This is a genomic window from Streptomyces aureus, assembly GCF_001418135.1.
GTDB lineage: Bacteria > Actinomycetota > Actinomycetes > Streptomycetales > Streptomycetaceae > Streptomyces > Streptomyces aureus_A.
Genome location: NZ_LIPQ01000256.1, coordinates 1 through 41,196, shown reverse-complemented (window position 1 = coordinate 41,196; position 41,196 = coordinate 1). Strand labels below are relative to the sequence as shown.

At 71.0% G+C, this 41,196-nt stretch carries 30 protein-coding genes, 1 pseudogene and 1 riboswitch; of the genes and pseudogenes, 20 read left to right on the top strand and 11 right to left on the bottom strand.

Annotation, left to right across the window (positions count from 1 at the left end):
- A pseudogene (locus AOK00_RS21565) lies at window positions 1-356 on the top strand (hypothetical protein); the annotation flags it as partial.
- Between the two features lie 118 nt (window positions 357-474).
- Complete coding sequence (locus AOK00_RS21560) at window positions 475-1,764, top strand: phosphoribosyltransferase family protein (RefSeq protein WP_055601938.1); 1,290 nt, start codon at window positions 475-477, stop codon at window positions 1,762-1,764.
- On the opposite strand, the gene AOK00_RS21555 is transcribed toward AOK00_RS21560, so the two are convergent.
- Window positions 1,758-2,642: a LysM peptidoglycan-binding domain-containing protein gene (locus AOK00_RS21555; protein WP_055601937.1), complete on the bottom strand. Its 885-nt coding sequence runs from the start codon at window positions 2,640-2,642 to the stop codon at window positions 1,758-1,760. The two genes, AOK00_RS21560 and AOK00_RS21555, sit on opposite strands and share 7 nt — an antisense overlap.
- 5 nt (window positions 2,643-2,647) lie before the next feature.
- A riboswitch (cyclic di-AMP (ydaO/yuaA leader) is annotated at window positions 2,648-2,831 on the bottom strand.
- A 340-nt stretch (window positions 2,832-3,171) separates the two neighbouring features.
- On the opposite strand from AOK00_RS21555, the gene AOK00_RS21550 reads away from it, so the two are divergent.
- Complete coding sequence (locus tag AOK00_RS21550) at window positions 3,172-3,774, top strand: DUF6197 family protein (RefSeq protein WP_055601936.1); 603 nt, start codon at window positions 3,172-3,174, stop codon at window positions 3,772-3,774.
- A 59-nt stretch (window positions 3,775-3,833) separates the two neighbouring features.
- On the opposite strand, the gene AOK00_RS21545 is transcribed toward AOK00_RS21550, so the two are convergent.
- Window positions 3,834-5,858, bottom strand: coding sequence for a phosphocholine-specific phospholipase C (locus AOK00_RS21545; RefSeq protein WP_055601935.1), 2,025 nt, complete (start codon window positions 5,856-5,858; stop codon window positions 3,834-3,836).
- 197 nt (window positions 5,859-6,055) lie between these two features.
- On the bottom strand, window positions 6,056-6,937 hold the full coding sequence (locus AOK00_RS21540; protein ID WP_055601934.1) for a LysR family transcriptional regulator: 882 nt from the start codon (window positions 6,935-6,937) through the stop codon (window positions 6,056-6,058).
- Window positions 6,938-7,008: 71 nt separating this feature from the next.
- Here AOK00_RS21540 and AOK00_RS21535 point away from each other — a divergent pair, with 71 nt between their 5' ends.
- A complete protein-coding gene (locus AOK00_RS21535; RefSeq protein ID WP_254047445.1) occupies window positions 7,009-7,950 on the top strand; it encodes a DMT family transporter in 942 nt (313 codons plus the stop codon).
- Between the two features lie 63 nt (window positions 7,951-8,013).
- On the opposite strand, the gene AOK00_RS21530 is transcribed toward AOK00_RS21535, so the two are convergent.
- The gene (locus tag AOK00_RS21530; RefSeq protein ID WP_055601932.1) at window positions 8,014-8,448 is read right to left on the bottom strand and encodes a nitroreductase family deazaflavin-dependent oxidoreductase; all 435 of its coding nucleotides are present in this window, start codon (window positions 8,446-8,448) and stop codon (window positions 8,014-8,016) included.
- Between the two features lie 115 nt (window positions 8,449-8,563).
- Between AOK00_RS21530 and AOK00_RS21525 the strand changes: the two genes are divergently transcribed.
- From AOK00_RS21525 to AOK00_RS21505, 6 genes are all read left to right on the top strand, one after another.
- Window positions 8,564-9,190, top strand: coding sequence for an alpha/beta fold hydrolase (locus AOK00_RS21525; protein ID WP_367870051.1), 627 nt, complete (start codon window positions 8,564-8,566; stop codon window positions 9,188-9,190).
- Window positions 9,178-9,360, top strand: coding sequence for a hypothetical protein (locus tag AOK00_RS41460; protein WP_367870050.1), 183 nt, complete (start codon window positions 9,178-9,180; stop codon window positions 9,358-9,360). The genes AOK00_RS21525 and AOK00_RS41460 overlap by 13 nt, the downstream gene beginning before the upstream one ends.
- A 226-nt stretch (window positions 9,361-9,586) precedes the next feature.
- Window positions 9,587-10,801, top strand: coding sequence for a S8 family peptidase (locus AOK00_RS21520; RefSeq protein ID WP_055601931.1), 1,215 nt, complete (start codon window positions 9,587-9,589; stop codon window positions 10,799-10,801).
- A gap of 152 nt (window positions 10,802-10,953) precedes the next feature.
- Window positions 10,954-11,940, top strand: a complete 987-nt coding sequence (locus AOK00_RS21515; protein WP_055601930.1) for a serine/threonine dehydratase — start codon at window positions 10,954-10,956, stop codon at window positions 11,938-11,940.
- Window positions 11,941-11,948: 8 nt separating this feature from the next.
- Window positions 11,949-12,491, top strand: coding sequence for a hypothetical protein (locus tag AOK00_RS21510; protein WP_055601929.1), 543 nt, complete (start codon window positions 11,949-11,951; stop codon window positions 12,489-12,491).
- Between the two features lie 55 nt (window positions 12,492-12,546).
- On the top strand, window positions 12,547-13,080 hold the full coding sequence (locus tag AOK00_RS21505; protein WP_055601928.1) for a GNAT family N-acetyltransferase: 534 nt from the start codon (window positions 12,547-12,549) through the stop codon (window positions 13,078-13,080).
- A 19-nt stretch (window positions 13,081-13,099) separates the two neighbouring features.
- Here the strand turns inward: AOK00_RS21505 and AOK00_RS21500 are convergent, their stop codons facing one another.
- A complete protein-coding gene (locus tag AOK00_RS21500) occupies window positions 13,100-14,374 on the bottom strand; it encodes a serine hydrolase domain-containing protein (protein WP_055601927.1) in 1,275 nt (424 codons plus the stop codon).
- Between the two features lie 319 nt (window positions 14,375-14,693).
- The gene (gene katG, locus AOK00_RS21495) at window positions 14,694-16,913 is read right to left on the bottom strand and encodes a catalase/peroxidase HPI (protein WP_055601926.1); all 2,220 of its coding nucleotides are present in this window, start codon (window positions 16,911-16,913) and stop codon (window positions 14,694-14,696) included.
- A gap of 171 nt (window positions 16,914-17,084) precedes the next feature.
- Between katG and AOK00_RS21490 the strand changes: the two genes are divergently transcribed.
- Window positions 17,085-17,495 (top strand): Fur family transcriptional regulator, encoded by a 411-nt coding sequence (locus AOK00_RS21490; protein ID WP_055601925.1) that lies wholly within the window; start codon window positions 17,085-17,087, stop codon window positions 17,493-17,495.
- A gap of 76 nt (window positions 17,496-17,571) precedes the next feature.
- Here the strand turns inward: AOK00_RS21490 and tpx are convergent, their stop codons facing one another.
- Window positions 17,572-18,072 carry a thiol peroxidase gene (tpx, locus tag AOK00_RS21485; RefSeq protein WP_055601924.1) on the bottom strand — a complete coding sequence of 167 codons (501 nt, stop codon included), beginning with the start codon at window positions 18,070-18,072 and terminating at the stop codon, window positions 17,572-17,574.
- A 282-nt stretch (window positions 18,073-18,354) separates the two neighbouring features.
- Between tpx and AOK00_RS21480 the strand changes: the two genes are divergently transcribed.
- The 5 genes from AOK00_RS21480 to AOK00_RS21460 all read left to right on the top strand — a co-directional run bounded on the left by AOK00_RS21480 (window position 18,355) and on the right by AOK00_RS21460 (window position 24,306).
- Entirely contained in the window at window positions 18,355-19,578 is a 1,224-nt protein-coding gene (locus AOK00_RS21480) for an alginate lyase family protein (protein ID WP_055601923.1), read from the top strand.
- Between the two features lie 138 nt (window positions 19,579-19,716).
- Window positions 19,717-21,018 carry a glycoside hydrolase family 16 protein gene (locus tag AOK00_RS21475; RefSeq protein WP_055601922.1) on the top strand — a complete coding sequence of 434 codons (1,302 nt, stop codon included), beginning with the start codon at window positions 19,717-19,719 and terminating at the stop codon, window positions 21,016-21,018.
- 134 nt (window positions 21,019-21,152) lie between these two features.
- Window positions 21,153-22,112 carry a GlxA family transcriptional regulator gene (locus AOK00_RS21470; RefSeq protein ID WP_055601921.1) on the top strand — a complete coding sequence of 320 codons (960 nt, stop codon included), beginning with the start codon at window positions 21,153-21,155 and terminating at the stop codon, window positions 22,110-22,112.
- Window positions 22,113-22,225: 113 nt separating this feature from the next.
- Complete coding sequence (gap, locus tag AOK00_RS21465; RefSeq protein ID WP_055601920.1) at window positions 22,226-23,221, top strand: type I glyceraldehyde-3-phosphate dehydrogenase; 996 nt, start codon at window positions 22,226-22,228, stop codon at window positions 23,219-23,221.
- 209 nt (window positions 23,222-23,430) lie between these two features.
- Window positions 23,431-24,306: a poly(ethylene terephthalate) hydrolase family protein gene (locus tag AOK00_RS21460; RefSeq protein ID WP_079042114.1), complete on the top strand. Its 876-nt coding sequence runs from the start codon at window positions 23,431-23,433 to the stop codon at window positions 24,304-24,306.
- Between the two features lie 79 nt (window positions 24,307-24,385).
- Here the strand turns inward: AOK00_RS21460 and AOK00_RS39160 are convergent, their stop codons facing one another.
- The 4 genes from AOK00_RS39160 to AOK00_RS21440 all read right to left on the bottom strand — a co-directional run bounded on the left by AOK00_RS39160 (window position 24,386) and on the right by AOK00_RS21440 (window position 30,490).
- Window positions 24,386-24,940, bottom strand: coding sequence for an HAAS signaling domain-containing protein (locus tag AOK00_RS39160; protein WP_055601919.1), 555 nt, complete (start codon window positions 24,938-24,940; stop codon window positions 24,386-24,388).
- Window positions 24,937-25,308, bottom strand: coding sequence for a PadR family transcriptional regulator (locus tag AOK00_RS21450; RefSeq protein ID WP_055601918.1), 372 nt, complete (start codon window positions 25,306-25,308; stop codon window positions 24,937-24,939). The genes AOK00_RS39160 and AOK00_RS21450 overlap by 4 nt, the downstream gene beginning before the upstream one ends.
- Before the next feature lie 99 nt (window positions 25,309-25,407).
- Complete coding sequence (locus AOK00_RS21445) at window positions 25,408-28,497, bottom strand: glycoside hydrolase family 3 N-terminal domain-containing protein (RefSeq protein ID WP_055601917.1); 3,090 nt, start codon at window positions 28,495-28,497, stop codon at window positions 25,408-25,410.
- Window positions 28,498-28,570: 73 nt separating this feature from the next.
- Entirely contained in the window at window positions 28,571-30,490 is a 1,920-nt protein-coding gene (locus AOK00_RS21440; protein WP_055601916.1) for a lectin, read from the bottom strand.
- A 237-nt stretch (window positions 30,491-30,727) separates the two neighbouring features.
- Here AOK00_RS21440 and AOK00_RS21435 point away from each other — a divergent pair, with 237 nt between their 5' ends.
- The 4 genes from AOK00_RS21435 to AOK00_RS21420 form a co-directional block, all read left to right on the top strand.
- Window positions 30,728-31,738: a LacI family DNA-binding transcriptional regulator gene (locus AOK00_RS21435; RefSeq protein WP_055601915.1), complete on the top strand. Its 1,011-nt coding sequence runs from the start codon at window positions 30,728-30,730 to the stop codon at window positions 31,736-31,738.
- A gap of 289 nt (window positions 31,739-32,027) precedes the next feature.
- Complete coding sequence (locus AOK00_RS21430) at window positions 32,028-35,399, top strand: CARDB domain-containing protein (protein ID WP_055601914.1); 3,372 nt, start codon at window positions 32,028-32,030, stop codon at window positions 35,397-35,399.
- A 31-nt stretch (window positions 35,400-35,430) separates the two neighbouring features.
- On the top strand, window positions 35,431-39,720 hold the full coding sequence (locus AOK00_RS21425; protein WP_055601913.1) for a discoidin domain-containing protein: 4,290 nt from the start codon (window positions 35,431-35,433) through the stop codon (window positions 39,718-39,720).
- 306 nt (window positions 39,721-40,026) lie between these two features.
- Window positions 40,027-41,196 (top strand): ABC transporter substrate-binding protein (locus AOK00_RS21420; RefSeq protein ID WP_055601912.1); only part of this gene is annotated, 1,170 nt, incomplete at its 3' end.

Sequence of the window (41,196 nt, the reverse complement as noted above, 5' to 3'; positions counted from 1 at the left end):
GCTGCGCGCCACGCGCCGCCGCCTCCGCGAAGTCGAGATCCACGGCGGCGCGTGGCGCGGAGCTGCGCGTGGTGCGCGCGTGGACACCGGCGACGGGACCTGCCGATCCCACGCCGCTCTTCCACGACACAGCGGAGATCCGGGGCGAGGAGCGGCGGGTTCTCGACGACTTCCGAGGACAGCGGTGCGGCCCCTGGACACCGGATCATTGGCTCGTCGCCTTCGCCCACCAGAAGACCGTCGAGAAGGTCCTCGGTCTCCGCGACCGGTACGTGCTCGACACAGCGGACCCGGAACTCGACCGGCGACTCGCGACAGCCCAGGCCGTGGCCCTCGGCGCCCTCCGGTCCCGCTGACGCCCGGCCCACCCACCCGCGGGGGAAGGGGCGTCTTACCCTGGAGGGACGGGCAGAGGACGGAGCACGGACGTTCCTCCCCGAGCCCGGAGCCGTGCAGGCGGAAGGACGGCGGGCCATGTTCTTCAGTGATCGCACCGACGCCGGTCGCCAGCTGGCCGCCCGGCTCGACCATCTCAGGGGCCATGACGTCGTGGTGCTCGGTCTGCCGCGTGGTGGGGTGCCGGTGGCGGCCGAGGTGGCCGACGCCCTCGACGCCCCGCTCGACATCTGTCTCGTGCGCAAGCTGGGGGTGCCCCAGCAGCCGGAGCTGGCGATGGGCGCGCTCGGCGAGGGTGGCGTACGGGTGGTGAACGAGCGGGTGCTCCACGAGACCGGGGTCGGGGCGCGCGAACTGGCCGCGGTCGAGGAGCGCGAGCACGCCGAGCTCGATCAGCGGGGCCGCCGCTATCGGGGGAGCAGGCCTTCCGTGCCGCTGGAGGGCCGAACGGTCCTGGTCGTGGACGACGGTCTCGCCACGGGGGCCACGGCGCTGGCGGCCTGCCGGGTGGTACGGGCCCGGGGGGCCGCCCGGATCATCCTCGCGGTGCCGGTGGCGCCCCGCGGATGGACGGCCCGGCTCGGTGGCGAGGCCGACGAGACGGTGAGCGTGCACACGCCGGAGCTCTTCTACGCGATCGGACAGTTCTACCGGGACTTCACCCAGACCCCGGACGCGGAGGTCGTCGCCTGTCTGGACCGGATCCGCGCCGCGCACGGACCGGTCGTCCAGGACACGGACGTAAGGATCCCCGTCGCCGACGGCGTCACGCTCGCCGGACGGCTGGCGGTGCCCGAGGGCGCCACCGGCATCGTCCTGTTCGCCCACGGCAGCGGGAGCGGTCGGCGCAGCCCCCGCAACCGGGCGGTGGCGGGGGCGCTGAACCGGGCGGGACTCGGAACGCTGCTGTTCGACCTGCTCACCGAGGCCGAGGCGGTCGACCGGGCCCATGTCTTCGACACCCCGCTGCTCGCCGGCAGGCTCGCCCGCGCCACGGAGTGGCTCGCCGGGCGGCCGGAGAGCGAGGGCCTCCCGCTGGGCTACTTCGGCGCCAGTACGGGGGCGGCCGCCGCGCTGTGGGCGGCGGGTGACCTCGAGTCCTCGGTGGCCGCCGTCGTCTCACGCGGTGGCCGGCCGGACCTCGCGGCCGACCACCTGGCACGGGTCAAGGCCCCGACGCTCCTCGTGGTCGGAGGCAGGGACGTGCTGGTCCTGGACCTCAACCGGCGGGCCGAGTCGCTGCTGCGCTGCGAGAGCAGGCTGGAGGTCGTGGAGGGCGCCACGCACCTCTTCGAGGAGCCGGGCGCCCTGGAGGAGGTGGCGGAGCTCGCCACCTCCTGGTTCACCGGGCACTTCCGGGATCAGTAGGGGCCGTTGACGTTGTCGATGGAGCCGTAGCGGTCGGCCGCGTAGTTGCAGGCGGCGGTGATGTTGGCGACCGGGTCGAACAGGTCCATCGACGTGCCGGGCACGTGATAGGCCAGGAAGGTCGGCTCGATGACCTGGAGCAGGCCCTTGGAGGGGGTGCCGGCCACGGCGTTGGAGTCCCAGAGGTTGATGGCCTGGGGGTTGCCGGAGGACTCCCGCATGATGTTGCGGTGGATCCCCTCGTACGAGCCGGGGATGCCTCGCTGGGCCATGATGTCCAGCGACTCGCGGATCCAGCCGTCGAGGTTGTTCGCGTACTGGGTGGCGGCGACGGGCGCGGCCTTGACCGGAGCGGCGGCAGCTGCGGGAGCGGCGGCCGAGGCACCGGTGGTGGTGGCGACGGCCGGGGTGGCGCTGCGGCGCTCGGAGCGGCTCGCCCGTTCGGTCGTGGCGGTCTTCTTCGCCTGCGTGGGGGCGGCCTTCACGGCATCCCGACGAAGCGTCAGTTCGAGACCGGGGTGAATGAGTGACGGATTGTCACCCACCGCGCTCCTGTTGGCGCTGTAAAGGCCCTTCCAGCCGCCCTGAATTCCCTTCTTCTGGGCGATCAGGGAAAGCGAGTCGCCGCTGACGACCGTGTAGGTGCGTGCGGCGGCGGGAGCGGCGGGCGCCTTGCCGGCGGCCTTCGAGGCGACCGGAGCGGCGGGGGCGGTGATGGCCTTGGCGGCGATTTCAGGGGCTCCGGAAACGGGCGCGGCGCCGGCCGCGGCCGGGGCGATCAGCGGGAGGGCGAGAGCGGCTCCGCCCGTGCCGACCAGCGCGAGTCCACGGGAGACGGGGCGGCGGCGGGGGCGGCGGTGCTTACCGTGAGCAGGCATGACGGGATTCCTCTCCGGCGCCTTCGGGGTGAGCTGTCGGGTTCGGACTGGAGATGTCCGGCCGCGCGCACGCGGCTTCACCCCGAGCCGTTCCGGAATCCGGGCCGGCGTATTCGTGGGTCCCCCGCTCCTGCCGTCGGGTGAAAGGGAGGTATTTCGAGCGGTGGCAGGATTCGGCGATCCGCTCGAATGGAGGTGACCGTAGGCCAGTAATGCGACGGAGAACAAGAGGATCTGGGACCGGGGGTCGGTGAAAGGATCACCGAATTCATGGAATTCAAGATCGACGGTGACTCCTGCGCATCGAACTTCCTTGTCCCGCACGGCTTGCGCGGATTCTGATCACCGGAGGATTTCCGGGAAAGTGAGTCGCGTCACCAGGTGCTCAATGTCCGAATGTGCACGGTAATTCTGTTAATGGTGGAGTGGGCGATAAGACCCGTTCGGCCGTGCGGGCACTCAAGGGCATAAGTCGCAAAACCGACATTCCTCGTGAAAGATGGAGTCCCCCGACCGAGGAGCCGCCCGGATGTCGCCCTCCGCCTCCCTGCTCAATCCCGAGACCCTCGACCGTGAGGCCGCCGCCCTCTACGAGAGCGCCGCCTGGCAGCGGATCGTCACGGACCTGACCGGGCCACCGGTGCCCGCGCCCGCCGTGGAGAGCTGGCGCGACCTGCTCTCCGTGCCGGTGGAGCGACTCGTGGCCGACGCGCTCGACGCCCTGCCGCCGTCCCTTCCCGCCGAGCGGCGGCTCCCCGGCCGGATCGGAGCCGTCCTGCCCGACCGGCTGCACGCCTGGCGTCGCATCGGCCGACCCGAGCTGCGCCCCTCGGTCCACCTCGGCTACGCGCGCCTCGTACTGACGGAGTGGGGCTGGCAGAACACCCCGTACAAGCTGCGCGACGTGCGCGGGGCCCGGTGTGTCTGCGGCGCGCTCCTGGCCGCGCACCGTCTCGGCTACGGCAGTGCGACGACGATGAACGAGGCGGCCGCCTGGATCATGGCCGAGCTCCGGTCGCGGGGGTGGCACGAGCTGATCGGGCCGTGGAACCGGGCCCCGGGCCGTACCGCTGCCGAGGCGGTGGACCTCCTCGACGCCACGATCCACCGCGCGGCGCACGCCGGACGCTGACGGCCGGTCCGCAGGTGCGGGGCGGCGGCGAGGCGGCGGCCCCGCACCTGGCGGTGGGATCAGCCGGTGACGCTCGGGGCTCCGGTCTCGATGTGACCGGTGTACCGGCGCGACCAGGTCCCGTCGATGTCGGCCAGGATCGTGAAGTCGTACCAGCCGTTGTGATGGGCGACCGCGTTGAAGAAGTCCTCCCGCGTGGAGCCGGCCGGGACCGTGTAGGTCCAGGGGCCGTCCGTGCGGTAGGCGTTCGAGCGGATCGTGAACGTCACGGGTCCGGCCGAGGTGTTGCTCAGCCTGAACCACAGGGCGGTCCGGCCCGTCCCCGCCTCGGTCGCGAACCGGGATGCCACCTCGATGGCCTTGCCGGCCTTGGAGGCGTCCCCGATGAACCGGCGCAGGAAGCGGTTGGGGCCCATCATCGAGATGTCGTACTTGCCGGACCCCGACCCCAGTCCGATGTTGAAGTAGTCGGTGGCCGTGCCGCCCGCGTCGACGGTGTACTGCCAGGCTGCCGTGTCGCGGTGCTGGTGCGGGTGGATGGAGAAGTGGGCCGCCCGCTTGGCCTCGGTGCCCTGGTTCGTCATCGAGAACCAGGCGAGGATCTTGCCCGCGGCCCCGAACTCGAAGCGGTCGAGGTTGCCGTTCACCTGGTACGGCAGTGCGCGGGCCGGCCGGGTGCCGGACTCCTGCGCGGGCTGGGCGTTGTTCTGGGGCGCCGGGTTGGGCAGCGGACCGCAGGTCGCCTGGCCGATGACCTTCGTGGTGGAGGGGAGGCCGGCCGGCACGCCGTACACCGGGTGGGCGAAGTCGAAGACGCCGGTCAGATCACCCGTCACCTTCCGTCGCCAGGCACTGATGTTGGGGCAGGTGGCCGGGGTGCCGAGGGCCGTCGTCCACGTCTCCATGAAGCGCAGCACGGACGTGTGGTCGAAGACCTCCGAGCTCACCCAGCCGCCCCGGGTCCACGGGGACATGACAATCATGGGGACCCGGAAGCCCAGGCCGATCGGTACGCCGTCGAGGTACTCGCCCGGGGTGCCCGGGGGAGCGACCGGCGGCGGCACATGGTCGAAGAAGCCGTCGTTCTCGTCGTAGTTGAGGAACAGCACGGTCGAGTCGAACACGTCGGCGTCGGCGGCGAGCGCGCGGTGGACCAGGTCGACGAAGTGCGCGCCGTCCCCGGGCGGTGCGTAGGGGTGCTCCGAGAACGCCTCGCTCGCGACCACCCACGACACCTGGGGCAGCGTGCCCGCGACGACGTCGGCGCGGATCGCTGCGGCGATGTCGTCCGGGGTCGAGCCGGTCACCTTGGGGACCGAGCCCATGCCGCGGTCGTACAGCGGGTCCCCCGGCCGCGCGTCGGTGAACTTCTTGAAGTACGCGAGACCGTTGTCGCCGTAGTTGTCCTGGGCGTTCTGGTAGACCTTCCAGCTCACCCCGGCCCTCTGGAGCGCCTCGGCGTACGTCTCCCAGGTGAGTCCCGACTCCTCGCCGCCGTCCTTGCTGGAACCGTCGATCTTCCCGCTCCACAGGAAGGTGCGGTTGGGGCCGGTGGCGCTCAGCGCCGAGCAGAAGTACGCGTCGCAGATCGTGTAGTGGTCGGCGAGCGCGTGGTGGAAGGGGATGTCCTCGCGGTCGAGGTGGCCGAGCGTCCGGGTGTTGCCCACGCCGGTGACCCAGTTGTCGAGACGGCCCTTGTTCCAGGCGGCGTGCTGCGAGGTCCAGCTGTGCGGCAGGTCGCCGTTGCACTGGGCGAGGGTCTCGCCGTCCACACCGCCGGCGGGCGGGGTGTCGCTGAGCTTCCAGGGGTACTGGCGGCCGCCCCAGTTGGGCTGGTTGAACACGCCCCAGCCGCCGGGGATGTTGCCCGCGGCGCGGTCGCCGAAGCCCCGTACGCCGCGCAGGGTGCCGAAGTAGTGGTCGAAGCTGCGGTTCTCCTGCATGAGGATCACCACGTGCCGGACATCGGTGAGGGTGCCGGTGGCCGCCCTCGCGGCGGCGGAGGCCCGGGCCGTCGGCAGCGCCGCGCCGGCCACGAGCCCCGCGCCGATACCGACGAATCCTCTGCGGCTGATGGGAATCATGCTCCGCCTCTCCTGTCACGGTGTGCCCCGGCGGCACGTCGGAGACATGATGGGGGAGGGGAGCTTAAAGGTATACATCCGTGCGGTAATTAGTTGATTAACAGCCCTGGACGGCCTGGATCCAAGGGATATGCGCCTGTGGATTGGTCCCCATGCATACCAATGAAGGTCGAAGGTGGATGCCTCCTCGCGCCTGATCACACTTCCTGGAGCGCCGCGAGGAGACCGCGGACGGCCGGGAGGGACAGCGAGGACTTCCGTACCACCGCGTGGATCGAACGGACCGGCTCCGGCCCGCGGACCCTGCGGACGACCACGTTCGGATGGCGGCTGCCCAGGCCCATGAGCGGGACCAGGCTGACGCCGAGACCGGCCGCGACGAAACCCTGCGCGGTGGCGTACTCCTCGCACTCCACCGCGATGTCCGGGGCGAATCCGGCCGCCGCACAGGCGTCGAGGACCGCGTCCAGACAGGGGCCGGGCCGCTCGCTGCCCACCCAGGGTTCGCCGGCGAGCTCGGCCAGGTCGACGGCGGTACGGCGGTCGGCGAGCGGATGACCCCTGGGCAGCACGGCGCGATAGGGGTCGTCGAGCAGATGGACCAGCCGGAGGCCGTCGCCGGCCGCGTCCGGGCCGCCGCCCCGGGGCCGTACGACGAGGGTGAGGTCCGCCTCCTCGTCGGGCGGCGCGCCGTCGGCGATCCTCAGATCGACGCGCACGCCCGGGTGCTCGGTACGGAAGCGGGCCAGGGCGGGGGCCACGAGCTCCGCGCCCGCGGTGGCGAAGTAGCGGACCGAGATCCGCCCGGTGCGGCCCGCCCGCAGATCGGCGAGAGCGGTCTCGGCCTCGGCGACCTGCCGGCCGATGACGGCGGCGTGCTCGGTGAGCAGCCGCCCGGCGGCGGTCGGGCGCACCCCCCGGCCGAACCGTTCGAGCAGGGCGATGCCCGCCTCCTTCTCCAGGACGCCGATCTGCTGACTCACGGCGGACGGGGTGTAGCCGAGGTTCGCGGCGGCGGCGGTGACGGAGCCACTGGTGACGACGGCCCGGAGCACCTGCATGCGTCTCACATCCAGCATGTAGCACAGCTTAACGCTCGATGCATGATTCATCGCTTGTCCTGTCGGATCACCCGCGGGACGGTGAGGACATGACATCGGCGACACGTATGGGCGTGCTGGCCCTGCTCTGGGGCTCGGGCTTCCTCTGGATCAAGATCTCCCTCAACGAGGGCCTCACCCCGGGGTGGATCACCTTCGTCCGGTGCGTGCTCGGCGCGGCGGTTCTCCTCGCGCTCGCGTACGGCGCGGGGCAGCGACTGCCGCGGGACGGGGCCACCTGGGGCCGGCTCGTCGTCGCCGCCTTCTTCTGCAACGCGCTGCCTTTCCTGCTCTTCTCCGTCGGTGAGCAGACCGTGGACAGCGGAGTGGCGGGCGTGCTCAACGCCACGACCCCGCTCTGGTCCCTCCTCATCGGTCTGGCCCTGGGCACCGAACGCCCGCTGCGTGCCACCCGGCTGACCGGGCTCGCCCTCGGCTTCGCCGGAGTGCTGCTGATCTTCGCGCCCTGGAGCCACGGCTCCGGCCTGATGAGCTGGGGCGCCCTCGCTCTCCTCGGCGCCTCCGCGAGCTATGCCGTGGCCTTCGCCTACATGGCCCGTCACCTCACCGGTCGCGGCACCGCGCCGCTGGCGCTCTCCGCCGCGCAGCTCCTCACCGCGACCGGTCTGAGCGCGCCCGCGCTCGCGGCCGGCGGAACGGCGCCGGTGACCTGGGCGGGCGTCCTGGCGGTCGTGGTCCTCGGTGTCTTCGCCACCGGGCTCACCTTCCACCTGAACTACCGGATGATCGCGGAGGAGGGCCCGACCGCAGCCGCCACGGTCGGCTATCTGCTCCCGGTGGTGTCCGTGACCCTGGGTGCGCTGATCCTCGACGAACCGCTGACGGTACGCGTGGTCGCCGGGATGGCGGTCGTCCTGGTGGGGGTGGGCCTGACGAGGTCACGGACGCGCCGGCCACGTGAGGAGCCCGACGCGACGGTCGCGCCCCGGACGGTCGCGCGTACCGCCCGGAGCGCCTCTTCGAGCGGCTAGGGGGTGTCTTGTCGATCAGGCCGGATCGGGGCCGCGAGCCCGGCACGATCGGCCGGACACCCCCTAGGCCCGCTCGACCACGAAGACGGGAATCTCCCGCTCGGTCTTGAGCTGGTAGTCGGCGTAGTCGGGGAAGGCGGCGACGGCCCGCTCCCACCAGGCCGCGCGCTCCGCGCCGGTGACCAGACGGGCCTCCATGTCCCACGCCTGGGTGCCGTCGCGCACCTCGACGAGGGGCGAGGCGACGAGGTTGTGGTACCAGACGGGGTGCTTGACGGCACCGCCGTTCGACGCGACGAGTGCGTACGCCCCCTCGTGCTCGACGCGCATGAGCGGGGTCTTGCGGAGCTTCCCGCTCTTCGCGCCGCGGTTCGTGACCAGGACGACCGGCATGCCCCGCATGGTGGTGCCCTTGGTGCCGCCGGACGACTCGTACAGCTCGACCTGATTGCGCACCCATGCCGACGGGCTGGGCTCGTATTCACCTTCGAGTGGCATGGTGTCCCTTTCGTTGATCCGGTATCGCTGCGCGCTCGCCCCGGCGTTGTCAGTGCCGGCTCCTAGGCTGGCCCCGACGTGAGGGACAGGCGCGACACAGGGGAGAGCACACAGCATGCGGGAATTGTTCCTGGCGGGTCGGCGGGCGTACATCCGGTGGATCGAGCTGCCGGGCGTGGAGGACGGGCCCGTGCGCGTGTTCGTCCACGGTCTCGGGTGCACCTCGGCCTCGGACTTCGCCCACATCGCGGCCCACCCCGCGCTCGGCGGCGGCCGGGCACTTCTCGTGGATCTGCTCGGATACGGGCTGAGTGACCGGCCCGCGGACTTCGACTACCGCATGGAGTCCCAGGCCGAGGCGGTCGCCGCGGTCCTCGACCACCTCGGGCTCACGGGCGTGGACCTCGTCGGGCACTCCATGGGCGGTGCGGTGACGATCCATCTGGCGGCGGCGCGTCCGGAGCTGGTGGCGAGACTCGTGGTGGCGGAGCCGAACCTTTACGGGGCGGGGGAGCGTTCAGCTCTCCGGTGGCGGCCCAGGACGAGGACGTGTTCGTGGCGGAGGGGTTCGCCCGGATGGTGGCAGGTGCCGACCGCGCCGACTACGCGGCCCGGCTGCGCCTCGCCGATCCTCTGGCCGTGCACCGCAGCGCGGTCGCCCTGGTCGAGGGGAGCACGCCCGCCCCCGGCGACCTCCTCGCCGGGCTCGGGATCCCCCGGACGTACCTGGTGGGGGAGCTGAGCCTGCCGGACCCCGACGCGGAGACGGTGGTCGCGTTCGGCGTCCCGGTGACCGAGATCCCCGGGGCGGGGCACAACCTGATGCTGGACAACCCGGACGGATTCGCCGCGGCCCTCGCTCACGCCCTGGCGGACGCCCCGACCTCGCGTCCCGGCCACGAAAGAACCTGATCAGGCCACTTCGGAGGGGTTCGACGGGGGTTCGATTGCAGGCGTATGGCAGATGCATGACAAGGCCCCAACTTCCTTGAGCCACGCCCGTGGAGCGGCCAGGCTGCTGATCACGCCAGGACCGGACACACCGGTCCCGGCCGTGCACGTGGCCCCACGTGCGCCCCCCACAGTCGCGCAGTCCCACCCCACCGGGCGCGACGCCCATGAGGAGGAATCCCTCGTAATGGCACTCCCGCAGAACACCCGGACCCGCCTCGCCGTGACGGCCTCCGCCGCGAGCGCCGCCGCCCTGCTCGGCACCCTCGCCGCCGTCCCGGCCCATGCCGCCCCCGCGGAGGGCACCGTGCTCGCGGCGGGTTCGGCCGACGCGATACCCGGCAGCTACATCGTCACCCTCAAGCAGGGCGCGGGTTTCAAGGCCGCCTCCGCCCAGGGCCGCAGCCTGATAGCCGACTACGGCGGCACGGTCCGCAAGACGTTCGGCTCCGCCGTCAACGGGTACACCGCCACCCTCGACGCGACGGAGGCCCGCCGGCTCGCCGCCGACCCGGCCGTCGCCTCCGTCGAGCAGAACCAGATCGTCCGCGCCGACGCGACGCAGACCAACGCCCCCTGGGGCCTGGACCGCATCGACCAGGCGAACCTGCCGCTGTCCGGCACGTACACCTACCCCGACTCCGCCGGCAGCGGTGTCACGGCGTACGTGATCGACACCGGTGTCCGGATCAGCCACTCCCAGCTCGCCGGGCGCGCGGTGAACGGGTACGACGCGGTCGACGGCGACACCGTCGCCCAGGACGGCAACGGCCACGGCACCCATGTCGCCACCACGATCGCCGGAACCACTTACGGTGTGGCCAAGTCGGCGAAGATCGTGGCCGTCCGCGTCCTCGACAACAACGGCTCCGGCACGACGGCCGGCGTCATCGCGGGCATCGACTGGGTCACCGCCCACCACACCGCCGGCGCCCCGGCCGTCGCCAACCTCTCCCTGGGCGGCGGCGCGTCCACCGCCCTCGACAACGCGGTGAAGAACTCCATCGCCGACGGCGTCACCTACGCGGTCGCCGCCGGCAACTCCGGCGTCAACGCCTCGTCCACGTCGCCCGCCCGGGTCCCGGCCGCGATCACGGTCGGTGCCACGAGCAACACCGACGCCAAGGCCAGCTGGTCCAACTACGGTTCGGTCCTCGACCTCTTCGCCCCCGGGGTGTCGATCACCGCCGGCTGGAACACGAGCGACACCGCCACCAGCACCATCTCGGGCACCTCGATGGCCACCCCGCACGTCGCCGGCGCGGCCGCGATCTACCTCGCCGGGCACCCCTCCGCGACCCCTGCCCAGGTGTCCGCCGCCCTCGTCAACGGCGCCACGACCGGCAAGGTGACCAGCCCGGGCAGCGGCTCCCCGAACCGGCTCCTGAAGATCGTCCCGTAGTCCCGGACAGGGCACCGCCCCGGAGGCAGCCGGCGCCTCCGGGGCGGTGCCATGCCCCGGCCCCGCCGCGGCAGGACCGCGCTGCTGAGAGGATCACAGAGGATCGACGACAACACAGCCCCTCGGCACTCCCATCCGCACCAGGAGCCCCCGTGCACACCCCCCTCACTTACGCCGACATCAAGACCGCCGCCGATCGGATCGCCGGACAGGTCCGCCCCGTCACGGTGACCGAGGCCGAGCCCGGCAACGAGCCGTACCGGCTCCACTTCGCCCTGGAACACATGCAGCACACCGGCTCCTTCAAGGCACGGGGCGCACGGAACTTCCTGCTCGCCCACCAGGAGGACGGCACCCTTCCCGCCGCCGGAGTCACCATCGCCTCCGGTGGCAACGCCGGGCTCGCCTGCGCCTGGGCAGCACTGCGGCAGGGCGTCCGGGCCACCGTCTTCCTGCCGGCCACCGCCCCGAAGGTGAAGGCCGACAAGCTCGTCGGCTACGGCGCCGAGGTCCGGCTCGTCGGCACGGAGTACGCCGAAGCGCTCGCGGCCTGCGAGTCGTTCGCCGCCGAGACCGGGGCGCTCGCCTCCCACGCCTACGACCATCCGCTGATCGCAGCCGGGGCCGGCACCCTGCTCGACGAGATCCACGACCGGATCCCGGACCTCGACACGGTCGTCGTCGCGGTCGGCGGGGGCGGCCTCTTCGCAGGCGTCGCCACCGCGGCACGGCACCACGGCATCCGCACCGTCGCCGTCGAACCCGAGCACTGCCGTGCCCTCGACGCCGCGCTCCGGGCCGGGCACCCCGTCGACGTGACCGTCGACTCCGTCGCCGCCGACTCGCTCGGCGCCCGCAGAGCCTCCGCCACCGCCCTGGCGGCCGCTCAGCACGACGCAGTCCGTACCGTCCTCGTCCCGGACACCGAGATCATCCGTGCCCGCCGGGCCCTGTGGGACGACCGCCGCCTCGCCGTCGAGCACGCGGCCGCCACCGCCCTGGCCGCCCTCACGGCACCGGACCCCAAGGGCGCGACGGACCACGGCTACCGCCCGGCCCCGGGCGAGAAGGTCTGCGTGGTCCTCTGCGGCGCCAACACGGACCCCACCGACCTCACGCCCACCACAGAAACCGCTTAGCGCGGCACATGGACCACTCCCGCCTCGAAGCAGCCCTCGCCCACCCCGACGACCCGGCGTTCCGGGCCTGGCTCCAGGCGCTCTCCCACGCTCTCGGCCGCGACTTCGAGGAGGACCTCGGCTCGCCGGGCGCACGCGCGTTCCTCCGGACGGCCTTCACCGACAACGGTGCCGTCCCCGCGCCCCACTTCGCGCCCCTCGTGGACGAACACCGGCGGGTCCACGCCGAGCGTGTCGTGACCGCGCTGCTCGACCGGGCGCGCCGGGACACGGGCCGGATCTTCGACGTACCCGTCCGCTCCGAGTGGTCCGACGACCGGGACGGGATCGGCCGGGTCTCCGTCGGCCACGAGCCCGTCGAGGGCCTCGACCCGGTCGACATCGCCGTCTCGGCGGCCGAGGGCGTCCAGTGCCACCTCGCCGACCGCGAACTCCTGGTCTGGCCGCTCTGCCCCGACCACCGCACCGGCCCCCACGCCACCCGTACCCCTGGCGGAGCGGCCTGGGTCTGCTCGGTCACCGGCCACGTGGTGGCACCGCTCCCGGGCTGAGCGACAGGGAGGGCCGGTGGCGTGGAGTGCTCGTTCCGTGCGTCAGGATGGGGGCATGACCGAAATTCGTACCCCCCGTCTCATCCTCCGGCCCTGGAGCGACGACGACCTTGTCCCGCTGGCCGAGATCAACGCCGATCCCGAGGTGATGCGCTGGATCGGGGACGGCTCGGTCCGGGACCTGGAGCAGACCGCCGAGGACATCGAGCGGTACGAGGAGGAGTGGGACGAGGAGGGCTTCGGGATCTTCGCCGTCGAGCTCATCGCCTCGGGCGAGCTGATCGGCTTCGCCGGTCTGTCCCTGCCGGAGTTCCTCCCGGAGGTGATGCCGGACGTGGAGATCGGCTGGCGGCTTGGCAGGCAGTTCTGGGGCCAGGGATACGCCTCCGAGGCCGCCCACGCGGTCCTGGAGTTCGCACTCCAGGACCGCGGGCTCGACCGGGTCGTCGCCATCACGCACATCAGCAACCAGGCCTCCGAGAACGTCATCGGCAAGCTCGGCATGACCGAGGAGCGCGAGACGACCCACCCGGCCTTCGGCGTTCCCCTGCGGGTCTACTCGATCGACCTCACCGAGTACGAGGCCTGACGACCCCGGTCGCGACGGATCAGTGACGCTCGGGCAGGTCCCGCTCCGCCGGCAGTGACGTGAGGTCACGTGCCGTGGGCGAGGCGGCGGCGCGCGAGGACGCGGCGGGCGCCGGCTTCTTGCCGCAGAACGCGGCCTCCAGCGTCCCGCCGAGCGCCGTGTTGGCGGCACCGTGGTTCGAGGTGTTCGCCATCGCCGAGACGCTGCGGCGGCCGTCACGGGTCGAGAAGGTGTACGTGTAGAAGCCCTGCACCGTGCCCGTGTGCCCGTACACCTGCGTACCGCACGACAGGTTGTAGCGGCGCAGACCGAGACCGTAGAACCGGGTGCCGGCGGCGTCGGTCGGCGTGACCGTCGTCATGGCCTCCATCATCGCCGGGGACAGCAGCCGGCCGCGCATGAGGGCACTGGTGAAGGTGTTCAGGTCCGCGGGGCTGGAGATGACGGCCCCGGCGGACTGCGCCCAGGAGACCGTCTGCTCCGTGGAGTCCACCAGCGCGCCGCCCTCCTCGTCCGGGTGCAGGTAGCCGCGCACGTGGGCGCCCCTGATCCGGGTCTCGGGGTGCACGTACGAGGTCTTGGCGAGCTTCAGAGGCTTGAAGATGCGGCGCTCGTACGCGTCGGCAACGGGCCGGCCGGTGAGCTTCTCGATCAGCATGCCGACGACCACGAAGTTGGCGTTCGAGTACTGGTAGGAGACACCGGGCTGGGTGGTCCGCGGCTCGCTCAGCGAGAGGTCGACGAGCTCCTGGTAGCTGAACACCCGGTTCCGCACGGCCTCGAAGCCCGGCACCGTGTGCTCGAACATCGCGTTCGTGTAGTCGGCGAGCCCGCTGCGGTGGGTCAGCAGATGACGGACCGTGATGCGGTCGTCGGGCAGCAGACCGGGCAGGTAGGTGTTGACCGGCGTGTCCAGCTGGAGCTTGCCCTCCTCCACCAGCTGCAGCAGGACCACGGTGGAGAACGTCTTGCTGACGCTGCCGATCCGGAAACGTGAGTGGATGTCCATGGGCGCGCCCGAGACGCGGTCCTGGACGCCGACGGTCCGGCTGCGGACCCCGTCGGGGCCGACGAACCGGGCCATCGCGCCCGGAGCTCCGTTGGCCATGGCCGAGTTCAGCGCGGCGACCACGCCGTCCATGTCGGGCGCGGGGACCGCGGGAGTCGCTGCCGCGGTGGGCGCGACGGGCGCGCCGGGAGCGGCGAACGCGCTGGTGGCGGGGGCAACGCCTGCGGCAAGCGCGGCGATCAGGGTGGCACTCACGGCCAGGCGTCGGTGCGACGACAGGGGCACGGTGATTCCTCGACTTCTTCCGGATCGTTCGGTACGGCACACGGCGGACGTGCGCCGCAGGGCACGGGAACACCCGACCGCGAGGCCTGGCCCGGTACCCATGGATCATGAGTGCCAACGTCCGAGAACGGTTCCTGACACGGGGCACGGGTTGTGGAACCCGCACGTCCGCGCCCCGCGCTCTCGCCCGGACGGCGCCCGTCCCCAGGAGGGGATGACGCGAGGGACGCGCAAGGGCCCGGCCGGTCGACGGAGTCGACCGGCCGGGCCCTTGGGATCACACGGGGTTCAGCCGTTCACAGCCGGTCCCGGCCGGCGATCAGGCGATGTCGAACCGGTCCAGGTTCATGACCTTGGTCCACGCGGAGACGAAGTCGGTCACGAACTTCTCCTTCGCGTCGTCGCTCGCGTAGACCTCGGCCAGCGCGCGCAGCTCGGAGTTCGAGCCGAAGACCAGGTCGGCGCGGGTGCCCGTCCACTTGACCTCGCCGGTGGCGGAGTCGCGGCCCTCGTACGTGGTCGCGTCCTCGGACGTCGCCGTCCACGTCGTCCCCATGTCGAGCAGGTTGACGAAGAAGTCGTTCGTCAGGGAGCCCGGGGTCGTGGTGAGGACGCCGTGCGCGGACTGCTGGTGGTTCGCGCCCAGGACGCGGAGGCCGCCGACGAGGACCGTCAGCTCCGGCGCGCTCAGGGTCAGCAGGTTCGCGCGGTCGACCAGCAGGTACTCGGCCGGGAGGCGGTTGCCCTTGCCGAGGTAGTTGCGGAAGCCGTCGGCCTGCGGCTCGAGCGCGGCGAAGGACTCCACGTCCGTCTGGTCCTGCGAGGCGTCCACGCGGCCCGGGGTGAACGGCACCTCGACGTCGAAGCCGCCGTCCTTGGCCGCCTTCTCGACGGCCGCGGAGCCCGCGAGCACGACCAGGTCGGCGATCGAGACCTTCTTGGCGCCCGCGGCGTCGAAGGAGGCCTTGACGCCTTCGAGCGTGCGCAGCACCTGCGCGAGCTCGTCGGGGTTGTTGACCTCCCAGTTGCGCTGCGGCTCCAGGCGGATGCGGCCGCCGTTGGCGCCGCCCCGCTTGTCGCTGCCACGGAAGGAGGAGGCCGAGGCCCAGGCCGCGGAGACCAGCTGCGCGACCGTGAGGCCGGAACCGAGGATCTGCTCCTTGAGGGAGGCGATGTCCGCGGCGTCGAGCGTCTCGCCCTCGTGCGCCGGCAGCGGGTCCTGCCACAGGAGGACCTCGGAGGGGACCTCCGGGCCGAGGTAGCGGACGGCCGGACCCATGTCACGGTGCGTCAGCTTGTACCAGGCGCGGGCGAAGGCGTCCGCGAACTGCTCCGGGTTCTCGTAGAAGCGCCGCGAGATCTGCTCGTAGGCCGGGTCGAAGCGCAGCGAGAGGTCGGTGGTGAGCATCGTCGGGAGGTGCTTCTTCGACGCGTCGTGGGCGTCGGGGATGATCGCCTCGGCGTTCTTCGCCACCCACTGGTTCGCACCGGCCGGGCTCTGGGTGAGCTCGTACTCGTATTCGAAGAGGTGCTTGAAGAAGTCGTTGCTCCACTGCGCGGGCGTGGTGGTCCAGGTGACCTCGAGACCGCTGGTGATCGCGTCGGCGCCCTTGCCGGTGCCGTACGAGTTCGCCCAGCCGAAGCCCTGCGCCTCCAGGGGCGCGGCCTCGGGGTCGTCGCCGACGTTGTCCGCGGGGCCGGCGCCGTGGGTCTTGCCGAAGGTGTGGCCACCGGCGATGAGGGCGACGGTCTCCTCGTCGTTCATCGCCATGCGGCGGAACGTCTCACGGATGTCGCGGGCCGCGGCGACCGGGTCCGGGTTGCCGTTGGGGCCCTCGGGGTTGACGTAGATGAGGCCCATCTGGACGGCACCGAGCGGGTTCTCCAGCTCGCGGTCACCGGTGTAGCGCTCGTCGCCGAGCCAGGTGGTCTCGGGGCCCCAGTAGACGTCCTCGTCGGCCTCCCAGACGTCGGCGCGGCCACCGGCGAAGCCGAAGGTCTTGAAGCCCATCGTCTCCAGGGCGACGTTGCCCGTGAGGATCATGAGGTCGGCCCAGGAGATGTTCTGGCCGTACTTCTTCTTCACCGGCCACAGCAGACGGCGGGCCTTGTCAAGGTTGCCGTTGTCCGGCCAGCTGTTCAGCGGCGCGAAGCGCTGCTGACCGGCACCGGCGCCACCGCGGCCGTCGCTGATGCGGTACGTGCCCGCGCTGTGCCAGGCCATGCGGATCATGAGCGGGCCGTAGTTGCCGAAGTCGGCCGGCCACCAGTCCTGCGAGGTGGTGAGCACCTCGGCGATGTCCCGCTTGACGGCCGCGAGGTCGAGGGCGTTGAAGGCCTCGGCGTAGTCGAACTCCGCACCGAGCGGGTTCCCCACGACGGGGTTGGTGGCGAGGATCTTCAGGTTGAGCCGCTCCGGCCACCACTGGCGGTTGCCGCCGCCCTGGGTCGGGTGCGCGGCACGGCCGTGCGCGACCGGGCAGCCGCCCGAGCCCTCGGGGGCGGGGTCGGTGACGATTGCGTCGTGGTTCTCGGACATGCAAATCCTTCCGGACGGGGCGGATCGTGGTGCTCAGCCGGGGCGGGCACCAGCGGGGTGTCGGGTGCCCGACCGGAGCCGTGGTGTGCCTTGGCTATTGCCGGAACTAATCCTACGATGGACAGAGTCCAAGTCAAGAACCACGCCAACCATCCGAAGGGGTGAGCCGAAATGAGTGACCTGCTGGAGCGCCTGCGTGCGCGTGGCTGGCGCATGACATCCCAGCGGCGTGTCGTCGCGGAGGTCCTCGCCGGCGAGCACGTCCACCTCACGGCCGACGAGGTGCACGCGCGCGCCGTGGCACGCCTTCCGGAGATCGCGCGGGCGACCGTGTACAACACCCTGGGTGAGCTGGTGGCCATCGGCGAGGTCGTGGAGCTCTCCACGGACGGCCGGGCGAAGCGGTACGACCCGAACGCGCACCACGCGCACCAGCACCTGGTCTGCTCGAACTGCGGCCTCATCCGCGACGTCCACCCGACGGGTGACCCGCTGACGGTCCTCCCGCCCGAGGAGCGGTTCGGCTTCACCGTCTCGAAGGCCGACGTGACGTACCGCGGGCTCTGCCCCGCCTGTGCCTGACCCGCCGAAACGGCGGAAGCCCCTCCACCAGGGCGGTGGAGGGGCTCCCGTGCGTCGCCGAGAGGCGGCGGCGCTCCTACTTGAGGGCGGCGAGCGCGTCCTCGTAGCTGGGCTCCTCGGCGATCTCGCCGACGAGCTGCGCGTGCAGCACGGTGTCGTTCTCGTCGAGGACGACGACCGCGCGGGCGGTCAAACCGGCCAGCGGGCCGTCCGCGATCTCCACGCCGTAGTTGGTGTGGAACTCACGGCCGCGGAGCGTCGAGAGGTTCTTGACGTTCTCGAGACCCTCGGCGCCGCAGAAGCGGGCCTGTGCGAAGGGGAGGTCGGCGGAGATGCAGAGCACCACCGTGTTCTCCAGTGCGCCGACCTTCTCGTTGAACGCGCGGACCGAGGACGCGCAGGTCGGGGTGTCGACGCTCGGGAAGATGTTGAGGACCTTGCGCTGACCGGCGTAGTCCTTCAGCGACTTGTCCGCCAGGCCCTCGGCGACGAGCGTGAAGTCAGGAGCCTGGCTTCCCGGGGTCGGCAGGGTGCCGTTGACCTGTACGGGGCTGCCCTTCAGCGTGACCTGGGCCATGGGATATCTCCTTCGGACGAGGTAAGTGACAACGAGGGGAATCGTACGGCGTGGCGGCCCGCCCACCGGACACGTCCGTCAGGTGGGGCCAGGCGTGACCGATCGTTGAGTGTTCATGTATGTGACCACGGCAGGGTTGGTGATCCGCTCATCTGGTCGTTCGAACCGGCGAAAGCATGCAGTGCTCACTTATCTCGCAACCTTGACGCCTTTGGTTCAGACCTTTAGGTTCCACCCTCGAAAGCCACCGCTGGTTCACATATCTGAAGAAGGGGCAACCCCATGGTCATACGGCGCGATGCTTCCCATGCGAGGCGCAAGGGAAGGAGGGTGCTGCTCACCGTCCCCCTGCTGGCCGCCGCTCTCCTCGGCGCCTTCGTCACGGGACCCGGGGGAGGCCGCGCCGAAGCGGCCCCCACCACGTTCACGCACCCCGGCGTCCTGGTCTCCCGCGGCCAACTCGACTTCACCCGCGAGCGGGTCAACGCCGGCGCGCAGCCCTGGAAGGCCGCCTACGACCAGATGGCGGCGAGCAAGTACGCCTCGCTGTCCCGGGTCCCGAAACCCCGCTCCGTCGTCGAGTGCGGCTCGTACTCCAACCCGAACAACGGCTGCACCGACGAGCGTGAGGACGCCATCGCCGCGTACACGCTCTCCCTCGCCTGGTACGTCACGCGGGACAGCCGGTACGCCCAGAAGGCCATCGAGATCATGGACGCCTGGTCCGGGGTGATCACCGACCACACCAACTCGAACGCGCCCCTGCAGACGGGCTGGGCCGGATCCGCCTGGCCGCGCGCAGCCGAGATCATCCGCTACACCTACACCGGCTGGCCCCAGGCCCGCGTCGACCGGTTCAAGACCATGCTGCGCAACGTCTACCTCCCCGAGGTCGCCAACGGCTCCCACTCCAACGGCAACTGGGAGCTCAGCATGACCGAGGCGGCCATCGGCATCGCCGTCTTCCTTGAGGACCGCGCCGCGTACGACAAGGCCGTCACGAAGTTCCGCGGCCGCGTCCCCGCGTACATCTACCTCGCGAGCGACGGCGCCCTGCCGAAGGCGGCGCCGGGCAGCGGCCTCGACACGCGCGACGAGATCGTCCGGTACTGGCAGGGGCAGACGACCTTCGTCGACGGCCTCACCCAGGAGACCTGCCGCGACCTCACCCACACCGGCTACGGCCTGTCCGCCATCTCGCACATCGCCGAGACGAGCCGGATCCAGGGCCAGGACCTCTATCCCGAGGTCGCCGACCGGCTTCGGCACGCGCTCGGCCTCCAGGCCAAGTACGAGCTCGGCGCGGCGGTCCCGGGCTGGCTCTGCGGCGGCACGCTCAAGGACCACCTCGGGCCGGTCACCGAGGTGGGCTTCAACGCGCTCCACCACCGCATGGGGTACGGGATGACGAACACCCAGAACCTCACCGAGTCCCGGCGCCCGGCGGGCACGAACAACCTCTTCGTCGCCTGGGAGACCCTCACCCACGCCGGCAACCCCAACTGACCGGAACACGCGGGGAGTCCGCACCTCTTGACGCCCCCTTACTTCACTTCTTAAATCATGGAGGCGCCCAAGGCTCTCGTCATGTCATGGGCATGGCGACAGCCTGCCTTTCCCCCACACCCGACGGAAGTGAGAGTCATGCCCTCCGCCCGCTCAGCACGGCGGCCGCTGTTCACCGCCGCGACAGCACTCGCCCTGGCCCTGGCCACCGCGGCGCTCGGTCCCACCGGCCTCGCCCAGCCCACCGGCCCCGCCGAAGCGACCACCGCCCTCCGGACCGCCGCCCTCCAGCCGGCGGCCGGGGCAGCCGCCGTCACCTTCTCCGACACCTTCGACGGCGCCGCGGGGCTGCCCGTGGACGGCTCGCGGTGGCAGATCGAGACCGGCGACAACGTCAACAACCACGAGCGCCAGTACTACACGGCCGGAAACCGCAACGCCGCCCTCGACGGCCAGGGCCACCTCGTGATCACCGCCCGCAAGGAGAACCCCGGCAACTACCAGTGCTGGTACGGCCGGTGCGAGTACACCTCGGCACGGCTCAACACCGCCGGAAAGTTCACCGCGCAGTACGGCCACGTCGAGGCCCGGATGAAGGTGCCGCGCGGCCAGGGCATGTGGCCCGCGTTCTGGATGCTCGGCAACGACCTCGGCCAGGTCGGCTGGCCCGCCTCCGGCGAGATCGACATCATGGAGAACGTCGGATTCGAGCCGTCCACCGTGCACGGCACCCTGCACGGCCCCGGCTACTCCGGCTCCGGCGGCATCGGCGCCGGCTACACCCTGCCCGGTGGCCAGGCCTTCGCCGACGCCTTCCACACCTTCGCCGTCGACTGGTCTCCCGGGAAGATCACCTGGTCCGTGGACGGAACCGTCTACCAGACCCGTACGCCCGCCGACCTCGGCGGCCGCGCCTGGGTCTTCGACAAGCCGTTCTTCCTCATCCTCAACCTCGCGGTCGGCGGCTACTGGCCCGGCGACCCGGACGGCTCGACCGCCTTCCCTCAGCAGCTCGTCGTCGACCACGTCCGCGTCACCACCGCCGACGGCCCGACGACCGGCGGGCCGATCACCGGTATCGGCGGCAAGTGCGTCGACGTCGCCGCGGCGAACAGCGCCAACGGCACCCCCGTGCAGCTCTACGACTGCAACGGCACCGGCGCCCAGCAGTGGACCGTGGGGGCCGACGGTACGATTCGGGCGCTCGGCAAGTGCCTCGACGTCACCTCCGCCGGCACGGCCGACGGCACCCCCGTCCAGCTGTGGGACTGCAACGGCACCGGCGCCCAGCAGTGGACCGCCAACGCCGCCCGCGACATCGTCAACCTCGGATCCGGCAAGTGCCTGGACGCCACCGGCAACAGCTCCGCCAACGGCACCAGGCTGCAGATCTGGTCGTGCGGCGGCGGCGCGAACCAGAAGTGGACGGTGACGCGCTGACCTCGCAGGCCCGCCGACCCGCTGACCGCGTCCGGTCGGTGACGCGCCGACCCGCCGACCGCGTCCGGTCGGTGACGCGCTGACCTGCGGAGCCGTCTGCGGGCGACGCGGGCCGCCCGCCTAGGCTGGTACCCGTGCCGCACACTCCCCGCCTCCATCGCGTCGCCGTCCTCGTGCTCGAAGGGGCGAAGCCGCTCGACGTCGGCATCCCCGCGCAGGTCTTCACGACCCGCGCGAGCATGCCGTACGAGGTGAGGGTGTGCGGCGCGGAACCCGGTCTGGTCGCCGGGGGCGACGGCCTCTCGTACGCCGTCGCCCACGGTCTCGACGCGCTCGCCTGGGCCGACATCGTCTTCGTCCCCGGCTACCGCTTCCCCGACCGCGAGGACCCGCCGCGCGGTGTGGTCGACGCGCTGATCGCGGCCCACGACCGGGGCGCCCGCCTCGCCGCCATCTCCACGGGCGCCTTCGCGCTCGCCGCGACCGGCCTGCTCGACGGCAAGCGGGCCACCACCCACTGGCACTACACCCAGGCCCTCGCGGCGAAGCGCCCCCTCGTCCACGTCGACGAGAACGTCCTCTTCGTCGACGAGGGGAGCGTGCTCACCTCCGCCGGCGCCGCCTCCGGCATCGACCTGTGCCTGCACATCCTGCGCGGCGACCTCGGCGTGGCCGCCGCGAACCACGCCGCCCGACGCCTGGTCGCCGCCCCCTACCGCAGCGGCGGCCAGGCGCAGTACGTGCCGCGCAGCCTGCCCGAGCCGCTCGGCGAACGGTTCGCCGCCACCCGTGAATGGGCCCTGCACCGGCTCGGAGAGCCGCTCACCCTGGACGTCCTCGCCCACCACGCGGCGGTCTCGGCGCGCACCTTCTCCCGCCGCTTCGTCGAGGACACCGGGTACACGCCCATGCAGTGGGTGATGCGCGCCCGCGTCGACCTCGCGCGGGAACTCCTGGAGCGCTCGGAGCGGAGCGTCGAGCAGATCGCCGCCGATGTCGGCCTCGGCACCGGAGCGAATCTGCGACTGCACTTCCAGCGCATCCTCGGCACCACGCCGAGCGAGTACCGGCGCACCTTCACCAAGGGCGAGTAGACCCCTCGCCGGTCTTGGCGCGATCCTTGCGGACCGTGGCGATCACGCCTCTGTCAGGACCGTTCCCGCCGGGCGAACCTGGTGGCGACGCAGAAGTTGAAGGGACACCATTCATGACTCGCATCGCCATCAACGGATTCGGCCGCATCGGACGCAACGTGCTCCGCGCGCTGCTCGAGCGCGACACCGACCTCGAGGTCGTGGCCGTCAACGACCTGACGGAGCCGAAGGCCCTCGCGCGACTGCTCGCCTTCGACTCGACCTCGGGCCGCCTCGGCCGTCCCGTGAGCGTCGACGGCGACACCCTCGTCGTCGACGGCCGCCGCATCAAGGTCCTCGCCGAGCGCGAGCCGGCGCAGCTTCCCTGGGCCGAGCTCGGCGTCGAGATCGTCCTTGAGGCGACCGGCCGGTTCACCAACGCCAAGGCCGCCCGCGCCCACATCGACGCCGGTGCCAAGCGCGTCCTCGTCAGCGCGCCCGCCGACGGTGCCGACGTCACCCTCGCGTACGGCGTCAACACCGACGCGTACGACGCGGACCTGCACACGATCGTCTCGAACGCCTCGTGCACCACGAACGCGCTCGCGCCGCTCGCCAAGGTCCTGGACGACCTGGCCGGCATCGAGCACGGCTTCATGACGACGGTCCACGCCTACACGCAGGAGCAGAACCTGCAGGACGGCCCGCACCGCGACCCGCGTCGTGCCCGTGCCGCCGGCGTGAACATCGTTCCGACCTCGACGGGTGCCGCCAAGGCGATCGGCCACGTGCTGCCGAACCTGGACGGCAAGCTGTCGGGCGACTCGATCCGCGTTCCGGTCCCGGTCGGCTCGATCGTCGAGCTCAACACGACCGTCGCCCGCGACGTGACCCGTGAGGACGTCCTCGAGGCGTACCGCACCGCGGCGGCCGGTCCGCTCGCCGGTGTCCTGGAGTACTCGGAGGACGCGCTGGTCTCCTCCGACATCACGGGCAACCCGGCCTCGTCGATCTTCGACTCGGAGCTCACCCGTGTCGAGGGCCGTCACATCAAGGTCGTCGCCTGGTACGACAACGAGTGGGGCTTCTCGAACCGCGTGATCGACACGCTCCAGCTGCTGGCCCGCTGACCCCGGACGCCGGCACCGAGCTCCGCCCTCGCACGTCGCCCTCGCCGAACCACGGATTCGGCGGGGGCGGTGTGCGTTCTGGGCAGATGCACAAACGGGTGGCGCGAGGTCTGGGCTCCTGCGGACAGACACCCGCCCCGGTGAGCTCGATCATGGCCTGGTCACGCTTGCGAGGACGCGCAACGTGCCGGATCCGTAAAGGAGTTCGTATGCCAGGGAGAGCGAGTCGGGTGTTCGGCGGTCTTCTGCTCGCCGCCGTGATGGCCGTGGGCACCGCGCCGGGCACGGCCGGCGCGGCCGCCGACGCGGGGACCGCGGGGACCATTCCGTCCGTCGGCACCGACTGGGGCCGGACGGGGCCGTACGAGGTGGCCGTCGACATCGAGGCCGTGCACACCTTCTACTATCCGCGGGACATGGGGCAGGCGGGCGAGCGCCACCCGGTCGTCATCTGGGGCAACGGTACGGGCGCCGTGCCCGGCGTCTACAGCTCGCTGTTGCGGCACTGGGCGAGCCAGGGCTTCATCGTCGCCGCGGCCAACACCCCCACGTCGAACTTCGCCCTCAGCATGCGCGCGGGGATCGACGTCCTGGAGCACCGGAACGCCGACAGCTCCAGCGCGTTCCACGGCAAGGTGGACCTCGACCACATCGCCTCGGCGGGTCACTCGCAGGGCGGAGCCGCCGCCGTCAACGCGGCCGTGGACCCCCGGGTCGACACCGCCATCCCGATCCAGCCGGGTCCGCTGACCGACCCGGACCTCATGGACGAGCCCGTCTTCTATCTGGCCGGCCAGCGCGACCTGACGGTGTGGCCGGCCCTGGTGAAGGCGCTGTACCGGGACACGGACCACGCCCCCGCCGTGTACGGCGAGGTCCGGGGCGCCGGGCACCTCAGCTCCATCGGCGACGGCGGGGACTTCCGCGGCCCGACCACCGCCTGGCTGCGTTACTGGCTGCTCGGCGACGAGAACGCGCGCGGGATGTTCTTCGGCCCCGGGTGCGGCTACTGCGTCGACGGGGACCTGTGGTCCGGCTGGGACCGCAACGCCGAGGCGCTCCGGATTCCCGGGCCCGCCGCCTGACAGCTGCTCCGCGCAAACGGGCGGCTCCGGGTCGGCCCCTCGGTGAGGGCCCGACCCGGAGCCGTGTCGCTCCCCGGGGTCAGCGGCGCAGGGCCCGCAGCAGGAGGGCGGCGCCGAGGGCCGGGACGGCCAGCGAGAACGCGAGGATCAGCAGGACCTCCATCGGCCCGATCCGGGACGCGTCTCCGAGCAGCGCGCCCAGGAAGACCACGAAGGGCACGGCCGCGCCCGTCGCGGTCCCGATGAGCTTCTGACGGTTCTCCCACTGGGGCGCGCCCCACAGCAGCACCAGGGCGACGATCAGCGCGATCGCCCCGGCGTACGGGTTGAGCAGGAGGAGCACTCCGGAGACGCCCAGCAGGATCGCGGTCAGTTTGGTGCGGCCGGTGCTGGGCGGTGCCGCCGGTCCGGCCGGGGCCTCCTCGGCGAGGGCGGAGGCGGCGACGGTACGGGGCTCGCCGAGGCCGGCGAGGACGGCGCGGATCTGGTCGTCGCCCTCCGCGCCGCTGACCTCGACGTGCTCGCGGAGGTCCGCGAGGAGTTCGGCCCGGCGCTCGGCGGGCAGCTCGGCCGTCTCGCGTGCGACGGCGTCGAGGTAGGCGGCGACGAGCGGGTGCTGGTCGGTGGTGTTCATCCGGAGTCCCCCTGTGGGTCGGTGAGGAAGTGGTCGACGGCGTCCCTGAACAGCGGCCACGCATGGGCGAACTCGGTGAGGGAGGCCCGGCCGACGCGCGTGAGCGTGTAGTAGCGGCGCGGCGGTCCGCTGGGGGAGTCGCGCAGCTCGGTGGCGACGAGTCCTTCGCGGCGCAGTCGTGACAGCAGGGGGTAGATCGTGCCCTGACTGGTGGTCATCACGCTGACCGCGGAGAGCTCGGCGACGAGCTCGACGCCGTACTTCGGCTCGTTCCTGAGCAGCGCGAGGACGCAGTACTCCAGCACTCCCTTGCGGAGCTGGCTGGGGACCCTGTCGCCCGCCTCGTTCATTGCGTTACCAGGAACCATGCAATGCAAGATAGCTCCGGAAGCTGACCACGACAAGCCCGACCCCCGGGGGGTGTCACTCTCCCCCCGGGGGTCGGGCCGTTGTCCCCGCGCTCTCCGTCAGCCCGCGGCCTGGTACGCCTCCGTCAGCTTGCCGACCGCTCCCGCGAGGTCCCCCGTGAGCAGCAGATGGTCCGCGTCGGCGAAAGGCCCGGCCGTGGCCTCGGTGATGTGCTGGCCGATCCTCTTCTGGACGATCTGCCGCGCCACCGCGACGAGCTTCCGCCCCTCGGCGGAGTCGCCCCGGCCGACCGCCTGGAGCGCCTTGGCGGCGACCCGCAGGGCCCGCAGAGCGGGCTCCCCACCGGACGGTGCCGGGGTGAGGGTGGTCAGCCCCCAGCCGTACGGGTACTGCGGGTCGTAGCTGCTGTCACCCACGTTGAGGGGCAGCTGGGACTCCGACTTCGGCCACGTCACCGGAAGCTGCCCGGTGAACGGCCGCTTTCCGTAGAGGACGTCGGCGACGCCGTCGCCCTCCGTGCCCGGCAGCCAGGAGGCGACCAGGGCGTCGACGGCCGGCAGCCGGTCGCCGATGAGCTGCGGGCGCCCCGACACGACCAGGACCGCGCACGGCATCGCCGCGCAGACCTTGTCGACCGCGGCCTTGTCGGCGGCCGTCAGTTCGAGGTCGTTGCCGTTGCCCACGTCACCGAAGCCCTCCGCGTACGGGGTCTCGCCGACCACCACCACACCGACGTCGTAGCCCTCGGTCGGCGCGGAGGCGTCCTTCGACCAGCCGATCCTGGCCTCCGGCGCGGCCTTCCGCATGCCTTCGAGGATCGTCGTGCCGGTCGTGGTGCGGCCGGAGGAGCCCTGCCAGCTGATGGTCCAGCCACCGGCCTGGTTGCCGAGGTCGTCGGCGTTCGACCCGGCCACGTACACCTTCTGGCCGGGCTTCAGCGGCAGGACGGAACCCTCGTTCTTCAGGAGCACCTGCGACTTCGCCACGGCCTCCCGCGCCACCGCGCGGTGCTCGGCCGAGCCGATCGACGGCAGGTTCGTGGTGTCCGCGTACGGCTTCTCGAAGAGACCGAGGCGGAACTTCTGGGTCAGGATGCGGGCCACCGCGTCGTCGATCCGTGCGGTGGGGATCCGGCCGGACCCGACCTCGGAGGTGAGGGTCCGGGTGAACTCCTGGTAGTTCGTCGGCACCATGATCATGTCGAGACCGGCGTTGACCGAGGTGCGCACATCGCTGGGGTAGTCGCCGGGGATCTGGTCGATGGCCTGCCAGTCGCTGATGACGAAGCCCTCGAAGCCCATGCGGTCCTTGAGGACGCCGTTGATCATCTCGGCGTTGGCGTGCATCTTCACCGGACCCTGCTCGTCCCCGAGGATGTCGAGCGAGGAGTACGAGGGCATGACCGTGCCCGTACCGCGCTTCACCGCCTCCGCGAACGGGGCCAGGTGCACGGCCTCCAGCTCCGCGCGGCTGACCTTGGTGACGCCCTGGTCGATCGTGTACGAACCGGTGGTCGAGGAGCCGAAGGCGGTGCCGCCGTCGCCGACGAAGTGCTTGGCGCTGGTGAGGACCTTGTCGTTGCGGTCGAGGTCCTTGCCGTTCCGCGCGCCCTGCATGCCGGTGATGACGGTCTCCATCGCGGTGACCAGCGCGGGGTCCTCGCCGAAGGCCTCGTAGGAACGGCCCCAGCGCTCGTCGCGGGTCACGCAGAGGCACGGGGCGAAGTCCCAGGGCACGCCGGTCGCCCGGACCTCCTTCGCCGTGACGGCGCCGGTCCGCGCGGCGAGCTCCGGGTCACGGCCGGCGCCGATGCCGATGTTGTGCGGCATGATCGTCGCGCCGATGACGTTGTTGTGCCCGTGCACGGCGTCCACGCCGTAGATCAGCGGGATCTGGAAGCGGGTCGCCCGCGTGCGCAGCTGGTACGCGTCGACCATCGCCGCCCAGGCCGCGGGCGTGTTCGGCGTGGGGACCGAGCCGCCGCCGGAGAGCAGTGACCCGAGGGCGTATCCGGCGATGTCACCCTGGGCCTTCAGCGCGTTGCGCTCGGCCTGCGTCATCTGTCCGGCCTTCTCCGCCAGGGACATCCGGGAGAGCAGATCGGCGACCCGCTTGCGTACCGGCAGCCTGGCGTCGAGGTACGGCAGACCGTGCGCGTTCACCACGACCAGCGGGGTCTCGGCGGGAGCCTTGGCGCCGTCGACCGTGAGCCGCAGCGGAATCGTCTCGGCGGACTCGGCCGTACCGTCCTTCAGGGTCTGCACGGTGATCGAGCGGGTCGTACCGGAGGGCGTCCCCGCGGGGAACTCGACGCTGCCCGTGACCGGCCGGTAGTCCTTCCCCGGCTCGGCCCCTCCCGGCTCGGTGCCGCCGCTCTCCGTCCCGTACGTCACGGTGACGGGCTCACCGATCGGCCCGAAGCCGGTGGTGGCCACCGAGACGTCGACCCGGGCAGTGCCGCCCTCGTCGACGGGGTGCACGACGGACTTCGTGACCACCTTGGTGTTCAGGGCGGGCTCCGCCGTGCCGTACAGCTCGACGCCGTCCAGGGCGAACGACCCCGGCCCGCCGGTCGGGAGCGTGACCGCGTATCCCCACATCCGGTCGAGGCCGAGGACCTGGTCGATGCCGCCGACGGGCTGGTAGTCGGTCCGGTACTGGAACTCCGAGAACGGGACCTCGACGAGGTGCCAGCCCTCCCAGTCGTCGGTGAAGGAGGTCGTCCACAGCTCGGACGCCTCGCCGTTCGCGCCGCCGTCCTTGATCTCCAGGGCGATCCGCTTGCCCGAGCCGGGCGGCAGCGGCGCCGTGTTCTGGCCGTACCACCAGAACCGGATGCCCTTGTACGCCGTCCAGTCGTGCGCCGGCCGGTCGAAGGCGAAGTCGTGGGTGAAGCCGCCCCAGCCGCTGATGTCGTAGCGGCCTTCGAGGACCTTGCCGCCCTCGGGAGCGTCGGCGCGCTCCCTCAGTTCGAGCTTCGGGTGCGACTCGGTGGCGTTTCCCCAGGTGAACAGACCCTCGGCGGGCGGTGACGCGAAGGGGACCTCGCCCTCGAACCGGTCGACGGCCCGGGGTGCGGGTTCCTGTGCGGCGGCGCTCGGCAGGCCGCCGGTGAGCAGACCGGTGAGGACGGCCGTGGTGGCGACGACGGTCGCGCTCACCGTTCTGCGGGGACGTGCGGGTGGCATTCGGGCTCCTTGAAGGGCCGGTCTGTGGGCCCTGTGCGGGGGAGGAGGACGGAGGGGAGCGGGAGGCGGCGGATCAGGCCGCGTTGTGGGTCCACTTCTGGTTGGCCCCGCCGGTGCAGGTCCAGATCTGCGCCCGGGTCCCGTCGGCGGAGGAGTTGCCGGTGATGTCCAGGCACTTGTTCGCGCCGGTGTTGACCACGTCGTGCGTGGTGGCGTTGTACGTCCAGCGCTGAGCCGCGGTGCCGTTGCAGTTGTACAACTGGACCTGGGCGCCGTCGGCCGTCGAACCGCCGGTGACGTCGAGGCACTTGCCGAGTGCCCGGACGCTGCCGTCGGCGGCGAGCGTCCAGCGCTGCGCCTCGGTGCCGTTGCAGCCGTACAGCTGGACGGGGGTGCCGTCGGCGCCGGCGCCGCCGGCCACGTCCAGGCACTTGCCGGCCAGACCGGTCAGCGTGCCGCCACCGCTCTCGCCGCCACCGCTCGTCCCGGACCAGGTGAAGGTCGCGGTGGTGCGGGCGGGCAGCGTGTACGTGAAGGACTGGTTGCCCCAGTCGACCCGGACGGACTGGGCGGAGGTGCCGCCGTTGTGGGCGATCAGCGCCTTGGAGCCGTCGGTGTTGCGCCAGGCCACGTTCTGGACCGTGCTGTTCGCGGTGGAGTCGATGCGGTACGCGCCGGGCTTCACGAACTTGGTGAGGTGGCCCGTGGTGTAGTACTCGACGGTGTAGTCGACCTGTCCGGCACGGGCGCCGCCCTCCTGCACGGTGATGAGGCCGGTGCAGGTGCCGCAGCCGCCGTTGTGCGGACCCATGTTCTGGTTGAGGCCCAGGCTCCACTTGACCAGGCTGCCGCTCCAGTTGCGGGCGTAGGTGACGATGTCGCTCATGTCCTCGTTGTGCTGGTTCCCGATCCAGGTGCCGCCCGAGTGCTCGGTGCTGAACTGCTTCACCGACGGGTACTGGTTGTGGACCTGGGTGCCGACGGCCGGGTCGCCGAAGTAGCCGTGCCAGGCGATGCCGCCGAACAGCGGATCGTTGCGCACTCCCGCGTCGTTCAGGATCCCGGCGCCGAAGTTGGCGTAGTCGCCGTAGTTCCAGTCGTGGACGAGGACCTTGGTGGTGATGCCCGCGGCCCGGAAGGCCGGGTAGACGTGGTTCTTGGTGAACTCGACGAGCCCGGCCGGGTTCCAGCTCATGCCCGGGTAGTTCATGGCGGTCGGGTTGCCGGCCTGACAGCAGTTCGGCTCGTTCTGCACGGAGAGGTAGTCGACCTTCACCCCCGCGGCCTGGTAGCTCTGCACGTACTTCACCAGGTACTGGGCGTACAGCGGGTAGTACTCCGCCTTCAGCCAGCCCATCTGGTCCATCCGGCCGTTGTCCTTCATCCAGCCCGGCGCGCTCCACGGCACGCCCTTGACCCGGAGGGCCGGGTTGAGCTGCTTGGCCTGCGCGGTCAGCAGCCGGACGTTGGTGTCGTAGCCGTTGGTGCCGAAGTCGTCGAGGCCGCAGCAGGTGTCGTCGAGGGAGACGTTCCCGGGCCGGGAGAGGTCCGAGGCACCGATGGGGTTGCGGACAAAGGACAGGCCGATGCCCTCGGTCGGCGAGAACAGCTTGCGCATCACGTCGTCACGGGTGGCGGCGCTGACGGCGCCGCCGCGCAGCAGATGGGCGGTGGTGTCGGTGATCGACGCGCCACCGCCCTCGAACTGCTGGTACGTGGTGTTCTCGTTGACGGTGACGGTGTGGTTCGCGGAGCCGCCGGCCGGGCCGAAGGCGAGGGGCGCCTGCTGGGCGAGACCGCGTGTGACGGTGCGGCCGCCGGAGTCGGAGGTCGTGGTGAGCCAGACGTCCACCCGCTCGCCCGCGGCCTGGGCGGTGCCGGGACCGGTGAGGACCAGGCTGCCGGCGACGAGTGCGCCGGCGGTCAGGGCGGTGAGCGGCCGGAGGCGCCGGGTGCGGAGCCCGGCGGCCGCTCGCCGCTCTCGTCTCTCCACTCCCCGCCGGAGGAACGTGCGTACACGCCTACGTGTGTTATGCACCTGACAACCCTTTCGCCGTCTCGCGCCCAACGGACAACAGCAGCAAGCCTTTTATCAAGTCATGAAGTTATGAGGCGCCCTTCTGCCCGTCAACCCTTCAAGCGTTGTCCGCTCTCATGGGTTGCGTTCGTGCACTGCAAGAGCTTGGTAACGACGCAACTCGCTTGCGAAGCTTGCGATACTCTTGCGTGCATGACGCGACGACTTGCTCAAGTGGCCAAGAAGGTGGGAGTCAGCGAGGCGACGGTCAGCCGTGTCCTCAACGGAAAGCCCGGTGTCTCCGAGGCGACACGGCAGTCCGTCCTCACCGCGCTCGACGTGCTCGGATACGAGCGGCCCACACAGCTGCGGGGCGAGCGCGCGCGCCTGGTCGGCCTCGTGCTGCCGGAGCTGCAGAACCCCATCTTCCCCGCGTTCGCGGAGGTGATCGGTGGCGCGCTCGCGCAGCAGGGGCTGACCCCCGTCCTGTGCACCCAGACCAAGGGCGGCGTCTCCGAGGCGGACTACGTCGACCTCCTGCTCCAGCAGCAGGTGTCCGGAGTCGTCTTCGCCGGAGGGCTGTTCGCGCAGGCCGACGCCCCGCACGACCACTACCACCAGCTCGCCGAGCGCAACATCCCGGTGGTCCTGATCAACGCCTCCATCAAGGGGCTCAACTTCCCCTGCGTCTCCTGCGACGACGCCGTCGCCGTCGAGCAGGCCTGGCGCCACCTGGCCTCCCTCGGGCACGAGAGGATCGGCCTCGTCCTCGGCCCCGGTGACCACGTCCCCTCCCGCCGCAAGCTCGAAGCGGCCCGGGCCGTGGCCGAGGCCGCCGGCGGGGACCTGCCGGACGAGTACGTCGTACGGTCGATCTTCTCGCTCGAAGGCGGGCAGGCCGCCGCCACCCGCCTCTTGGAGCGGGGTGTCACCGGCATCGTCTGCGCCAGCGACCCGCTCGCCCTCGGCGCCATCAGGGCCGCCCGCCGCCGCGGCCTCTCGGTTCCCGCCCAGGTGTCCGTCGTCGGCTTCGACGACTCCGCCTTCATGAACTGCACCGAGCCGCCGCTCTCCACCGTGCGCCAGCCCATCGAGGCCATGGGGCGCGCCGCCGTCGAGCTGCTCTGCGCCCAGATCCAGGGCACGCAGACGGACCCCGGTGAGCTCCTCTTCGAGCCCGAACTCGTGGTGCGCGGCTCGACCGCGCCGCCGCCGACCGTCTGATCCTCCCGCTCACCGTTCCCGGCTCCGGCGCCGGGGAGGCCTCACCGCCTCCCCGGCGCCGTTTTTCGTTGACCTGCGCGGATGCGGCGGCCCAACCCCCGTTTCTGTCACGGCTGTTGACAAAGCGGTGACCTGCTAGAAACCTGACACCCCGGCGGCGCAAAAGATTAACGAAAATGCTCAATAAATCTGTCACTCGCCGTCATTCATTGTCAGAGTTCCGCTGGGTTCCTGGCGAGAGGCCGTGTGCCGGCTCCGAACCGGTGGCCCAGCAGGCGGAGAGGCCCATATGAGAGGCAAAATCCTGAGCTGGCGGCTGACGATCGGCGTCCTGATAGCCGGACTGATCGCCGTCGGACTCCTTCCGGTCACCGCGTACGCGATGGCCGCGACCAACCTCGCCCTCGGCAGAACGGCCACGGCATCCGGCGCCCACGGCGCCTACCCGGCCGGCAACGTCACCGACGGCAGCCAGCAGTCCTACTGGGAGGGCCCCGCAGGATCGTTCCCGCAGTGGGTGCAGGTCGACCTCGGCGCCGGAACCCGCGTCGACAGCGTCGTCCTGAAGCTCCCCACCACCTGGGAGGCCCGCTCCCAGACCGTCGCGGTGCTCGGCAGTACCGACGGCACCACCTTCACCACCCTCGCCACGCCCCAGCCGCGCGCGTTCGACCCCTCCGCGTCGAACACCGTCACCGTCGGCATCACCTCCACGACGACCCGGTACGTCCGCGTGCAGGTGACGGCCAACACCGGCTGGAACGCCGCCCAGCTCTCCGAGGTCGAGGTCTACGGCGAGAGCGGCGGCGGCCCGGTCGACCCGCCGCCCACCGGCACCAACCTCGCGCGCAACAAGCCCATCGAGGCGAGCTCCACGACCCAGACGTACGTCGCGGCCAACGCCAACGACGACAGCACCACCAGCTACTGGGAGTCCGCCGGATTCCCGGCCGACCTGACGGTCAAGCTCGGTGCCAACGCCGATGTCACGGCCGTCGTCGTCAAGCTCAACCCGGCCCAGGTCTGGGGCCCGCGCACCCAGGCCATCCAGGTCCTCGGGCGGGAGCAGGCCGCCTCCGGCTTCACCTCGCTCAAGGCACGCGCCGACTACGCGTTCAACCCCTCCACCGGGCAGAACACCGTCACCATCCCGGTCACCGGCCGCTACGCCGACCTGCGGCTGACCTTCTTCTCCAACACCGGCGCCCCCGGCGCCCAGGTCGCGGAGTTCCAGGTCGTGGGCGCGGCGGCACCCGGCCCCGACCTCACCGTCACCGATCTGACCTGGTCTCCGTCCACCCCCTCCGAGACGGACACCGTGACCGTCGACGCCACCGTGCGCAACGCCGGCACCGCGGCGGCCGCCACTTCGACCGTCGAGGTCAGTGTCGAAGGTGCCGTGGCCGGTTCCGCCCAGGTCGGCGCCCTCGCCGCCGGTGCCTCGGCGACCGTCCCGGTCACCGTGGGCAAGCGGCCCGTGGGCTCGTACACCGTCTCGGCGGTGGTCGACCCGACCGACACCGTCCCCGAGCAGGACAACGGCAACAACAGCCGCACAGCCGCCACGAAACTGGTCGTCGGCCAGAGCCCCGGCCCCGACCTGCGGGTCACCGGGATCACCAGCAACCCGACCAGCCCCGCCGTCGGCTCCGCCGTCACCTTCACCGTCGCCGTCCAGAACCGCGGCACGACCACCGCCGCCGGCACGGTCACCCGGCTGACCGCGGGCACCACCACCCTCAACGGCACCACGGGCACCATCGCCGCGGGCCAGACGGTCACCGTGCCGATCTCCGGCAGCTGGACCGCCACCACCGGCGGCGCCACCCTCACCGGGACCGCCGACGCCACGGGCACCCTCACCGAGACCGACGAGACGAACAACGTCTTCTCGCGCTCCCTCGTCGTGGGCCGGGGCGCCGCGGTTCCGTACACCGAGTACGAGGCGGAGGACGCCCGCTACCAGGGCACCCTGCTCACAGCCGACCAGAAGCGGACCTTCGGGCACACCAACTTCGCCACCGAGTCCTCCGGCCGCAAGTCGGTCCGGCTCAACGCCACCGGTGAGTTCGTCGAGTTCACCTCCACCAACCCGGCCAACTCCGTCGTCGTCCGCAACTCCGTGCCCGACGCCGCCGCGGGCGGCGGCGCCGACGCCACGATCAGCCTCTACGCCGACGACGTCTTCGTCCGCAAGCTGACCCTGTCGTCCAAGCACAGCTGGCTCTACGGCAGCACCGACGACCCCGAAGGACTCACCAACCGTCCCGGCGGCGACGCCCGGCGCCTCTTCGACGAGTCCCACGCCCTGCTCGCCCAGTCCTACCCGGTGGGCACGAAGTTCCGCCTCCAACGCGACGCCGGGGACTCGGCGTCCTTCTACATCATCGACCTGATCGACCTGGAGCAGGTCGCGCCCCCGGCCGCCAAGCCGGCGAACTGCGTCTCCATCACCGAGTACGGCGCCGTCCCCAACGACGGCATCGACGACACCGACGCCCTCCAGCGCGCCGTGACCGCCGACCAGAACGGCCAGATCCCCTGTGTCTGGATCCCCGCCGGACAGTGGCGCCAGGAGCAGAAGATCCTCACCGACGACCCGCTCGACCGCGGTCAGTTCAACCAGGTCGGCATCCGCGACGTCACCGTCCGCGGCGCGGGCATGTGGCACTCCCAGCTCTACACCCTCACCCCGCCGCACGAGGCCGGCGGCATCAACCACCCGCACGAGGGCAACTTCGGCTTCGACATCGACCACAACACCCAGATCTCCGACATCGCCATCTTCGGCTCCGGGGCGATCCGCGGCGGTGACGGCAACGCCGAGGGCGGCGTGGGCCTCAACGGGCGCTTCGGCAAGGACACCAAGATCAGCAACGTCTGGATCGAGCACGCCAACGTCGGCGTCTGGGCCGGCCGCGACTACTCCAACCTCCCCGAACTGTGGGGCCCCGGAGACGGCCTGGAGTTCACCGGCATGCGGATCCGCAACACCTACGCCGACGGCATCAACTTCGCCAACGGCACCCGCAACTCGACCGTCTTCAACTCGTCCTTCCGCAACACCGGCGACGACGCCCTGGCCGTCTGGGCCAGCAAGTACGTCAAGGACACCTCGGTCGACGTCGGCCACGACAACCACTTCCGCAACAACACCGTCCAGCTGCCCTGGCGTGCCAACGGCATCGCGGTCTACGGCGGTTACGGCAACACCATCGAGAACAACATCATCTCGGACACCATGAACTACCCAGGGATCATGCTCGCGACCGACCACGACCCGCTGCCCTTCTCCGGCCAGACCCTCATCTCCAACAACGCCCTGCACCGCACCGGCGGGGCGTTCTGGAACGAGGACCAGGAGTTCGGCGCCATCACCCTCTTCGCCCAGGGCCAGCCGATCCCCGGCGTCACCATCCGGGACACCGAGATCCTCGACTCGACCTACGACGGCATCCAGTTCAAGACGGGTGGCGGCGAGATGCCGGACGTGAGGATCACCAACGTCCGCATCGACAAGTCGGTCAACGGCTCCGGGATCCTCGCGATGAGCGGCGCCCGCGGCAGCGCGACGCTGACCGGCGTCACCATCACCCACTCGGCCGAGGGAGACGTCCTCGTCGAGCCCGGATCCCAGTTCGTCGTCAACCGGACCGGCTGACCCCGTGCACACGAATCGAGAGCGAGGACGGATGAGTTTCCGCCACTGGAGATCACGGGGCCTGAGCGCCGTGATCGCGACCAGCCTCCTGGCCCTGGGAGGACCCCTCATGTCCGCCCAGGCGGCGGGCGGCCCCAACATCGCCCTGGGCGACGCCGCCGCGGCCTCCGGATCCCACGCCGAGTACGGCGCCGCGAACATCACCGACGGCAACCAGGGAACGTACTGGCAGAGCGCCGGCAGCACCCTGCCCCAGTGGGTCCAGGTCGACCTCGGCGCCACCACCCGCGTGGACGAGGTGGTCCTGAGACTGCCCGCAGGCTGGGAGAGCCGCAACCAGACGCTCTCCGTCCAGGGCAGCGCCGACGGCACGAGCTTCGCCACCCTCAAGAACTCCGCCTCCTACACCTTCGCCCCGGGCGCGGCCAACACCGTGACGGTCTCCTTCCCGGCCACCCAGGCCCGGTTCGTACGGGTCGACATCACCGCCAACACCGGCTGGCAGGCCGCGCAGCTCTCCGAACTGGAGGTCCACGCCGCCGACGGGTCCTCGGCCAACCTGGCGAGCGGCCGTACCCTGACCGCGAGCAGCCACACCGAGGTGTACGCGGCGGGCAACGCCAACGACGGCAACCGGGCCACCTACTGGGAGAGCGCCAACAACGCCCTCCCGCAGTGGATCCAGGCCGACCTCGGCTCGTCCGTCCGCGTCGACCGGGTCGTCCTCCGGCTTCCCGACGGCTGGGGCGCGCGCAGCCAGACCCTCAAGATCCAGGGCAGTGCGAACGGCACCGCCTTCACCGATCTGACCGCCGCCCAGGCGTACACCTTCGACGCCGCCGGGGGACGGGCCGCGACGATCACCTTCGACGCGACCACCACCCGGTACGTCCGGGCCCTCGTCACGGCGAACAGCGTCCAGCCCGCCGCCCAGCTCTCCGAGCTGGAGATCTACGGGCCGGCCTCGGGCGACACCCAGGCACCGTCCGCGCCCGCGAACCTCGCCCTCACCCAGCCGGCCACCGACCAGATCCGGCTCACCTGGAACGCCGCCACCGACGACACCGGCGTCACCGGCTACGACGTCTATGCCAACGGCACCCTGCTGGCCGGCGTCGCCGGGAACGTCACCACCTTCACCGACACCCGGCCGGCGAACCAGACGGTCACCTACCGGGTCCGCGCCAAGGACGCGGCGGGCAACCAGTCCGCAGACAGCAACGCCGTCACCCGCACCGGCGACACCGGCGACACCCAGGCTCCGACGGCCCCCGCGAACCTCGCGTTCACCGAGCCCGCCGCCGGGCAGATCAAGCTGACCTGGAACGCCTCCTCGGACAACACCGGCGTCACCGGCTACGACGTCTACGCCGACAACGTCCTCCGCGGCAGCGTCGCCGGAAACGTCACCACCTACACCGACAACCAGCCGGCCTCCGCGACCGTCACCTACCGCGTCCGCGCCAAGGACGCGGCGGGCAACCAGTCGAGCGACAGCAACGCCGTCACCCGCACCGGCAGCGGCGGCACCGGCTCCAACCTCTCCGTCGGCAAGGAGATCAACGCCTCCTCCGTCGTGCACACCTTCGTCGCGGCCAACGCCAACGACAACAACGTCAGCACCTACTGGGAAGGCGCCGGCGGCAGCTACCCGAACACCCTGACCGTCAAGCTCGGCTCCAACGCCGACGTCGACCGCCTCGTCCTCAAGCTCAACCCGGGCACGGCCTGGTCGACCCGCAGCCAGACCGTCGAGGTCCTCGGCCGCGAGCAGAGCGCCACCGGCTTCAGCGTCATCACGGCCGCGAAGAGCTACACCTTCGACCCGGCGAGCGGCAACACCGTCACCCTCCCCGTCTCCGCCCGCGTCGCCGACGTCCAGCTGAAGTTCACCGCCAACACCGGCTCCGCGGCGGGCCAGCTCGCCGAGTTCCAGGTCATCGGCGTCCTCGCCCCCAACCCCGACCTCGAGGTCACCGGCCTCACCACCACGCCCGCCTCGCCGGTCGAGTCGGACCCGATCACCGTCACCGCCACCGTCCGCAACAGCGGTCCGGCCGCCGCACCGGCCAGCGCCGTCGCGCTGCGCCTCGGTGGCACCAAGGTCGCCACCGCGCAGGTCGGAGCCCTGGCCGCGGGCGCCCAGACCACGGTCAGCGCCTCCATCGGCGCCCGCGACGCCGGCAGCTACCAGCTCAGCGCCGTCGCCGACGAGGCGAACGCCGTCATCGAGCAGAACGAGTCCAACAACACCCACACCCGCCCCACCGCCCTGGTGGTCGCGCCGGTGTCCAGCTCCGACCTGGTCGCCGCCGCGGTGACGACGTCGCCGTCCAGCCCGGCCGCAGGTGACACTGTCACCTTCAAGGTGGCCCTGAGGAACCAGGGCACCGCGGCGAGCGCAGCGGGCGCCCACGGCGTCACCCTGACCCTGACGGACTCGACGGGCGCCACCGTCAAGACCCTGACGGGCACCCACAACGGAGCCCTCGCGGCCGGTGCGGGCGCCGAGGTGAACCTCGGCCCGTGGACGGCGGCCAACGGCTCCTACACGGTGAAGACGGTCGTCGCCGACGACGCCAACGAACTCCCGGTCAAGCGCGCCAACAACACCTCCACCCAGCCCCTCTTCGTCGGACGCGGCGCCAACATGCCGTACGACATGTACGAGGCGGAGGACGGCACCGTCGGCGGCGGAGCGACCGTCGCGGGGCCGAACCGCACCATCGGCGACATCGCGGGCGAGGCCTCCGGCCGCAGGGCCGTCAGCCTGGACGCGACGGGGGAGTACGTCGAGTTCACCACCCGGCGCTCGACCAACACCCTGGTGACCCGCTTCTCCATCCCGGACTCCCCGGGCGGCGGCGGCATCGACTCCACCATCAACGTCTACGTCGACGGGGTGTTCAAGAAGTCGCTCCCGCTGACGTCGAAGTACGCCTGGCTGTACGGTGCCGAGGCCGGACCCGGCAACTCCCCGGGCTCGGGGGCACCGCGCCACATCTACGACGAGGCGCACCTGCTCCTCGGCGGGACCGTCCCGGCGGGCAGCAGGATCCGGCTCCAGAAGGACGCTGCGAACACCTCCACGTACGCGATCGACTTCGTGAACCTGGAGCAGGTCGCCCCGGCCGGGAACCCGGACCCGGCCGCGTACACCGTGCCGGCCGGATTCGGCCACCAGGACGTGCAGAACGCCCTGGACAAGGTCCGGATGGACACCACGGGCACGCTCGTCGGTGTCTACCTGCCGCCGGGCGACTACCAGACGGCGAGCAAGTTCCAGGTGTACGGGAAGCCGGTCAAGGTGGTCGGCGCCGGACCGTGGTTCACGACGTTCCACGCCCCGTCGACCCAGGACAACACCGACGTCGGCTTCCGCGCCGAGGCGGCGGCCAAGGGCTCGCTGTTCAAGGGCTTCGCCTACTTCGGGAACTACACCTCGCGCATCGACGGACCGGGCAAGGTCTTCGACTTCGCGAACGTCACCGACATCGTCATCGACGACATCTGGAACGAGCACATGGTGTGCCTCTACTGGGGCGCCAACACCGACCGGATCACCGTCAAGAACTCCCGGATCCGCAACCTGTTCGCCGACGGCATCAACATGACCAACGGCTCGACGGACAACCACGTCGTCAACAACGACGCGCGGGCCACCGGTGACGACAGCTTCGCCCTGTTCTCCGCGATCGACGCCGGCGGCGCCGACATGAAGAACAACGTCTACGAGAACCTCACCACCACCCTGACCTGGCGGGCGGCGGGCGTGGCCGTCTACGGCGGCTACAACAACACCTTCCGCAACATCCACATCGCCGACACGCTCGTCTACGCCGGCATCACCATCTCGTCCCTGGACTTCGGCTATCCGATGAACGGCTTCGGGACCGAACCCACGACCTTCGAGAACATCTCCGTCGTCCGGGCGGGCGGCCACTTCTGGGGCTCCCAGACCTTCCCCGGCATCTGGGTGTTCTCCGCGTCGAAGGTCTTCCAGGGCATCAGGGTGAGCCATGTGGACATCGTCGACCCCACGTACAGCGGGGTGATGTTCCAGACGAACTACGTGGGCGGCCAGCCACAGTTCCCCATCAAGGACACCGTGTTCACGGACGTCTCGATCACGGGCGCGCGCAAGAGCGGTGACGCGTTCGACGCCAAGTCCGGGTTCGGCCTGTGGGCCAACGAGATGCCCGAGTCGGGGCAGGGGCCCGCCGTGGGGGAGGTGACCTTCAACGGGCTGCGGCTGAGCGGCAACGCGGTGGACATCCGTAACACCACCTCCACCTTCAAGATCAACGTCGTCAACCCGTAGTCCGGCCGGCGGGACACCCCGCCCTCACCTCGCGAGGCCGATGCAGGTGGCTTGCAGTCACTTGCATCGGTCTTGCGTGCGTTCTGTCACCCGTCTCTCGTGCGGTGCCCTGTGGCCCCGGTCTCGTGCCCCTGAACTATCGGCTTCCTGAGCGGTCAACCAGTCCCATCAGCCCCTGACTGTCAGGCAATTACGAAATCAGCGCGATATCTTGCGTTCACTTGTTGATGGTGGTTGAGTGAGCGGCGCCCCACAACGCACAGGCGGTGGGGCGACCTCCACGTTCAGGCCCGAAGGGGACCACTCATGAGAAGTGCCCGGTTCCGCCGTACGCGCCGCGCCAGCGCGGTCACCCTCGTCTCCGCGCTCACGCTGACCGCGCTCGCCGCCTGCGGCACGAGCAGCAGCAACAACGGCAGCGGCGGTTCCGAGGGCGGTGGGTCCTCCGACCCCACCGCCCCGCTGGACCCGAAGACCAAGGTCACGCTCACGATCGACTGCATGCCCCCCGCGGCGAAGGCGGCCGAGCTCAAGGAGTGGAAGGAGGACGTCGCCGAGTTCAACAAGACGTACCCCAATGTCACCATCGAGGGCCGCTCCACCCCCGGCCAGTGTCTGGAGCCGCCGCGGTTCACCGCGATGCTCAAGGCCAAGTCCCAGCCGGACGTGTTCTACACCTACTTCACCGACCTGCCGCAGGTGCTCTCCGAGAACGGCGCCGCGGACATCACCGCGTACGTCAACGACAAGAGCGTCCCGCTCCTCAAGGACATCGACCCGAACGTCCTCGGCTCCCTCAGGCAGGACGGCAAGCTGTACGGCCTGCCCACCAGCAACTACACGATGGGCCTGCTGGTCAACCGCAAGCTCTTCAAGGACGCCGGCCTCGACCCCGACGCCCCGCCGCGCACCTGGGAGGAGCTCCGCGCCGCCGCCAAGAAGATCGCCGGACTCGGCAACGGCATCGCCGGCTTCGGTGAGTACAGCGCCGGCAACACCGGCGGCTGGCACTTCACCGCCCAGATGTACAGCGTCGGCGGCGAGGTCGTCGACGCGAGCGGCAAGAAGGCCGCCTTCAACAACGAGCTCGGCAAGCAGGTCGCCAAGAACCTCCACGCCATGCGCTGGGAGGACGACAGCATGGGCAAGACCCAGCTGCTCAAATGGGGCGACCTGCAGAAGCAGATAGCCACCGACAAGCTCGGCATGTTCCTCGCCGCCCCCGACGACATCGCGTACATGGTCCAGCAACTCGGCGCGAAGTACGAGAACTTCGGCATGGGGCCCATCCCCGGCGAGAAGAACACCCTGGCCGGTGGCAACAACTACATGATCAAGCAGGGCATCTCCGGCGACAAGATCAAGGCCGCCGTCGCCTGGCTCAACTTCAAGAACCTCACCGTCGGCAAGGGTCAGTTCGACTGGGCACGCACCAAGCGGGACGCCCTCCCCGTCGGCGTCCCGCTTGGTGCGTGC

Excerpts from the sequence above, each read along its gene's own strand:
- AOK00_RS21560 (WP_055601938.1), top strand. The coding sequence starts at position 475 with ATGTTCTTCAGTGATCGCACCGACGCCGGTCGCCAGCTGGCCGCCCGG.
- AOK00_RS21555 (WP_055601937.1), bottom strand. The coding sequence starts at position 2,642 with ATGCCTGCTCACGGTAAGCACCGCCGCCCCCGCCGCCGCCCCGTCTCC.
- AOK00_RS21550 (WP_055601936.1), top strand. The coding sequence starts at position 3,172 with ATGTCGCCCTCCGCCTCCCTGCTCAATCCCGAGACCCTCGACCGTGAG.
- AOK00_RS21545 (WP_055601935.1), bottom strand. The coding sequence starts at position 5,858 with ATGATTCCCATCAGCCGCAGAGGATTCGTCGGTATCGGCGCGGGGCTC.
- AOK00_RS21540 (WP_055601934.1), bottom strand. The coding sequence starts at position 6,937 with ATGCTGGATGTGAGACGCATGCAGGTGCTCCGGGCCGTCGTCACCAGT.
- AOK00_RS21535 (WP_254047445.1), top strand. The coding sequence starts at position 7,009 with ATGACATCGGCGACACGTATGGGCGTGCTGGCCCTGCTCTGGGGCTCG.
- AOK00_RS21530 (WP_055601932.1), bottom strand. The coding sequence starts at position 8,448 with ATGCCACTCGAAGGTGAATACGAGCCCAGCCCGTCGGCATGGGTGCGC.
- AOK00_RS21525 (WP_367870051.1), top strand. The coding sequence starts at position 8,564 with ATGCGGGAATTGTTCCTGGCGGGTCGGCGGGCGTACATCCGGTGGATC.
- AOK00_RS21520 (WP_055601931.1), top strand. The coding sequence starts at position 9,587 with ATGGCACTCCCGCAGAACACCCGGACCCGCCTCGCCGTGACGGCCTCC.
- AOK00_RS21510 (WP_055601929.1), top strand. The coding sequence starts at position 11,949 with ATGGACCACTCCCGCCTCGAAGCAGCCCTCGCCCACCCCGACGACCCG.
- AOK00_RS21505 (WP_055601928.1), top strand. The coding sequence starts at position 12,547 with ATGACCGAAATTCGTACCCCCCGTCTCATCCTCCGGCCCTGGAGCGAC.
- katG (WP_055601926.1), bottom strand. The coding sequence starts at position 16,913 with ATGTCCGAGAACCACGACGCAATCGTCACCGACCCCGCCCCCGAGGGC.
- AOK00_RS21490 (WP_055601925.1), top strand. The coding sequence starts at position 17,085 with ATGAGTGACCTGCTGGAGCGCCTGCGTGCGCGTGGCTGGCGCATGACA.
- tpx (WP_055601924.1), bottom strand. The coding sequence starts at position 18,072 with ATGGCCCAGGTCACGCTGAAGGGCAGCCCCGTACAGGTCAACGGCACC.
- AOK00_RS21480 (WP_055601923.1), top strand. The coding sequence starts at position 18,355 with ATGGTCATACGGCGCGATGCTTCCCATGCGAGGCGCAAGGGAAGGAGG.
- AOK00_RS21475 (WP_055601922.1), top strand. The coding sequence starts at position 19,717 with ATGCCCTCCGCCCGCTCAGCACGGCGGCCGCTGTTCACCGCCGCGACA.
- gap (WP_055601920.1), top strand. The coding sequence starts at position 22,226 with ATGACTCGCATCGCCATCAACGGATTCGGCCGCATCGGACGCAACGTG.
- AOK00_RS21460 (WP_079042114.1), top strand. The coding sequence starts at position 23,431 with ATGCCAGGGAGAGCGAGTCGGGTGTTCGGCGGTCTTCTGCTCGCCGCC.
- AOK00_RS39160 (WP_055601919.1), bottom strand. The coding sequence starts at position 24,940 with ATGAACACCACCGACCAGCACCCGCTCGTCGCCGCCTACCTCGACGCC.
- AOK00_RS21450 (WP_055601918.1), bottom strand. The coding sequence starts at position 25,308 with ATGGTTCCTGGTAACGCAATGAACGAGGCGGGCGACAGGGTCCCCAGC.
- AOK00_RS21445 (WP_055601917.1), bottom strand. The coding sequence starts at position 28,497 with ATGCCACCCGCACGTCCCCGCAGAACGGTGAGCGCGACCGTCGTCGCC.
- AOK00_RS21435 (WP_055601915.1), top strand. The coding sequence starts at position 30,728 with ATGACGCGACGACTTGCTCAAGTGGCCAAGAAGGTGGGAGTCAGCGAG.
- AOK00_RS21430 (WP_055601914.1), top strand. The coding sequence starts at position 32,028 with ATGAGAGGCAAAATCCTGAGCTGGCGGCTGACGATCGGCGTCCTGATA.
- AOK00_RS21425 (WP_055601913.1), top strand. The coding sequence starts at position 35,431 with ATGAGTTTCCGCCACTGGAGATCACGGGGCCTGAGCGCCGTGATCGCG.